Below are 57671 nucleotides of genomic sequence, written 5' to 3'. Positions count from 1 at the left end.
GCCGCGACCGCGCCGCCGGTCCCGGCCAGCCGGACGAACCGCCGGGTGGCCAGCCGGGCCAGCCCGTCCGCGTCCGCATCCGGGTACGTGCCGCGCAGCCGCCCGGCCCACTCGCGGGCGCGCGGCCCGAGCGCCTCGACGGCCGCCAGGGCCAGCAGCTCCGGCGCGAACGCCGGGCGGTCGAGGACGCGCGAGGTGATCACCCGCCACTCCACCCCGGCGGTACGCCCCGACGCCGGCTCCGCCGCGTCGACCGCCCGTACGGCGACCGTGGCCGGACCCGGCTGGCTGGGAATCTCGACTGCCGCCTTCTTCGCGGGGGCGGCCTTCCTGGGCGTCGCGGCCCGCGTGACCGCCTTCCGCGGCGCGGTGGCCTGCCCCGTCGGGGCGGCCTCGGTGTGTCCACCGCCACCGGCATCGTCGCCGACCTTCGGCGGTGCCGCCTCGGCACGCTGCCGCGCCGCCGGGCTCGCCTTCTCCCCCGGAACCGCCTTCTTCGCCGGGCTCGCCTTCTTCCCCGGAACCGCCTTCTTCGCCGGGCTCGCCTTCTTCGCCGGGCTCGCCTTCTTCGCCGGGGCGCGGCGCGTGGGCTTCGGGGCTTCCTCGTCCGTCGCCGACTCCAGCCGGGCCGGATCCGCCCCGGGGCCGACCGGTTCTGCCCGTTGCTCGGTCGGGACGGCTCGCGGACCGGCCCCGGGCGTCCGGGCGGCCTTCGTTGCGGCCTCCGTCCCTGTGCCTGCCAGGGCAGGGGTCGGGGTGGCCTTGGCCGCGACGCCTTCGGCGGCAGGGGTGGCATCGGTCACTGGGCCTTCAGGGGCAGGAGGCGGGGTGGCCCCGGTTGCGGGGCGAGGCCGGGGCGCGGCGGTACCGGTGGGGCGGGTGTGGCCCTCCGTCCCCGAGGCGTCGCCGGCCGAGCGGCCCGGGGCGCGGGAAACCGCCTGATCGGGGTCGGGCGGCTGGAACAGCACGGCCGGCGCGGCCTTGGCCCGCCGCGCCCGGGACTGCGGCCCGCTCTCCGCCTCCGGTTGGCGGGCCGGCGGGGCGGGCGGCTCGGGCGTCGGCGGCGCGGCGAAGGTCGGCTTCGGGGAGCGGCTCCGCCGGGCGCCGGCGGCGGGCTCGCGGCGGGGCGGATCGCTCGGCGGCTGCTCCTGCATATCGATGGAGCGTAGACCCGAGGGTGACCTCGCACACGTGGGAAACGCTGGGTCGGGGCGCCGCCTTGGTAGTCGCTTTGCCCGGGGTGGGTACGGACCTGTATCCTCGGGCGCGGTGGTCTGCGGGCCACCAGGGAGACTTCGCCTAGTCTGGTCTATGGCGCCGCACTGCTAATGCGGTTGGGGTCTTAAAGCCCCTCCCGGGTTCGAATCCCGGAGTCTCCGCGCGGAAGCCGGGTGTGTAGACTGGCCGAGCAGCAAGCGCCCGTAGCTCAATGGATAGAGCATCTGACTACGGATCAGAAGGTTAGGGGTTCGAGTCCCTTCGGGCGCACAGCAGTTGAACAGGGAAAATGCCCTTCTGGTCATCGACAACCGTCGACCAGGGGGGCTTTTTTCGCGCGCCCATGGGCGCGCGCTCGCACGCTGGCGCTGCTTGATCGTGACGGTCAGTCGCGGAAGAAGCTAGCCCGAACGTTGACGCCTGTGGCCACTGGCTCGCGATCGCCACCCTGACCGCCGTCATTGTCGGCGCCGCTGTCGACCCTGGCCCGGTGCCTCAACCCGCCCACCCCCGCGCAGGCGCGTTGCCGTCTTCGCGGCACTCAGGCCGCTGACATCGGCCAGGGGTGCGGATTGCTGGGAGTGACTTCGTAGGTCAAGCAGCGAGTTGGTAGCGGGCCTGGTGGTTGCGCTGGTGCTCTTGGCCCAGATGGTAGGTCCAGTAGCGGTCGAAGTCGCCGTTGGCGAGCAGTGCGCGGAGTTTCAGGACGGCTTCGGCGCCGGCGCTCCGCCCGGCTGTCGACGCGTTCGTCCGACAAATTCGCTACCCGGCGGCCGGAGCGCAGTGATACACAACCGAGGTGCAAAACATTTTGGAGTTCCCCGAGGTCCTGCGGCTGATCGAAGACCGCTCGGCCGCGTTCCGCGCCGCGATCGCGTCCGCCCCCGACCTTGACGTCCAGGTCCCGACCTGCCCGGACTGGACGCTGCGCGAACTGGCGCAGCACCTCGGCGACGGCCGCCGCCGCCAGGCCGCCATCGTCGCGGCGGGCCCGGGCGCTGAGCCCCCGGCGAGGACGGACCCGAAGGGCGCCCCGACCGCGCCCCGCGACCGCGAAGCCCTGGACGCCTGGCTCGCCGAGTCGACCGAGCTCATGCTCGACGCGATGCGCGAGGCCGGCCCGGACCGCGGCTGCTGGACCTGGTGGGGCCGCTCGCAGGCCCCGGAGACCAGCGGAGCCGTGGCCCGGCACCAGATCCAGGAGATCGCCGTCCACACCTACGACGCCCAGCTCACCCTGGGGGCCGCACAGCCGCTGCCGACGGACGTCGCGGTCGAGGGCGTCGACGAGTTCCTGACGACCGTCTCGGCGACGACCGTCCCCTGGCCGTTCAAGCCGGCGACCATCGACCTGCACACGACCGAGGGCCGCTCCTGGCGCCTGACTCTCAACGCCGACGGCGTCCGCTGCGACGACCTCGCCGCCGACGCGGAGCCGGGCGACATGGCAATGCGAGGCGCAGCGAGCGAACTGGTCCTCTACTTCTACGAGCGCGTCCCGCTCGACGGCCTGGAGACCACCGGCGACACCGAGCCGATGGAGCAGCTCGCAGACTGGGACCCGAACGCGTAAAGCGCGCACTTGTGACGCATCTGTCGGTTGTGCGTGCGCTCCTGCGGGCGCCACTGGGCCCGGGGTTAGCGTAGGGCCTCGCGGCCGATGCGGATCACCCGGCCGTGCACCTTGCGCAGGTAGGCGAGCAGTTTGCGGATGGACCAGCGGGTGAAGGGCTGGCTGAGCTTGGTCGGGCGGGTGGTGGCCGTCTGGACGACGAAGTCCTCGTCGTCAGGGCTGAGCAGGCGGGGACGGCCTCCCGCCCACCGAGGGTCCAGGCAGGCCGGGCCGATCTGGTTGAACCGGTGGATCACGTCCCGCACCGTGTCCTCGTCGGCCTGCACCAACTGGGCGATCACTGGAACTCGGTTGCCGTCGGCCGAGGCCAGCAGCATCATCGCCCGTCGATAGCGCACTGTGTTGGTGCTGCCCCGGCGCACGATCCGTTGTAACTGCTGGCCCTCCTGGTCGGTCAGCCTCCTGATCTTGACCAGCTCCGCCACCACGCCCCCAAACCCGTCGGATGTCCGTCTCATCCAACCGGTTCCGGCCCCGCCGCCGCCAACCCGGTAAACGTTCCCGGTCAGAGCACTAGAGGCCGGAGTCCAGGCCATCGCGAGGCTTCGCGACGCCGAGGCTCGTACCGCGTTGGTTCAGGGGCGGATCGGCTTCTACTTGGAGATGCTCGACCGACGTGGCCAACAACCGCCCATCCAGGACCGCACGGCTGAGATTGAGGCCGAGATCGCCGAGATCGAGGCAAGGCTGGAGGAGAACGGTAACCCCGACCTCCTCTCATCCTTCATGGCGCGCATCGGTCAGAACTTGTGGGAGAAGGCTCAACGCCTTGGAATCGAGCACTCGGCGTGGCCGATCCGCTTGGACTTGAGGCGTCTGACGGTCGTCGCTGACACCCGCAACGGAGCGGTCCCACTGCACGGGATGGGTAGCGGCGAGAACTATGTCGGGTACCACGTTGCGACCTTCCTGACGTTGCATGAGTGGTTCGCGACGGAGGACCGGCCGGTACCCAGGATTCTGATCATGGACCAGCCGTCGCAAGTCTGGTTTCCCTCCGACTACGCCGGCGACGGTTCGCACGTGCTGCCCGATGACGATCGGGAGGCGCTCGTCCGTACCTATCAAGTGGTCATGGAGACCATTGCGCGTCCCGACGTAGACCTCCAAGTCATCGTCATGGAGCACGCGGATCTTGAGGAGCAATGGTTCAGCGACGCGGTCAGGTATCGGTGGCGCGCTGACGGCGAGGCGTTGATACCCGCGGACTGGATCGAGGAGGACTAGCGGCGCCATCCGAGTTCGCGCCAAGCGCAGTCTTCATGGTGCATTCAGCCTCGGTGAGCGCTCCGAGGGTTCCCGTAGACACGGGAGCGTCGGCGTACGGACGCAGTCGCCACGAGGCTGCACCGTGCACGTCGCTTCCAGGACCCTGGCTCGGCGCCACCCGGCGCACCATCGGGGGCAACGGCTCCCACCAGCGCCGAGAACGCCCGGTAGAACCGGGTCCGCGAGCGCAGATGCCGTGCAGTGGCCAGTGTGCTCCGCCAGCCACGCTGACGGGCGGCAGCGAGTTTGTCCTGGTAGTTAGCGGCAGGCAGCTGAAGAATGAGACGGGAGCGGGCCGGACGATTCCCGGAGGGGACCATGAGACTGAGTCCTGAAGAGCAATGGGCGTTGAACGCGCGGCTGACCGACTTGATCGACCAGGGCGAGGTAAAGGTGGAGTACGAGCCTCGCCCGGTGAGGAACACGTACGTGTGGAGCTGAGCGAGGGCGAGCTCACATGGCTTTTCGAGGAGGCCCAGCGCCGCAGCCTCAACCCGTCGGCGGTGATCCGAGACCTGATGAGTCAGGCGCGCCGAGCGGCAGGTAGCTCGCCAGCAGATCAAGAAGCGGGCGACCGACCGGGACCACAGGATTGATCCGCGATTAACAGTGCGGCTGCGTGCGGGGCCTCCTGGTGGAGACGGCAGCCCGGAGGTGACCTACGTGTTCGTGCGGCAAGTGTCTGCGCGAGACGGCAGAGCGAGTCGTGGCCCCCACCAATGCTCGACCAGCGGCAGTCCAGACGATGCCTCCGCAGATCGATACATCCACATCAGGCCGCGCGCCCATGGGCGCGCGCTGCGGGCAGGAAACGCGCTCAAGCGTCACGTTCCGTCGACACTGCTACATACCGAATCTGGACAAACCTGCATAACTGCAGGTCGCGAGCACCCTCTCCTCCCGACTACGGATCAGAAGGTTAGGGGTTCGAGTCCCTTCGGGCGCACTTCACGATCAAGGCCGTGACCAGCAGAAGTGCAGGGTCACGGCCTTGATTCGTTCTGCTGTTCGGGACGAGTCTTCCCGGATCTTGGAACGTGGTGCTCCGATGGTGCTCCTACGTTCGAAGCCCCTGACGGGCGCCACGTGTCGCGGTGTTCCGCTGCATGGGTGCACCGCGCTCGGTCTCTGGGTGGACAGGCGCACCCACCCTCAGGCAGCGCGCCATCTGGTCGTGTCGTTGGACGCCCCGGTAAGGGCCGAGCTGCGCGAGGCGGGGAGCTGACGCGACGCTTGATCTAGCCGGTCGAGCCTCACCGGGTCGAGCCGCCCATGCGGGCCGACCCGCCCCACTGGTACCAGCAGACCGAAATCCTCTGGATCGGAAACCTGCTCACGAGAGGGCAGGCGTATCGCGCGAACGGCGGCAGGCATGCGTGAGCATCTACCCATCCGCCCATATGGCTGTGTCGCGTCTGCACGCAGCCCTGGCCGTGCGGGGAGGCTCGGCTGAGACTCTCTGCGGAGTACGTGAACGATCAAGTAGCGCTGAGCGTCTACCTGGCGTCAATGCTCGGCGAGGCCGCCGACGACCTGCGCAAGCTCAATCCCGAGCCTGGGTCAGATCACGTGCTCCTGTTCGGAAGGTCCCTTGGCTGGACGAGGCAGGAAAGGATCCAGGCCAGGCGGGCGAATAGGAGTGCGTCATGCGCTGCACGCCCCTTCTCGGTGCGATCGGCCCTGGACTGTGACCTACTGCTTCGCGTTGTCGCCCTCAGCCTGCTCGCTTAGCCGCTGCCGCTTGAGGTCCACGCGCCATCGCTGGTGCTCCTGCAACACCGAACCCAAGCCAAGCAGGGCAACGCAGACGATGAAGCAGGCGAAGGCCACCAAGGCAAGGACTAATGAGCGCCCGCCATTGCCGGCAAGCAGCAGTATCAGCCCGCCGACGCCGGAAGTGACCATGAGGGCTGCCAGGCCTCGGTTTTCCGGCGGATCTACCTGCATGCCGAGGTCTCCTCACTCGTGGTCGGCTCATACTGTCGGCCGCCAACGAGCGACGCAAGAAGCAATGTCTGCTCCGGTGGCGATGCCAGCCGACGCGCTGACCTTGACGACCACTGGTGACTACAACCAGGGTCATGTCGGTCCGCATCTAGTCCGCAAGAGGACGACGGGCGATGGGGTAGCGGTGTGAGATGTCGAGAGCCGTTGCGCGGGCAAAAGAACCCGGTCAAGGAAATCGTACGGATCAGAAGGTTAGGGGTTCGGGTCCCTTCGGGCGCACAAGATCAAGAGGCGTCTGACTTGCCGAAACGGAGGTCAGACGCCTCTTACTCTTCGTCCTCTATGGACGCGACGGCGCTCGAGTGGTGCTCGTACGACGAGCGTGCCCTATGTCCTGGCTCTTCCGCATCGGTCCATGCGAGTACGGCCTAGGCGCCTCTGGGCGCTGCTTGTCGCCAGTCACGGGCTACGTCGGATTGATCTTGGTCGTCAGGGCGCCGGGTTACCCGCAGCCGGACAGCGACCGTGGCAGCGTGAAGTGCTACCGCGACCAGCGCGGCTCACATACCTCGGAGTGCTGCGCCCGACCACCGTTCGAATGCAACTCGGGCGTGTCTCGCCTCACCCCCGCAACCGGTGTCAGCCCTGGTGCGTCTTTGAAAGACGATGGGTGTGCGGGGACCACGGCTGTGAGGACATCATGCGAGCTAGCCAGTACCAGCTGATCCGGCGTGGCGGCGACCGGCCCGGTGGGCGAAGCCGCGTCTTCGCGGCCGGGGTGCTCGCCGTCGCGCTGGCATTGACCTCCGCCTGCACCAGCGGCGACAAGGACAAGCCGTCGTCGTGGCAGGGCGCCGAGGACAAGCCGTCGTCGTGGCAGGGCGGCGGGGAAAACCCGGCCCCGAAGGCGGCCGCGACCATCAGCGAGCCAGCGGCCGACGCGAAGAACGTGCCGGCCTCTACCGGCATCACCTTCACCGCCAAGGACGCCGTCGAGACTGCCGTCGAGCTGAAGGACTCGGCTGGCAAGGCCGTCGAGGGCAAGCTCGCCGCGAACGGCAAGAGCTGGCTGCCGGTGGGGGTCCTAAAGTACGGCGAGACGTACACGGCCAGCGTGACCGCGACCGGTGACGACGGCCTTCCAGCCACGGTGACCAGCACGTTCACCACCATGGCCAAGCCCGGCAAGCAGGTGCGGGTGAGCAGCTTCCTCGGCGACGGCCAGGTGGTCGGCGTCGGCATGCCACTGATCGTCAAGTTCAGCCGGGCCGTACCGGAGGGCTACCGCGACGACGTCCAGCGGCGGATGACGGTGACCTCGGTGCCCGCCCAGGAGGGCATCTGGCACTGGGTCAGCCCCACCGAGATCCGCTTCCGGCCGAAGCAGTTCTGGAAGGCCAACAGCAAGGTCTCGTACCGTGTCCAGGCCGGTGGCCTGCCGATGGGCGACGGCTGGTACGGCCGCGCCGACCTCGCCGTCGACATCAAGGTCGGCCCGTCGTTGATCATGACGGTCGACAACAAAACCAAGCGGATGACGGTCACCAAGAACGGCGCGGTGGTCAAGACCATCCCGGTCAGCCTCGGCAAGAAGAGCACCCCCTCGTCGAGCGGCACCATGGTGGTGATCCAGAAGCTTCGCAAGACGGTCTTCGACACCATGGAGGAGCTCGGTCCGGAGGAGGGGTACCGCACGAAGATCGACTACGCCCAGCGGCTCACCTGGGGCGGGGAGTTCATTCACGCCGCCCTCTGGTCCGAGGGACAGCAGGGCAGGGTCAACGTCTCGCACGGCTGCGTGAACGTCTCGATGGCCAACGGCGCGTGGCTGTTCAGCAACACCCGCATCGGCGACCCGATCACCGTCAAGGGCACGGAGCGCAAGCTCCAGAACGGCAACGGCTGGACCGACTGGGACATGAGCTGGGACGCGTATGTCAAGGGCAGCGCTCTGCCGTACGAGCCGCCCGCCGCGCCCGCCACGCACTCGACGCCGGATTCGGACGTCACGCCCAGCACCGACCCGACCGCCTGAGCCGCCGAGCGGCGCGCAGGAGCACGCTCTGTCGAGGTACCACGTCCGGTGGTATGGAGCGACCTTGCTGTTCCTCGCCTTCGACGTGGAAATGCTGTTCATGTACTCGTGGGCGGTGGTCGTGGCTGAGCTCGGGGCCACGGCGATCGCTTGAGATGTTCGTGTTTCTCGGCGGAGTCTTTGTGGTGGTGCTGTGGGCCTGGTGGCAGGGTAGATCGAGAGGCATGAAGGGCTTGGCCGGGTGCGCGGTTCACGAGGCCCGGCGAGCGCCCCTGGGGCCGGCCTGGTCCGAGGGGAAACTGACGGCCCCGGGGCCGGTGCCCCGAGGTCCGGTCGAGAACGGCTCCACCCCGGACGATGCCGAGGGCCCCGGCTCCTCTGCTCAGCGAGTGGGGCTGCTCCCCCCGCCCAACCGCTCGGCGGCGGCGGGACCGCGGTCCTCGAACTCGTACGTGGTAGTCAGGCCCTCGGGCAGGTCGGGGACCAGGGCGTTGGTGCCGTCGACCACCTGGACGTAACGCTTCCCCTGGAAGATCGAGTAGCTCCCGTCGGCGACCTGCTCGATCCGGTAGAGCTGCGTCGGCGCGGCCGGGTCGCACTCCCGGCCGCGGACGCTGCCCGGGGCGGCGTCGTGCACGACGGTCATGCAGACCTGGCTTGCGCCGCGCGGCGTGGCCAGCATGATCCGGAATCTGTCCCCCTTGGGCTGTAGGACCCACAGCGCCCGGTCGTCGATGCCCCGCTCGGTGGTGGCCCGCACCCGGTCGTTGTCACGGCCGATCGCCAACGCGGCCCCGCCCATGCCGGGCACCACGATCAGGACCTGCCGCCGGCCGCCGAGGATCTCCTGCGGTCCCGCCGACGCGGTCACGGACGGGACGACCGACGGCGGCACCCGACCGGCTGGGCCAACACTCCGGTCCGGCGTCTCGACGTGGTCCCGCGCCTGTAGCAGGGTGGTGCCGGCGGTCACGACCAGCACGGCCAGCGCCGCGCCGGTGACGGTCGCCCGGCGCCGCCGGCGCTGGTCGCTGCGGCGGCGCAATGTCTGCGCTGCGGGCAGCGTCGTGACGTGCCGGACCCTGTCGGCGATGGCCGTGAGGTCGTCGTGCGGATCAGCCATGGGAGGCCCCCTCCTGGTGCGCCTCGGTCAGCATTCCGGCCATCGCTCTTCGACCGCGGGCGAGGTACGCCTTGACGGTCCCGATGGGCGCCTGCATCTCGGCTGCCACCTCGGCGACGCTGAGATCGTTCAGGTGGTGCAGCACGACGGCGCGGCGCTGGTTGGCGCTCAGCCGCTGCAGCGCCTGCAGCAGGGCGACGTGGTCCTCGCTGAGTCCGGGCACGCTCTGGTCGACGGCGGCCCGGTGGTGTGCGCGCATCCGGTTGATCGTCTTGCGCCAGCTGCTGACCGCGATCCGGGAGGCGACCCGGCGGACCCACGCCTCCGGGCTGTCCGCCTCCCGTACAGTCCGCCAGCGCTGCCAGGCCCGCATGAACGCCTCGGCGACGGCGTCCTCCGCCTCGCCGCGGTTACCGGTCAGCGCAAAGACGTGACCCACGACCCGTCCCGCACAGGCCGCATAGAAGGCGTCGAACTCCTCGGCGTCACGCATCTGACCTGTGCCCCCCGAAGCCTCGTCCCGCGGTCACCGCGAAATGCAACATGGCAGGAGCACTCGGTTGCACCGGCACGGCTCAGGATTGTGGCCGCTGTCACACCCCGGAAGATCAATCCGTCTACCGGGCCAGGCGTCATCGTGCCGTCCGGGAGAGACCCGTGGCGGAGAGGACGATGTGCGACGACGGCAACGACGCGCCCTGACAGCCGGAGTGCTCGCGACCGCGCTGGCCGCGGGGGGCCTCACGGCTTCCCCGGAGCAGCACGCATCAGCAACGCGCCGCGCCCCACAGCCGGGTGCCCGGCTGGTCCATGTGACCGTCGATGACGCCCTGCTGCCACTCGTGGAAGCGGGTCGGGTGTGATCGGAGCGATTCAACTGCCCTCGGTGAACAGTGCGGCGAACCGGTCCAGGTACAGCGGCCAACCCTCGTCGTGGGCGACGCCGTCACTGACGGCCTCCCAGCCGGGACCGTGCCGGTCGAGATGGCGGTGCTCCAGCTCCACCCGGGTCCGCCGCGGGGTCTCGGCGACGAACCGGACCTCGACCTCGCTGGTGTTGTCCGGGTCGGTCTCGACCTGCCACCGCGGGCTGATGTCCCAACTGAACACGACCCGGTCCGGCGGGTCGTAGGCCAGGACGCGCGCCCAGCGGCACTCGCTGCCGTCGACACCCCGGTCGTAGATGTGACCGCCGACCTTCGGCTCAAATACGGTCTCGGCGATCGCCACACCGAGCAGGTTGTGCTCCGGCGGCTTGAAATCACCGAACCGCTGCGTGAACACGGTGAAGGCCCGCTCGATCGGCGCCTCGACCACGATCTGCCGACGCACCACCACGGCTGTCTGAGTCATGAGCTCTCCTCGGTCGGTTGTTCCACGACGTCCTGGTAGCCGACCAGCGCTCGATTCCAGAACATCTCAAGCTGGTCCCGCAACGCAGCCACCCCCGCAGGGTTCAGCCGGTAGACCCGACGGGTCCCGGCAGCCGTGTCGGTGACCAGCCCAGCGGCCTTCAGCACCTTCAAGTGCTGCGACACCGCTGGCCGGCTGATCGGCAACTCATCGGCAAGCTCGCCGACAGCCCGCGGGCGCTCGGCCAAGCACGCGACGATCGCGCGCCTGCTCGGATCCCCCAAAGCGTCCCAGCCATCACCGGCTTGGTAAGTAGCCACGAACGGAAAGCTACAACTTACGGATGCGTCAAGTCAAGGCCTTCAAACCGCCGTTTGCTCGCCACAAGCGTGAGCGCTGGTACTGGGAGAACCCTCGGGTCCGCTTACGAGCCATCCAGAAGGCTGGCGAGCGAGGCAGCGACCACCGCCGGTAGCTCCTCGCCGGACGAGGGGCTCGCTGAGCCACCTTCCGGTGCCCTCGGGGTCGACACGCCAACGGGTTAGCTTCGGCTCGGTGACCCATACCGTGTCGGGCGTGTTCTGGTCCCAAGCCGCAAGTACACCGACGCCACCGATCATGGCGGGCCGAGGAGGCGGCAGGACGACGGCGCCGGTCGCCACCTCCACCACCTGGTACTGCCAGTCCCCGCTGGCGTTGTCAGGAGCGGCCTTGGACACTTCGAGGCGGAATTTTCCGGACGGAGCCAGCGACGGGCGTCCGCAATTTGTTTCGATTGTTTCCGCGCTTTGAGAATTGCAACCGGGCGCTGGCGGCGGCACGCCGCCCCCACGGGAGAGGCACTCTCCCGTACGGTGCGCTGATGCGTCACCCAGTACTCCTGACCCTGCTCCTGCCGCCGCTGCTCGTCGCCGGCTGCACGTCCGACCCGGCGGGCCCGGCGGGTGCCCCCTCGTCCCCCTCGGCCAGCCCGAGCCCGACCGTGCCGGCGGTCGACTACACCGCCTGGCGGGCCGGTAACTCGACCCCGGTGGCCGACCCGCTCTACCCGGCCCGGGGCACCGCAGCGCTGGACGTGCTGCACTACGGCCTGGCCCTCGAGTGGGCACCGCCGACGAAGACCCTCACCGGCACCGCCACCCTGCGGATCCGACCCACCAAGGACGCGCCCAGCCTGGTCCTCGACTTCATGCCGTACCAGGTGGACGGGGTGACGCTGGACGGCACGTCGGTCACCGGCACGGTGGCGAAGGAAAAGCTGACCGTCGCCGCCCCGGTCACCGCCGACAAGCCGGTCACCCTGGTGGTGAAGTACCACGGCAGCCCGAAGACCACCCCGATGCCGTCGCACCGGAAGGACGTCGAGGCCCTGGGGCTGACCGTCACCAAGGAGGGCGGCCTCTGGACGATGCAGGAGCCGTTCGGGGCGTTCACCTGGTACCCGGCGAACGACATGCCGTCCGACGAGGCGCTCTACGACATCGAGGTCACGGTGCCGCCGGGTTGGTCCGCGATCGCCAGCGGCACCCCCGCCGCGCAGTCCGGCACCACCTTCACCTACCGCAGCACCGACCCGGTGGCCAGCTACCTCACCACGCTGGCGGTCGGGAAGTATCAGAAGCTGACCGCGAAGGGGCCGCGGGGCATCCCGCTGACCTACTGGTACCGGAAGGGCACCGACGACAAGCTGCTGCCGTACCTGAAGAAGTCCCCGCAGTACATCGCCTGGCTGGAGAAGCGGTTCGGGCCGTACCCGTTCCCGACCGGCGGAGTCGTGGTGGTGGATTCGGAGTCCGGCATGGAGACCCAGCAGATGATCACCATGGGTCGGAAGATCGAGAACACCAAGGCCCGGCGGGACCGCTGGGGCACCGACCTGCTCCACGAGTACGCCCACCAGTGGTTCGGGGACTCCGTCACGCCGACCACCTGGACCGACCTGTGGCTCAACGAGGGCTTCGCCACCTACGCCCAGGACCTCTACACCCAGGACGTCCTCAACCTCAGCGAGGCCAGCCTGGACCGGTACGTGCGCCAGGCCGACGCCAAGCTGCGGGCGAAGCTCGGCCCGCCCGGCAAGCCGAACCCGAAGAACTTCGCCGAGGGGAACGTCTACCTCTGCCCGGAGGCGATGCTCCGGGAGCTGCACAACCATCTGGGCGACAAGAAGTTCTTCGCGCTCGCCACCGCCTGGGTGCAGGAGCAGAAGAACACCCAGCAGGACCGCGCCTCGTTCATCGCCTTCGTGAACAAGCAGACCGGCCGGGACTTCACCAAGCTGATCAACACCTGGCTCGACTCGAAGACCACCCCGAAGTCCACCGCGACCTGAGCCGACCGCGGCGGCGCCGGCACCGTGCCGGCGCCGCCGTACGGTCCCGAACGTCGGCCGCCCCCGGACGCCGGAGCGTCCAGGGGCGGCCGGGGCGGCGCAGCGGTCAGAAGATGGCCTTGTAGGCGTTGAAGCCGGTGGCCTTCTGCACCCGGGCGGCGAAGGTGCCGTCACCGCGACCGGCGTAGAGCCAGAGGACGCCGTTGGCGTCCCGTCCGATGAGGTCGTTGCGGTTGTCCTGGTTGAGGTCGCCGATGGGCACGAGGGTGTTGTAGATGTTCCACCCGGTGCCGATCTTGACTCGGGCGGTCAGGTGCCCCTTGCCGTCGCCGAAGTACCGGTAGAGGCCGCCCGTGCTGTCGACCGCGAGCAGCTCGCCGTTGCCGTCGCCGTTGAGGTCGCCGACTCCGATGACCTTCGGGTAGATGCCCCAGCCGGAGCCGATCTGTACCCGGGCGGTGAAACCGCCCGTGCCGGTCGAGGTGTAGAGCCACAGCTTGCCCGTGGTGTCCACGCCGACCAGGTCGTCGCGGCCGTCCCGGTTCAGGTCACCGGGGGCGAGCAGCAACCGGTACGTCAGCCAGCCCTTGCCCAGGACGATCGACTTGGCGGTCTGCGAGCTGTAGTGGGGCTGGCCGATGCCGAGGTACGCCCGCAGGTAGCCGACTCCGTCCCGCACCAGCAGGTCCGGCATGCCGTCGCCGTTGAGGTCGCCGAACGGCACGATCGCCGAGGCCTTGGTGCCGTCCACGCAGCTCAGGCACCAGGATTCGGTGTACCCGTTGTCGACGAGCCGCCCGGCGGGCTCGGCGCCGTACGGCTCGCCGTACCAGTGGCCCTCGTTGTTGGACTTGACCGCGAGCAGGTTCGGACCGCCGTAGCAGCTCACGCTGCGGAAGGAGAACGTGCCGCAGGCGACCCGGAGCGTGCCCGTGCCGACCGTGGCGGACGGCTCACCCTCGGTCGTCGTGCCGGTGAGCTTCCACAGGTAGGTGCCGTTCACCGCGGGCTGCCCCGAGGCGAGTCGACCGTCCCAGACGGCGTGCAGGTCGGTGCGGGACGGCCCGCCCGAGCTGCGGGAGACCACCTCACCGCTGGTCTTCCGGGTGATCGTCACCTCCCACGACCACAACGGGCGGGTCGGCTGGATGGTCTGGGACCAGTACCGCATCGAGTCGGTCGCCCGCGGGTACGACCAGTCGTTGCCCCCGGCGGTCGCCACCCCGGCCGCGGTGGACGGCACTCCGCTGTCCAGGACGTGCACCGCGTTGTCGGCGTCGACGTAGGCGACGCCGCTGCCGTGCTTGTCCACGGCCCAGCTGATCCCGCGGCTGTCCGCCGGGGTGCCCGCCGGCAGGTCGGCCAGCTTGACCGGGTCGTGCAGCGTGCCGTCGTGGAAGTCGGACAGGCGCAGGCTGCCGGTGCCGGTGTCGTGCCGGACCAGGAAGCCGTCGCCCAGCGTCGCCGGCCCGCTCGGCACCCGCAGGTTGCGCTTGAGGGTCCGGTCGTAGACGCCGGCCGGGCCGTCCGTGCCGCAGGCCCAGTAGATCCAGCGGGCGCTGGCCTGGACCTCGGTCGCCTTGCAGTCGGCGCCGGTGGACACGTTGACGACGGTCCCGGGGTTGGTCAGCCGTTCCGACTGGAGCGAACCGGGGCCACCGGCCGTCCAGAGGGTGTCGTACCAGAGGGCCGCGCCGGTGACCGGCCCGGTCCGGACGATCTGGGTGCCCCCGGTGAGCACCACGTACTGCTTGCCGGCGGCGGCGTCGGCGACGATCGAGTAGAGGTCGCCCGCGTCGACGATCCGCCCGCCGGTGCTGGGCAGGATCATGGTGACGATGCTGGTGTTCGTCGCCTGGTACGACCGGATGGTGTCGGTGGTCCCGGAGACCAGGTACATGGCCCCGGACCAGGTGCCGTCGACCAGGCGCAGGCACTCGACGCCGGTGGTGCACGGCGCCGTGTTGGCCGGCAGCATGGCGCCGGCCGGGCCGACGCCGTCGTCGGGCACCTGGGTGTGGTTGAACACCACGAACCGGGTCGTGCCGTCCGTCGGGTTCACCTGCGTCTGCACGTGCCGGATCAGCCCACGGTCGTAGGTCAGGCCGGCGTTGTGCTGCGGGTCCTTCACCGCCAGGACGGTCCTGTCGGTCGGCGCCTTCCCCGGCTCGGCCGTGTAGCGGTGCACCGACCAGTCCGCCGGGCCGGTGCCGCCCACCACGAGCGCGGTGCCGTCGGGTCCCTGGACGACGGCGGTGAGCCCGTAGTCGGTCTGCGGCAGCAGCGTGGTGGAATCGCCGCCTCCGATCGGGACCGACACGGCCGGGTACAGGTTCTTGGTGTTCGCCCCCTGGTCGTTGGCGCCGATCAGGTTGCCGCCCACCACGGCGACCCGGAGGGTGGCCGACGGCTGAACCTGCAGGGCCGTCCCGGCGGTGCCGGCGAGCAGTGCGGCGCGGGAGTGGACGTGGTAGGTCCCCGTCAGGTTCGCCCAGGCCACCACGTCGCCGGACACCCGCCAGGGCAGGTTGGAACCGATGGCCCCCGGGATGTCGACCAGGGATCCGGAGGCGACGTCGAGCAGCAGGTTGCGGTAGAGGTCGGTCTTGTACGGCACCACCATGACTCCGTCGTCGGTGGCCAGGGCCCGGCCGGCGTAGACGGCGCCCGTGGGGATGCCGGTGAGGTTCTCCGTGCCGGTCTGGTTGCCGTCGGTGTCGAAGGTCCGTCGCTCCAGCCGCAGCGCGGGACCCGTGGCGCCGTTGGGCGCCACCACCATCGACTGTCCGTACGCGCCCATGAACAGGTAGCCGGTGGGGATCGCCCACTGCTGCCAGGTCCGGGTGGCGAAGTTGAAGACCGTCACCTTGCCGGGCGCCGGCAGGTTGGGCACCTGGTTGATGAGGACGACGCTGTCGTCCCCGGCGCGCATGACGTTGGTCCAGCCCATACCCGCGAGTTCCGTCACGACGACGGTCTCGCCGGTGTCGTAGCGGGTCCAGAGGTACCCGCTGCCCTGGTTGTGCGAGTGCAGGAAGCCGGTCTTACCGGCGAAGTAGACCGACTCGTGCGCCCGTACGGTGGCCGCGTCCTGCGGGATGACGGTCACCTCGCGGGGCGCCGTCGAGGTTTCGGCGAGCGCCGGCGTGGCCGGCGCGATCAGAACGCCGAGCGCCAGGGACAGGGTGGTCCCCAGGGCACCGGCGGGGAGACTGCGGCCCAAAAGAGTTCCTCCTGGGATCGGGCTGCGCAAGATGAGAGGAGCGTACGGCGGCATCCGACGACGCGGATGCCGCCGAACGGCTGATCCGTCACATGCGCTCGGGCGTGCGGATGCCGAGCAGGTGCAGGCCCTGCCGCAGCACCCGGGCGGTCAGGTCGCAGAGCACCAGCCGGCTCTCCCGCACCGGCTCCTCGGCCCGCAGCACCGGGCAGCGCTCGTAGAACGCGCTGAACGCGGTGGCCAGCCGGTGCAGGTAGGCCGCCAGGTGGTGGAACTCCAGGCTCCGCTCCACCTGGGCGACCACCGCGCCGAAGCCGACCAGCTCGAAGGCGAGCGCCCGCTCCGCCGGCTCGGCCAGCGAGACGCCCGCGTCCGGCCGGGCCGCCACGCCGGCCCGCCGGAAGATCGACCGGATCCGGGAGTACGCGTACTGCAGGTAGGGCGCGGTGTTCCCGTCCAGCGACAGCATCCGCTCCCAGTCCAGCACGTAGTCGCGGTGCCGGTCGCTGGAGAGGTCGGCGTACTTGATCGCGCCGATGCCGACGGCCCGGCCCACCTCGGCGGCCTCCGCCTCGCCCAGCTCCGGGTTCCGGCTCCGGGCCAGCGCGGTCGCCCGCGCCACCGCCTCCTCCAGCAGGCCGACCAGCTTCACCGACTCGCCGGCCCGGCTGCGCAGCATCCGCCCGTCCGGCCCGAGGATCGAGCCGAACCCGACGTGCTCCGCCCGCGCCGGCGGGGCCAGCCAGCCGGCCTGTTCCGCCACCGCGTAGACCATCTCGAAGTGCCGCCGTTGCGGCAGGCCGACCACGTACAGCAGCCGGGTCGCGCCCAGCTCGCCGGTGCGGTACCGGATCGCCGCCAGGTCGGTGGCCGGGTAGCCGTACCCGCCGTCGGACTTGCGGACGATCAGCGGCAGCGGCTCGCCGTCCCGGCCGACCGATCCGGGCGGGAAGACGCAGGCGGCGCCGTCGCTCTCCCGGAGCAGCCCGAGCCCGTCCAGCTCCGTCACCACCGGGGCGAGCAGGTGGTTGTAGCTGCTCTCGCCCTGGAAGTCCCGGCCGGTCAGGGTCACGTCGAGCAGGTCGTAGACGGTCAGGAAGTAGCGTTCGGACTGCTCGACGAGGAGCCGCCAGAGCCGCAGCGTCCCCTCGTCGCCGCCCTGCAACGCCACCACCCGCAGCCGGGACCGCTCCCGGAACACCTCGTCGGCGTCGAACTTCGCCCGGGCCGCCTTGTAGAACGAGTCCAGGTCGCCCATCGACAGCTCCTGCGTCGCCTCGGCCTCGCCCAGGTCGACCAGGTGCTCGATCAGCATGCCGAACGGGGTGCCCCAGTCGCCGAGGTGGTTGGCCCGGACCACCCGGTGGCCGAGCCACTCCAGCAGCCGCGCCGCCGCGTCGCCGATCACCGTCGACCGCAGGTGCCCGACGTGCATCTCCTTCGCCACGTTCGGCGCCGAGTAGTCGACCACCACCGTCTCCGGGGCCGGGCTGGCCGGAACGCCGAGCCGCGGGTCGGTGGCGAGTGCGGAGATCAGCCCGCCGAGGGTCCGCTCGGCGACGGTCAGGTTGATGAAGCCGGGCCCGGAGACCTCCGCCGCCGCGCAGAGGTCACCCACCTCCGCGCGCTCCAGGACCTCCGTGGCGATCGCCCGCGGCGGCCGGCCGAGCCGCCGGGCCAACGCCAGCGCCGCGTCGGACTGGAAGTCCGCGCGCTGGGAGCGCCGCACCACCGGGTCCACCGGTACGCCGGCCACCGCCGCGAACGCCGGCGCCAGCCGGTCGGTCAGCAACTTCTCCAGATCCATGGGTACGCCGATCTCGCTCGGATCCGCCTCACGCGGATCTCCGGACGGGGGGATGCGGGCGGACCGAGGACGATCGGCGAGGACCGGCGGCTCGATCCGCCGGTCGCAGAGAGGATGTGTGCTCAGCGCAGGCGGTCGAAGGATCGCCGGCGTCGCGCCGCACCGACCGAAACGTCGCAGGACGTCGGCGCGAGGGTGCGGAAGTTGGCCACGGGAGCAGCCTAACCGGCCGGCCCGGGTCCGACGCAAGGCCGTTCCCGAGCCGGCTGTCCGCGTACCCGGAAGGTCAGGCCGGCGTGGCGGCGGCCTTCCGGTACCGCTCGGCCCGCCGCCGGACCTGGGTGTACGCGCTGGTCAGACCCATCGCCCGGCGGACCTCGACCAGGGTCCCGCGCACCTGCTCCCGGGTCCGCTCGGTGCCCTCGAAGATCAGCTGGTCGACCAGGCCGGGCTCGGCCTCGAACCTGGCCCGGCGCTCCCGGATCGGGTCGAGGAACCGGTTGAGCGCGACCGCCAGCTCCTCCTTGACCTCGACGTCACCGACCCGACCGGCCCGGTAGCGCGCCTTCAGCTCGGCCACCCGGGCCCGGTCCGGGTTGAAGACGTCGTGGTACGCGAAGACCGGGTTCCCCTCCACCGTCCCGGGCACGTCGGCGCGGACCCGGTTCGGGTCGGTGTACATGCCCATGACCGTGCGGCGGACGGTGGCCGGGTCGTCGGAGAGCGCGATGGCGTTCCCCCGGCTCTTGCTCATCTTCCCCTGGCCGTCGGTGCCGACCAGGGTGGGCGTGTCGGAGGCGACCATCTCGGGCACCGGGAAGACCGGGCCGTAGAGGTGGTTGAACCGGCGGGCGATCTCCCGGGTCACCTCGACGTGCGCCGCGTTGTCCTTCCCCACCGGGACGACCTGCCCCTTCACGCAGAGGATGTCGGCGGCCTGGAGGACGGGGTAACCGAGCAGCCCGTACGGCATCTCCTCCTTGCCGGCGTCCCGGGCCATCTCCTTCAGCGACGGGACCCGCTCCAGCCGGGGCACGGTGACCAGGTTCTGGAAGAGGGTGTTCAGGTCGCCGACCTCCGGGATCGCCGACTGGAGGTAGAAGGTGGCCCGGGCTGGGTCGACCCCGGCGGCGAGGATGTCGGTGACCATCTCGCGGGCGTTGCGGGAGACCTGCTCGATGTCCTCGCGAGTGTTCCTGGTGGTGAGCATGTGCAGGTCGGCGATGATGAAGAAGCTCTCGTACCGCTGGTGCAGCTGCACCCGGTTGGCGATGCTGCCGACGTAGTGGCCGAGGTGCAGCCGCCCGGTCGGGCGGTCGCCGGTGAGCATCCGTGCTACGGACATGGTGGTAGGCCTTTCGTGCCGAGGAGAACGGTGGAGGGACGCGCGGGCGCGCGGAGAGACCCGGGGTACGCCCGGATCAGTGGAGTCGGCTCGTCAGAGCGCGAACCGCCATCGCCCGCCGGCGCGGAACCGCAAGCCACCGGCACGGAGTACGTCGAGGATCTGCTCCCGACCGTCGTCGACGCGGAGCGGGAGAACCGGAGCGGCAGCCGCCGGGAGACCGTCGACGGTCTCCGGGGCGCTGGTGCTCGGCCGGACCATGGCTCCACGGTAGCCGGCCGAGCATCCGGTCGTGGGCCCGGTCAGCCCTCGCGGTAGCTCTCCTCGTAGTAGCTGCCCACCCGCTCGCGGTACGCCGGCCGGTCGAACTCGTCCGGGTCGAAGGCGGGCGAACTCCGCACCTGGTCCCGGGTGCGGTCGACGTGCACCGTGCGCTCCAGGTGGTCGACGCGGGCCACGGTCCCGATCGGCAGCAGCACCTCCCGCCCGAAGATCCACGGCCCGGTCTCCACCACCAGGTACCGGGCGTCGGCCTCCTCGCTCGCCGCGTCGATCGAGCCGATCCGGCCGTCCGTCGCCTCGACCCGGTAGCCGGTGAGGTCGACCGGGGTGCCGGGACCGGGTGCGTCCGGGCCGTCGTCGGCGCCCGCCGGCCGCTGCCGCGGCACGTCGGACGGGGTCGTCTGGTCGTACCCGCCGGCCAGCGCCGAGGGGTCCCGCCAGGTCCAGGGATTGAAGGGCTGCACGGCCACCTCCGGTACGTCGTGACGACGCCGGAAAATTGCCCGGCCGACGTCCGGCGGAAACACGCCGGCAATTCCTGGCGCCCGCCCACACCCCGTTGGGAGATACGTCATAGCCGGCGAAATTCGATCATTTCCCGCGCTCCCGTGCAGGTCACGCCGCCCGCGCCGGGCAGCCCGCACATCGCCCGGAGGGGCGGAGTGGCGCGTCGGCACATTCGGTGCCGGCCCGCGCCCCGTCCATTCTGGTGCCGCACCTGACGTCCTCGACATACCGGGAGTGCAGATGAACCGCGCCTTTCGACGGACCGGAATCGGGGTCGCCGTGGTCGCCGCGTGGGTGGGGATCGGCGGCGGTGCCGCGCAGGCCGCCGTGGTCAACCCGTACACCCCGCAGGCCCTCTGCGGGCTCGGCTACACGACGGTTTGATCAGGACCCGATCCGCAACGCCGGCACCGGGGAGCGGCTCGGCACCGTCTTCATGGCGGACGCCGCCGGCACGATCCCCTACCACGACCGGGCGAACCCGGCGATCGGCGGCATCGTCACCTGCTTCTGACCGGTCCACGCCGGGCGGGCCCCGCCGGCCCGCCCGGTCCGGCCCGCCCGGTCCGGCCCGCGCCGTCGGCCCGTGACCTGCCCCGCTGGCATACTGGCCAGCCATGATGCTGTCGCGTGGCTGGTCGCTCTTCCTGGTCGGGGTCGGGGTCTGGACCTGGGTGATCTGGCCGAGGTTCGCCGTCGCCATCTGGAACGACCCGCGCTCCTGGTCCACCGGCACGGTCGGCGAGGGCGCGGCCACGGGTTTCCTCTGGGTGCACGCGCTGCTGATCGCCGCGTCGCTGGCCATCGGCACCACCGTCGGCGTGCTCGGTGTCCGGGGCTGGCGTGCCGGCCGCCGCCGCGCCCAGCGGCCGTCAGCCTGACCGCCGTCCCGTCTCCTTCCGTTCGACGGCCTACTCCATGAACAGTGTCGGCTCGGTCCACGCCGCCGAAAGCGCCGTCCCAGCTGGCCGGGTGGGTGAAGGAGGGCGGGAATGCCTCGTCCCAATCGGCAACTGACCGGCTCCAACACCCCTGAGCAGGGAAGATAGCTTCGCGGTGATGATGTGACGCGGGACAACACCCGCGGATTTGACGATCAAACCCGCAGACGCGTAACTTTCTCTCTGCCAGCGCGGAACGGGGCAAACAGGGCGAAGGACCTGGAGCGCCGAACCGGACTGGCACCGGGTCAGGGAGGGGTAAGCTCCTCCACGACACGGTCGGGGCGGGGCTCGGCAAATCGGCCGTGAGGCGGATTTGGCGGAGCGGAACCGACCCGGTAAGGTTCTCGACCGGCAGGGAAGCGGGCGAGCTCGCGGGAGACCGCAGCGGCCGTCCTGCCAAATCCGATGATCAAGCGCAGCGGCTCGCTGCCGCGCGTGCTTACCGGCGCCAACCCGTACGAAGCGTGATACACCGGGACACACCGGTTGACACGGGGAAGACGGTAAGGTAACGTAGTAAAAGTGCCCGGCGCGAGAGCGGCGGGTGCGGCGAACGAAAATACCCCGGGTCGGGGCTCCACGGTGTGGGGTTTCTGGGCGGTGTGTGGTTGTTCTTTGAGAACTCAACAGGGTGCTTGATAAGCCAGTGCCAAATTGATTTATACCCCGGACTGGCAGTCCTTTCTTCGGGAGGGGTTTGCTGGTTTGGATTCCTTTGGCAACACTTTTTGTTGCCGGGATGACTGTTTCAACAAGTTTTTGTTGGAGAGTTTGATCCTGGCTCAGGACGAACGCTGGCGGCGTGCTTAACACATGCAAGTCGAGCGGAAAGGCCCTTCGGGGTACTCGAGCGGCGAACGGGTGAGTAACACGTGAGCAACCTGCCCTAGGCTTTGGGATAACCCCGGGAAACCGGGGCTAATACCGAATAGGACCACCGGCTGCATGGCTGGTGGTGGAAAGTTTTTCGGCCTGGGATGGGCTCGCGGCCTATCAGCTTGTTGGTGGGGTGATGGCCTACCAAGGCGACGACGGGTAGCCGGCCTGAGAGGGCGACCGGCCACACTGGGACTGAGACACGGCCCAGACTCCTACGGGAGGCAGCAGTGGGGAATATTGCACAATGGGCGGAAGCCTGATGCAGCGACGCCGCGTGAGGGATGACGGCCTTCGGGTTGTAAACCTCTTTCAGCAGGGACGAAGCGAGAGTGACGGTACCTGCAGAAGAAGCACCGGCCAACTACGTGCCAGCAGCCGCGGTAAGACGTAGGGTGCGAGCGTTGTCCGGAATTATTGGGCGTAAAGAGCTCGTAGGCGGCTTGTCGCGTCGACTGTGAAAACCCGCGGCTCAACCGCGGGCCTGCAGTCGATACGGGCAGGCTAGAGTTCGGTAGGGGAGACTGGAATTCCTGGTGTAGCGGTGAAATGCGCAGATATCAGGAGGAACACCGATGGCGAAGGCAGGTCTCTGGGCCGATACTGACGCTGAGGAGCGAAAGCGTGGGGAGCGAACAGGATTAGATACCCTGGTAGTCCACGCTGTAAACGTTGGGCGCTAGGTGTGGGGGACCTCTCCGGTTTCCTGTGCCGCAGCTAACGCATTAAGCGCCCCGCCTGGGGAGTACGGCCGCAAGGCTAAAACTCAAAGGAATTGACGGGGGCCCGCACAAGCGGCGGAGCATGCGGATTAATTCGATGCAACGCGAAGAACCTTACCTGGGTTTGACATGGCCGCAAAACCGGCAGAGATGTCGGGTCCTTCGGGGGCGGTCACAGGTGGTGCATGGCTGTCGTCAGCTCGTGTCGTGAGATGTTGGGTTAAGTCCCGCAACGAGCGCAACCCTCGTTCGATGTTGCCAGCGCGTTATGGCGGGGACTCATCGAAGACTGCCGGGGTCAACTCGGAGGAAGGTGGGGATGACGTCAAGTCATCATGCCCCTTATGTCCAGGGCTTCACGCATGCTACAATGGCCGGTACAATGGGCTGCGATACCGCGAGGTGGAGCGAATCCCAAAAAGCCGGTCTCAGTTCGGATCGGGGTCTGCAACTCGACCCCGTGAAGTCGGAGTCGCTAGTAATCGCAGATCAGCAACGCTGCGGTGAATACGTTCCCGGGCCTTGTACACACCGCCCGTCACGTCACGAAAGTCGGCAACACCCGAAGCCGGTGGCCCAACCCGTAAGGGAGGGAGCCGTCGAAGGTGGGGCTGGCGATTGGGACGAAGTCGTAACAAGGTAGCCGTACCGGAAGGTGCGGCTGGATCACCTCCTTTCTAAGGAGCACCTTCACCCGAAAGGGTGCAAGGAGCCCGCGGCCCGCGAATGTCGGGTCGGGGTGCTCAATGGCGGAGACACTGGTTAGTCTTTCCTCGGCAACGGCCGGGTTCCTTCTAGTACGGCCACTTCGGTGGTGTGGAACGAAGTCCTGGTGCGGCTGGGGGAGGATGTAAAGCACCCTGTTGGGTCCTGAAAGAACAACCTGTGGTTGTTTCTTTCGGAGCCTTTGAGCGGAGCGTGAGCTTCGCGGGCTGCCAGGCATGGCCTGGCCTCGCATACCGCCGGCGGTTGTCGGGTTTGGTGTGGGGCGGATCGGGTTGTGGGTTGGTCGTTTGTTGAGAATTGCACAGTGGACGCGAGCATCTTTGTGGTCAAGTTGTCAAGGGCGAACGGTGAATGCCTTGGCACCAGGAGCCGATGAAGGACGTGGGAGGCCGCGATAGGCCTGGGGGAGCTGTCAACCAAGCTGTGATCCCAGGGTGTCCGAATGGGGAAACCCGGCACCAGTCATGTGGTGTCACCTGCACCTGAACACATAGGGTGTATGGAGGGAACGCGGGGAAGTGAAACATCTCAGTACCCGTAGGAAGAGAAAACAAATAGTGATTCCGTGAGTAGTGGCGAGCGAAAGCGGATTGAGGCTAAACCGGCTGCGTGTGATACCTGTCAGGGGTTGCGTGGTCGGGGTTGTGGGACCTTGCTCGACAAGCTGACAATTGTCGGAGGAGTTACAAAGCCAGTTGCTAGCCGAACAGTCTGGAATGGCTGACCGTAGGCGGTGAAAGTCCGGTAGGTGAAAGTGGCTGGCCTCCTGTGAGTGTTCCCGAGTAGCGGCGGACCCCTGAAATCTGCCGTGAATCTGCCAGGACCACCTGGTAAGCCTAAATACTTCCTGGTGACCGATAGCGGACGAGTACCGTGAGGGAATGGTGAAAAGTACCCCGGGAGGGGAGTGAAATAGTACCTGAAACCGTTCGCCTACAATCCGTCGGAGCCTTGCGGGGTGACGGCGTGCCTTTTGAAGAATGAGCCTGCGAGTTAGTGGCACGTGGCGAGGTTAACCCGTGTGGGGGAGCCGTAGCGAAAGCGAGTCTGAATAGGGCGATTCAGTCGCGTGTCCTAGACCCGAAGCGGAGTGATCTAGCCATGGGCAGGCTGAAGCGCGGGTAAGACCGCGTGGAGGGCCGAACCCACCAACGTTGAAAAGTTGGGGGATGACCTGTGGTTAGGGGTGAAAGGCCAATCAAACTCCGTGATAGCTGGTTCTCCCCGAAATGCATTTAGGTGCAGCGTCGCGTGTTTCTTGCCGGAGGTAGAGCACTGGATGGTCTAGGGGGCCCACAAGCTTACCGAAATCAGCCAAACTCCGAATGCCGGTAAGTGAGAGCGCGGCAGTGAGACTGCGGGGGATAAGCTTCGTAGTCGAGAGGGAAACAGCCCAGATCACCAGCTAAGGCCCCTAAGCGTGTGCTAAGTGGAAAAGGATGTGGGGTCGCACAGACAACCAGGAGGTTGGCTTAGAAGCAGCCACCCTTTAAAGAGTGCGTAATAGCTCACTGGTCAAGTGGTTCCGCGCCGACAATGTAGCGGGGCTCAAGCACACCGCCGAAGCTGTGGCATTCACATTTCAACCTCGCTTGGACTTGATTCCTTGTGCAGGTGTGTGGATGGGTAGGGGAGCGTCGTGCCGGGGGTGAAGCAGCGGGGTGACCCAGCTGTGGACGCGGCACGAGTGAGAATGCAGGCATGAGTAGCGAAAGAAGGGTGAGAAACCCTTCCGCCGGATGACCAAGGGTTCCAGGGCCAGGCTAATCCGCCCTGGGTGAGTCGGGACCTAAGGCGAGGCCGAGAGGCGTAGTCGATGGACAACGGGTTGATATTCCCGTACCCGCGAAAGAGCGACCCTGACGAACCTCGTTGTGCTAACCACCCAAACCGGCGGCGACCTTCGGGTCAATGTTGGGGAGCGTGGGAACCTGACGGGTAGTAGTCAAGCGATGGGGTGACGCAGGAAGGTAGCTGATCCCGGCCGGTGGTTGTGCCGGGGTAAGCGTGTAGGCCGCACCATAGGCAAATCCGTGGTGCATAAAGGCTGAGACGTGATGCCGAGCCGATTCAGGTGAAGTCAGTGATCCTATGCTGCCGAGAAAAGCCTCTAGCGAGTTCTTAGCGGCCCGTACCCCAAACCGACACAGGTGGTCAGGTAGAGAATACCGAGGCGATCGGGCGAACTGTGGTTAAGGAACTCGGCAAATTGCCCCCGTAACTTAGGGAGAAGGGGGGCCGGAGACGTGAAACCCCACGCGGGTGGAGCGTTGTATGGCCGCAGAGAGCAGGGGGAAGCGACTGTTTACTAAAAACACAGGTCCATGCGAAGAAGTAATTCGATGTATATGGACTGACGCCTGCCCGGTGCTGGAACGTTAAGGGGACCTGTTAGCTCTTCGGGGCGAAGCGGAGAACTTAAGCGCCAGTAAACGGCGGTGGTAACTATAACCATCCTAAGGTAGCGAAATTCCTTGTCGGGTAAGTTCCGACCTGCACGAATGGCGTAACGACTTCCCCACTGTCTCAACCACAGGCCCGGCGAAATTGCATTACGAGTAAAGATGCTCGTTACGCGCGGCAGGACGGAAAGACCCCGGGACCTTTACTATAGCTTGACATTGGTATCCGAATTAGCTTGTGTAGGATAGGTGGGAGCCGGTGAAGCTCATACGCCAGTATGGGTGGAGGCAATCTTGAAATACCACTCTGGTTGATTTGGGTATCTAACTTCGGACCGTTATCCGGTTCAGGGACAGTGTCTGGTGGGTAGTTTAACTGGGGCGGTTGCCTCCTAAAGGGTAACGGAGGCGCCCAAAGGTTCCCTCAGCCTGGTTGGCAATCAGGTGTTGAGTGCAAGTGCACAAGGGAGCTTGACTGTGAGACTGACAGGTCGAGCAGGGACGAAAGTCGGGACTAGTGATCCGGCACTGGCATGTGGAAGCGGTGTCGCTCAACGGATAAAAGGTACCCCGGGGATAACAGGCTGATCTTCCCCAAGAGTCCATATCGACGGGATGGTTTGGCACCTCGATGTCGGCTCGTCGCATCCTGGGGCTGTAGCAGGTCCCAAGGGTTGGGCTGTTCGCCCATTAAAGCGGTACGCGAGCTGGGTTTAGAACGTCGTGAGACAGTTCGGTCCCTATCCGCCGTGCGCGTAGGATACTTGAGAAGGGCTGTCCCTAGTACGAGAGGACCGGGACGGACGAACCTCTGGTGTGCCAGTTGTCCCGCCAGGGGCACGGCTGGTTAGCTACGTTCGGAAGGGATAACCGCTGAAAGCATCTAAGCGGGAAGCTCGCTTCAAGATGAGGTATCCCACCACCTTCGGGTGGGTAAGGCCCCCAGCTAGACGACTGGGTTGATAGGCCGGAAATGTAAGCCCGGTAACGGGTTCAGTTGACCGGTACTAATAGGCCGAGGACTTGACTACAAAGAAGCTACGCGTCCACTGTGCAACTCCCGACAAACGAACAACAGACCACTGTGGTGGTGTTGTTTGACATGTCGATAGAGTTACGGCGGTCATGGCGGAGGGGAAACGCCCGGTCACATTCCGAACCCGGAAGCTAAGCCCTCCAGCGCCGATGGTACTGCACTCGGGAGGGTGTGGGAGAGTAGGACGCCGCCGGACAATCTTTCCAGATGAGGTCACCCTTCGGGGTGGCCTCATCTGCGTTTCCGGCCCCATTCCACGAGTCACCCGACAGGTGGCCGGCCGCCTTCGGTGAATCCGCCCGAACGACCCGTGCAGTCTCGTACCGTCGGTGCGGGACCGCCCGCGACGGGTCCCCCGCCGTGGTGGCGGAAACGGGACGTGGCGTACGCCTCGTCCGCTATCGGGGCGGACCGGTCGGGGTACCTGCTGATGGTTCGGCCGGAACTGACCGCCAGGCGTTGGCGGAGGCAGGAGTGGTCATGAAGATCGGAATTGTGGGGTCGGGGCACGTCGGTGGCACCCTCACCCGTCGACTGCGCGCGGTGGGGCACGACGTGACCGTGGCCAACTCGCGGGGCCCGCAGAGCCTCACCGAACTCGCCGCGGAGACCGGCGCCACGGCCGGCACGCTCGAGGAGGCGGTGCAGGGGGCGGAGCTGGTCGTCGTCGCCGTTCCGGTGAGGGCCGTGCCGGCCCTGCCGGCGGAGCTGTTCGACGGGAAGCTGGTCGTCGACGCCGACAACTACTACCCCCAGCGGGACGGGGACATCGCCGAGCTGCTCGACCGGAGCCTCAGCTCCAGCCGCTGGACCGCGGAGCACCTCAAGGGCGCCCGGGTGGTGAAGGCGTTCAACAGCATCCAGGCGCCGCACCTGATGGACAACGGCCGGCCGGCCGGCTCGCCCGACCGGATCGCCCTGCCCGTGGCCGGCGACGACGCCCAGGCCAAGCAGGTGGTGATGGAGCTGGTGGACGAGCTGGGCTTCGACCCGGTGGACGCCGGCACGCTGGACGAGAGCTGGCGGCAGCAGCCCGACACCCCGGTCTACGGCACCGACCGCGACGCGGACGGCGTACGCCAGGGGCTGGCCCAGGCGCGCCCCTGAGGTCGTACGAGAGGAGGAAGCCCCGCCGGCGATCGAGCCGGCGGGGCTTCGTCGTGCCTGACCTCGACGGGCGTCAGGCGGGGGGCTTCGGTCCGCAGATGAAGCGGGGCTCGGCCTGGTACGTCCAGCTGAACTTCTGCCGCTTGATCACCTTGCCGTCCTTCGTGATGACCCGGTGGGCGTCCTGGGCGAACCCCTCGCTGCCCGCGGCTTCGATGCAGTCGGGGCCGGGCTCCAGGTAGACCGTCTTCGGCTGGGTGATGTTCCGGCGAGGGCTGTACTGCGTCTTGACGCTGTCGTAGATCTTCGTGCTCCAGATCGACACGGTGATCGTGCTGGAGGTGTATGAGGTGTCGATCAGAACCCCGTGCGGGCTGTTGTTGCGGAACTTGAAGTCCAGAGCGGGGTAGTAGATCGTCGACTCGATCACCGCGGGGTACCGGCTGAAGTAGAACGAGTGCGGCTTGTGCTCGACGTCCTCGAGCCCGGCGTAGTACGTCGCGTTGAACAGGGTCGTGGTGAACTGCGAGACACCGCCGCCGACCCCGGGAACGAGCTTGCCGTCGACAATCGTCGGCGCGTCCTGGTAGCCCTGGTCGTAGCCGCGCTCGCCGGTGTGGCCGTTCAGCGAGAACGTCTCGCCCGGCTTCACGATCGTGCCGTCGACGTCCTTGGCTGCCTGCACGATGTTCTGGCTGCGGGGCGAGGAGAGGCCGCCCGGGAACCGGGTGGTGAAGGTGGAGACCCGCTCCTTGATGCCCAGCTCGGCGAGCTTCGTCTCGGTCAGCTCCGGCTCGGCCGGCTTGAGCTCGGCGGTGATCGTCCGGCCGTCCGCCTTCGGCAGCACGGCGAGCAGATCGCGGCTGAGCGCCGTGGCGTCCAGCTGCTGGCCGGCCCGACCAGGCACCACCTTGGGCTTGCCCGCGGCGATGGTCAGCCCGGCGTCCCTCGGCTCCACCTCGACCTTCGCCAGCCGGTCCCCGAGCGCGGTGCGCAGCCGCTTCACGTCCACCCGCGGGACCAGCTTCCCCGCCTCGTCCGCGGAGAAGCGCAGGCTACGGGCGATCGCGCTGGGCGGGATGGCGAGGGAGCCCTTGTCGGTGGTCAGGGTGACCGGGGCGGCGACCGCCGGCTTCGCCAGCTCGTCGACCAGCCGGTCCACCTCCTCGCGGGTGGTCGCCGGATGCTTCTCCACCAGCGGGACGGTCGCCGGCCGGTCGGTGAGCCAGGCCCCCGTGACCGCCTCCGCCGAGCGCGGCGGGTCGAGGGTCAGGCTGGGCTTCGGGTAGACCGGCTTCGGCGTGGTGCCGGTGAAGATGATCGCCGGCATCGTCATCTCCCGGCCCTGGCTCCCCGCCACCGCGCGGAGTGCGGCGTCGAGCCGGTCGACGTCGACGGTCACCACCGGGTCGACCGAGCGGGAGCCGACGAGGCGGCTGACCGGGTGCGCGTCGGCGGCAACCGCCGCCGCCACGGTGGCGTCCACGTCCACCGCGAGGCCGACGTCGGCCGGCTTGATCTCGGCGGTCCGCTCGCCCACCGTGACCCGGACCGGGGCGGCCAGCTCCGCCGAGCGGCGCTCCAACGCCGCCCGCAGCTCGCGGGCCGCGTCCGCCCGGCTGCGGCCGCCGAGTTCGGCACCGAGCACGGTGGTGCCGCGGGGGACGTCCCCGGCGTACGCGTAGGCGCCGGCGCCGGCCACGGCGGCCAGCACGACCGCGGTCATCCCGCCGGCGAGCAGGAGCCGCCCGCGCCGGGTGCGGGACCCGCCGGCCGGAGCCGCCGGTCCCGGCTCGTCGCCCGGCCAGCTCACCGCGGTGACCTGCACCGTGGGCCGGTCGTCGGCGGGTGGGGGTTTTTCGCCGTACAGCGTCACAGCTACCTCGATCGGAAGTACCACGTGGGGAGCGCTTCCCCCACCCGGAAGACAACTACGGTAACCAACGCTCGAACCGGCCGGGAGTGTCCCGTCGGTCATCTCCGCGTCGCGGGTCGGCCAGCTGGCGCAGGGTGTCGTGACGATCACCCACCGCCGGTCCCCACGCGCCGGGCGGGCCGTGGGACGGTGTCCGGGTGCAGACCGAGGATCGGATCATGGCGTACGGCGGTGGCTGGCTGGACCGGGCGGGGGCGCTCCGGGCGGACCCGGGGTGGATCGCCGGCCGGTTGGCCGACCCGGGCAGCGTATTGCTGCCGCTCTGGCGGGACCGCTGCCTGGTCGGGCCGGACCGGGTGCCCGTCCGGCGCGGCGTCGCCGACGCCGCCGACCTGCTCGCCGCCGCCGACGAGACGGTCTTCCTCGGCTTGGACGACGGCGCGGCGGTCTTCGCCGTGGACCTCTCCGCCCGCGCCGAGCAGGAGGCGCGGGAGCTGGCGGGGGCGGACGAGGCGGTGGACGTCCGGGCCCTCGTGGGCGGGCTGGGGCCGGCCGAGGCGGCGGTCCAGGCGTACGCCCGGGGGCTGCTGCACTGGCACCGGGGGCAGCGGTACTGCGGCGGCTGCGGGGCGGCCACGGTGGCCCGGGACGGTGGGCATACCCGTTCCTGCACCGGCCCGGGCTGCGGGCGGCTGCTGTTTCCCCGGATCGAGCCGGCGATCATCGTGCTGGTCGAGGCGCCCGGCACGCCGGGGCGCTGCCTGCTGGCCCGGCACGCCGGCGCGGCGGAGGGGGCGTACTCCACGCTCGCCGGGTTCGTCGAGGTGGGCGAGAGCCTGGAGGACGCGGTCCGGCGGGAGATGGCCGAGGAGGCGGGCATCTCCGTGACCGAGCTGTGGTACCAGGGATCGCAGGCATGGCCCTTCCCGGCCGGGCTGATGGTCGGCTTCCGGGCCACCGCAGCCGGCGAGGAGGTCCGGGTGGACGGGGTGGAGCTGCTGGAGGCGCGCTGGTTCACCCGGGACGAGCTGCGCGAGCGGGTGGCCGCCGGACGACCGCTGGGACGGGCCGACTCGATCGACCACCACCTGCTCGGCAGCTGGCTCGCCGCCGGCGACTGAGCACCGGGACCCGGGCGGTCAGCGCCGCGGGCGGAGGACCAGCCAGGCCATCACGGTGGCGGTCAGCGCGGCGGTGGCGAGCGCACAGCCGAGGACCCCCTCGACCGTACGCGGGGCGACCAGCAGGGCCGCCCCGGCCAGTCCCACGGTGGCCGCCCAGAGCGGTGCCGCGGGGAACCGGGCGCCGCTGGCCACCCGGTCGTTGACCAGCATGAAGACGACCGCGTACAGGGCGCCGGTGGCGGCGAAGAGTGGGGCCTCGTCGGCCAGGTGCAGGTAGTCGGCGCCGCCGGCCAGCCGGAACGCCAGCTCCCCGCCGAACGCGGCGGCGGCCACCAGCACGCACCCGCAGGCGAGGATGACCGCCAGGCCCAGCGCCCGGGCCCGCCGGTCGCCCCGGGCCAGCCGGGGCAGCACGAGCAGCGTCACGACCTGCGGTGCCCAGAGCGCGCCCTTGGTCAGCACCGCGCCGACCGCGTACGCCCCGGAGCCGGCCGCCGGCAGCAGTTGGCGGGCGAGGATCAGGTCGGCGTACGAGATGGTGAGCATCGCCAGCGTGGCCCCGCACGCGGTCATCACGTCCCCGGGTCGCAGCTCGCGCTCCCGGTGGCTGGCGACGGGCGTCGGCCGGCCGCCGGCGGCGAGGCGGGCGAGCAGCGGCAGCGCGAGGAGACCGGTGACCGCGCCGAGCGCCAGCGCGGTGACCGCGCCACCGCCCAGCGCCAGCCCGGCGACCAGGCCGCCGTACCGGCCGACGGCGAGCACCGTCATCGCCGCGGAGAGCCGGAGGAAACGCTGGTCACCCTGAAGTTCGCCGAGCCACCGGCCGGCCAGCACGGTGGCGAAGGTGGTGGCCGCGAGCAGCAGGGTCAGCGCCACCGGCAGCCGCAGCAGGACGGTCAGCAGCGGCGCCGCCGCGACCGTGACCGCTGCGGTGACGGCAGCGGTGAGCAGCGCCAACCGGCCGGTGGCGATGGGACCGCTGCGCGCCCGGTGTACCGCGACGGCGATCTGCAGGCCGAAGCCCGGCACGGCCGCGATCGCGCCCAGCGCGAGCACGGTCGCCAGCGCCCCCAGGTCGGCCGGGTCGAGCCGGCGGGCGCCGAGCACCGGCACCAGGTAGGCCAGCGCGTTGGTCAGCATGGTGGCGACCGTGACGGCGGCGCCGGCGGCCCCGAGCCGCCCCGCGCCGGCGTCCCTGCCGATGGTCTGTGTCATGCCGCCTCGAGTGGCCCGCCCTGCTATGAAGACCGCGGCCGACGGACGGCCGGAACCGCGGCCCGACCGGTGAGACGGTACCGGTCGGCCGACGGGCCCGTAAGCCCCGCACCCGCGACCCCTGCCCCCGCGGCCGGGAAGGGTCTAGTGTGCTGCCCCATGGCGTCGACGAACGTGGCCGCGGCAGCGACCTCCGGCCTGGCCGCGAAGCTCCCGGAGCGGTGGGTGGCGGGCGGGATCCGGCTGGTCTATCCCCGGGTGGAGCCGGAGCTGGCCCGGCTGGCCGACTTCGTGCCGCGTGGTGGCACAGCGGTCGACGTCGGTGCCTGGTACGGCCCGTGGACCGCCCGACTGCTGCGCCGCGCCGACCGGGTCGTCTCGGTCGAGCCCACGCCTCCACTGGCCCGGCAGCTGCGGGAAAGGTTCCCCACGGTCGAGGTGGTCGAGGCGGCCGTCTCCGATCACAGGGGTACTGCCTCGCTCTACCTGCCCGAGGGCGGCGCGATCGTCGGCACCTCTTCGCTGGAGCAGCCGGGGCAGGGCCACCCCGTCGAGGTACGCCGAATCACCTTGGACTCGCTCGGCCTGACCGACGTGCGCTTCGTCAAGCTCGACATCGAGGGGCACGAGCTGCCCGCGCTGCGCGGTGCGGCCGAAACGGTCCGCCGTGACCGCCCGGTGCTGCTGATCGAGGTGGAGGAGCGGATCCAGCCGGTCGAGCCGCTGCTGGGGCTGCTCAGCGGCTGGGGTTACCAGGGGTACGTGCTGCCGGGGCGTAGCTGGGTGCCGTTGGCGGGCTTCGACCTCGGGCGGCACCAGCGTGAGGCGATCGTCCGGGTGGGGCAGAGCTTCGCCCGTCGGGTGCTCTGGCCCCGCCCCCGGTACGTCAATTCGGTGCTGTTCCGGCCGAAGTGATCGACGGCCCTCGCTGGCGCGTCACTGCTGCGGGGTCGGAGTGCCGATCGCGACCTCGTTGGTACAGAGCGTCACACCCGGGTCGGTGACGCTCAGCTCGACGGTGTCCCCGCCGCCGGTGAACTCGAAGAAGATCTGGTGCAGCCCGGTCCTCACCGGGAACTGCTTCTCCTTCCCACCGAGACGGAAGGTGCCCGTGGTGTCGCCGGAGCTGAGGTAGCCGATCCGGACCACCCAGAACCAGTCATCGCGCGGCCCGGTGAGTGGCATCCGTGCCGTCTCGCCGCCGGTGACCTTCCAGCCGCACGCCTGCTCCGGGCCAGGCTGGGCGGTTGGGCCGTCGACCTTCACTGGGGTGATCCGGCCGGTGCTGTCGAAGAGCGACGGGTTCTCCGCCTCGGTGACGAAGACCGGCTCCTCCGGCAGGGCGTGGAAGAACGTCGACTGCCGGTTGTACGGCGCGGAGAGCGTTGGCACCACGTCACCCGGCACCGGCTGGTCGAAGAAGACCGTGTCGGGTGGGGCCGCCGCCAGTTCGGCCCGCACGGTGTCCAGGTAGGTGCGTCCACTCTTGACCGCCCACTCGTCACCGAAGCGGGCCGTCGTCCAGGCGGCACCGAGACCTGCGGCGACCAGGGCGAGGGCCAGGCCGGCCGAGACTGCCTCCCGGTGGCGTACCAGCACCGCCGGGAGCGGCGGGTCGTCGGGGTCGCGCCCGCCGGTGAACGCCGGTTGCTCCGGTCCCCCGGTGAGCTGGTCCGGGGGGCTGAGCGGCCCGGCCGTGCCCCCGGCCCCCGAGACCGGGCGGTCCGGTGCCGGGCTGGGCGGGAGAGACGGGGTCGCCGTTGACTGCTGCGATCCGATGCCTGCGCCCGCGCGCTGCGGTGGCGCGTCGAACGGTCGCGCCGCAGGCGGACGGTCCGGGGGCGGGGGATCGTTGTCGTACTCGGCGTGGAGGACGCCGTGACCGCGTTGGGTGGCGGCCGGGACGGCGACCCGGGGTTCGGCTCCGGTGGGCTCCGGCGCCAGCTCGCTGCGCTCGGCGTCGGCCGTTGCCTGCCCGGACGCGGTGTCGGCCGTTGCCTGCCCCGACGCGGCGTCGGCCCGCCCACCGTCCGTGGCCGGGTGGGGGTCGCCGTCCCGCTTCGTCCGGGCCGGGTCGGCCGGGTCGAAGCGGTCCGGCGCGGGCCGGAGGCCGAGCAGGGCGACGCCGATGCAGAGGGCGGCCACCACCACGACGTCGCTGACGTACCGGGGGACGGCCCCGGCGACGTCGCTGTAGATCGAGCCGAGCCGGGTGGCGGCCAGCAGGGCGGTCACCAGAGCCAGGTACGTGGCGAACAGCAGCCAGGCCCGGCCGGCGACCCGGCGCAGCCGTACGGTCAGCACCACCAGCACCAGGAAGACCGTCCAGGCGATCCACCGGCCCAGCTCCGGCGGGGCGGTCACCGGGGCTCCGTCACCGGCCGGCAGCCAGCGCCACGGCCCACCGAGCAGACCTGGCACCACGGTGGAGCCGAGCAACTGCCAGAGAAACGAGAGCACCTCCCCGAGCGAGTCCGGCCGGCGCAGCGACGACTCCGCCCGGGAGCCGTAGAGCGCGAGGAAAGCGAGCGAGAGAGCGGTCAGGACCAGCCAGGACGGCCAGTACCGACGAACGGTGGCCAGCACAGCCCGGACCGGTGGGCCGCCGACGAAGAGGAACGCGGTCAGCAGGAAGACCAGCGGCACCACCAGCAGTGCCTTCTCGAAGAAGATCAGCCCGAACAGCACCGCCAGGGCGAGGGTCGCCAGGTGCCGCTTCCTGCCGGTGCGCACGTACCGGACCTGGGCGCCGACCGCGAGCACCATGGCGATCTGCATCGGCAGCATGTTCACCCCCACTGCCCACCAGGAGGTCGCCTCCAGGGTGAGCGGGCTGAACAGGAACACCGCAAGCGGCACCAGCAGCGCCCAGCCGGGGCGTACCAAGGTGCGTAGCAGCCGGGCGAAGCTCACTGCCAGCACCGCCTGGGCGGCGGTGAGGAGCAGGACATACGGCCAGTAGGCGAGGCCGGCCGCCCGGGTCACCAGCCAGGTGATCAGCAGCGCCGCCGGCATGAAGTGGTTGTTGTAGAGGGTGAGCAGGAAGCTTGGGGTCAGGTCGGACTCCGCGGCGCGGGCGATCAGTACGTAGTCGTCGACCGCGAGGTAGCCGCGAGACGCGAGCTGCGCCCGCCAGACCAGGCTGACCAGGATCATCGCGACCGCCGCCGCCCGGACGGGATGAATGCGCGTCCAGCCGCCGAGGAGGCCGGGGCCGTCGGGGGTGATGGGCGTGCCGGTCGATGCCATGGCGGGAAGACTGCCACACCGGGCACCGGGCGTCCCATCAGGTCAACGGGTGGTTCAGGGGACGCCGGGGCCCGGCGGCCGCCGCGTACAGTGGCCGCCGGACCAGGGCGGGGGTCGCGCCCGGGCGGGCAGGGTGAGGTCGACGGATGCGCGAACGGCTGGTGCCGCACGGCGTGGCCGCCGCCGTGACGGCGGTGGTGCTCGCGCCGCTGGCGCTGCCCGGGTACGTGCTCCGCTACGACATGGTCTTCGTGCCCCGCCAAGCGTTGAGCTGGGACGTGATCGCCCCGGCCTCGGCGCTGCCCCGGGCCGTGCCGCAGGACGCCGTGGTCGCGCTCGCCACCCAGCTGGTGCCGGGCTGGCTGCTGCAACGGCTGGTGCTGGTGGCGATCCTCTGGCTGGCCGCGCTCGGCGCCGCCCGGCTGGTACCGACCGACCGGACCGCCGTGCGGGTGGTGGCCGCTCTCGGGTACGCCTGGACGCCGTACCTCGCCGAGCGGCTGCTGATCGGGCAGTGGGGGCTGCTGTTGGCGTACGCGATGCTGCCCTGGCTGGTGGCGGCGGCGCTCGGGGTGCGGGCGGGCCGGCCCGGGGCGGTGCCCCGACTGCTGCTCGCGGCCGCCGTCGCCGCGATCACCCCGACCGGCGGGGTGCTCGCCCTGGCGGCGGTGGCGGTGCTGCTGCCCGGCCGGTACCCCGGCGCCGGCCGTCGGGCGGGCACCGCGCTGGCGGCGACGGTGCTGCTCAACGCGCCCTGGCTGGTGGCCGGGGCGGGCAGCGCCACCGGTGGCCGTTCCGACCCGGCCGGCGTGGCTGCCTTCGCCGCCCGCGCCGAGAACTGGGCCGGGCCGCTGGTCGCGCTCGCCGGCACCGGCGGGATCTGGAACGGGCTGACCGTTCCGGTGTCCCGGCAGGCCGGGGTGGTGCCGCTGGCCACCGCGCTGCTGCTGCTCCTCGCCGGGTACGGCGTGCCGCTGCTGCGCCGGCGATGGCCGGCCGGCGTGGCCGGCCGCCTCGGCCTGCTGGCGGTCGGGTCGTGGCTGGTCGCGGCGCTCGGCGTGCTTCCCGGCGGGGCGGCCCTGCTCGGCTGGCTGGTCGACACCGTGCCCGGCGCCGGGCTGATCCGCGACGGGCAGAAGCTGCTGGTGCCGTACGCGCTGGCCCTGGCGGTGGCCGGGGCGCTCGGCGCGGAACGGCTGGCCGACCGGCTCGCCACCCGGTTCGACGCGACCACCGGGCGGGTGCTGCTGGTCGGCGCCGCGCTGCTGCCGGTGGCCGTCCTGCCCGACCTGGCCTTCGGGGCGATCGGCCGGTTGCGGCCCGTCGACTACCCCGCCGACTGGGCGGCGGTGGCCCGACAGGTGGCCGACCGCCCGGGCGAGGTGGTCTCCCTGCCGTTCCAGGAGTACCAGCGGTACGCGTGGAACCGCGGGCAGGTGGTGATCGACCCGGCGCCCCGGTACCTGTCGACGCCGGTGCTGATCGACGACACCCTGCGCGTCGGCGACCTCGTCGTCGGCGGGGAGGATCCCCGGGCGGCCCGGGTCCGGAAGCTGCTCACCGCCGGCCGGCCGCTGGCCGGGACGGGGGTGCGCTGGGTGCTGGTGCAGCGGGCGTCGGGGCCGCCGGTGCCGGCGTCGTCACTGGTCGGACTGCGTCTGGCGCACGCCGGACCGGAGCTGGCCCTCTACGAGAACCCGGACTGGACGGCTCCGGCGACGGCGAACGGGCCCGGCCGGGTCGGACTGGCCCACCTGCTGGCCGGAACGGTGGTGTTGGCCATCGGTTTTTCGGGCACTGCACGGGGGCTGCGACGCGTGGTAGCGTCCCGGCACGCGAGTCCCGCGGAAGGAGAAGGTGGATGAGGAACCTGCCCGCGTTCGTCGCCGTCGGGGTACTCGGGGTCGTGCTCGGCCTGCTCGGCAGCGTCGGTCTGGCGAATGCGCTCAGCCCGTCCGCCAACGAGGTCGCCAAGACCGTGAGTGAGCAGAGCTCCGACAACACCCTGTACGGCACGCGCTGAACCAGCGCCGACCGGGGCGTCCGCCGAGGCGGGCGCCCCGGTCGCGTGTCCGCCTACCGGGCGGCGGTGAGCCCGGCGACCAGCTGCGCGAAGCGGGCACCGGTCGCCGCCCAGGTGAACCGGCCCGCGTGCGCCAGCGCCGCCTCGCCCATCGCCTTGCGCCGCACGTCGTCGGCGAGCAGCTCCCGGACCCGCTCGGTGAACTCCCGCTCGTCGTCCACCAGCAGCCCGGTCTCGGTGTCGACCATCGCCTCGGCGACGCCACCGGCGTAGCGGAACGCGATCGTCGGGGTGCTCCGGGCGGCGGCCTCGACGATGGTCAGCCCCCAGCCCTCCTTGAGCGACGGGGTGAGGGCCAGCCAGCAGGAGGAGAGCAGCTCGTGCTTCTCCTCCTCGCTGATGAAGCCGGTGAACCGTACCCGGTCGGCGATGCCGAGCGAGTCGCTGAGCTCCCGCAGCGGCTGCTCCCACCAGCCCTGCCCGGCCACCACCAGCTCCAGGTCCGGCAGCTCCCCGGTCAGCTCGGCCACCGTACGCAGGGCGATCTCCACCCGCTTGTGCGGAACCAGCCGACCCAGCACCAGCAGCGACGGGTGGGTCGTCCGGGGCAGCGGGGCGCCGGTCACGGACGGGGTGCCGTTGGGCACCACGTCGATCCGCTCGCGGTTCACGCCCAGCTCGGCCAGCTCGGCCCGGCTCGCCTCCGAGACCGTGACGTAGCGGCAGCGCCGGTAGAGCCGGACCGCCAGCCGGGACTCGATCCACCAGCCGAGCCGGCAGATGACCGGGCCGAAGACCACCGGCCATTGCTCCCGGTGCACATGGTGCACCAGGGCGAGCACCGGGCGGCCGGCGTAGAGCGGGGCGAAGAAGGGCACCCCGTTGCACACGTCGACGATCAGGTCCGGCCGGCCGAGGCGACGCCGGCCCAGCGGGCCCAGGCCGAGCCGACCGGCGAGGTAGGTGAGCGCGGCGCGGGCGTAGACGGTGTGCCGGGAGCCGCGGCGCAGCACCCGCATGCCGTCCGGGTTGGTCTCGTCCGCCGCGCCCCGCTCGTGGGCGGCGCAGAGCAGGGTCACCCGGTGACCGGCGGCGATCAGTTCGGCGGCGATCCGCTCGATGTAGACCTCGGAGCCACCGCCTTCCGGGTTGCTCGTGTCGCGCCAGTTGAGGAACAGCACGTGGCGAGCGGTGGTGCTGCCGGACTTGTCCACGCTGCTCCTACCGATCAGTAAGCGGCACGATCGCGCCACCCTAGGGCGGTCGGGCCCGCGTGCGCAATGGGTCTTGTCGGCAGCGACGATCGGATAACAGCTCGTCGACCGGGGGTTTGCCGGGGACCCGAAAGCTTGGCAGGGTGTGTCAGCGCGGATCCGTGCGCCGCCGGTGGTGACACCGGTCGGGCCGTTCCGCGATACCCGTGACCTGCGGCCGGCGCCTGCCGGCCGGGCGAAAAGGCGAGGAGGTGGCCGGCCGTGGTGCGTGACGTCCCGGCGCGGATCCTCGCCCGTCGTTCCCCGGTGGTGCTGCTCAGCGCGGCCCTCGTGCTGCTGCTGGTCGGTTGGGGCGGCTTCGTCTGGCTGCGCGACGAGCGCACCACGCCGGAGTGCCTCCAGCGGGTACGCCTGCGGGTGGCCGCCGCCCCGGTGGTCGCCCCGGCGGTGGACCGGATCGCCCGTGCCACCGTCGGCCGGCAGCCGTGCGTGGCGCTGGTGGTGCAGGCGCGGGAGTCCGACGCGGTCGCCGCCGAGCTGGCCAACGGCGCCGACGTGGCGGACGCCTGGCTGCCGGAGTCCACGTTCTGGCTGCGCCGGGCCCGCTCCACCGGGGCGTTCGAGGTGCCCGGGCAGGGCACGTCGGTGGCGAGCACTCCGGTGGTGCTGGCGGTGACCGAGCCGGTGGCCCGCAGGTCGGGCTGGCCGGCCCGGCCGCTGACCTGGCGGACGCTGGTCGGCCCGAAGGCGGACGCGACGAAGGTGGGGCTGCCCGACCCGGCCGTCGATCCGGCCGGGGTCGGGGCGCTGCTCGGCGTCCGGGCGCTGGCCGCCGGGGAACCCGACCCGGGCGGCGCGGTGGCGGCGACGCTGCGCAAGCTGGCCGGCCGGACCTTCAGCCCCGCCGGAACCATGGCCTCGCTACCCCCGGCCGCCGGGCTGCCCGGCCGCTCCGACGCGGTCGCCACCACCGAGCAGGCGGTGCTCGAACACAACGCGCTGACCGGCGCGGACAAGGTGGTCGCCGCGTACCCGGAGGTCGGCGTCCCCGATCTCGACCTGCCGTACGTGGTGCTGCCCGGCACCCGCGACGCGGTCCGCGACGCGGCGGCCGGCTTCCTCACCGACCTGCTCGCCACCGCCTCGCGGGACGTGCTGACCGGGTACGGCTTCCGCACCGCCGCCGGTTACCCGCCGGCGGTGCCGCGCGACCGTCGGCTCAGCCCGGACCCCCGCAACCCGGTGCCGCTGCCCGCCGAGGAGACCGTCACCGAGATGCTGACCGGGTGGAGCGGCGTGCAGCGCAGCGCCCGGATCCTCACCGTGCTGGACATCTCCGGTTCGATGGCCGTCCGGGTGCCCGGCGGTGGCACCCGGCTCGACGCCGCCCTCGCCGCCGCCCGGGAGGGGGCCGGACTGCTGCTGGACAACAGCGAGCTGGGCGTCTGGGTCTTCTCCACCAAGGTCGACGGGGATCGGGACTACCGGGAGATCCTGCCGGTCGGGCCGCTGCGTGCCCAGCGGGCCGCGCTGGCCCGGCGGCTGGGCGAGGTGAAGGTCAAGCCGGACGGCGGCACCGGCCTGTACGACACGACGCTGGCCGCGTACCGGGACGCCCGGCGACACTGGACCCCCGGACGGATCAACCTGGTGCTGGTGATGACCGACGGCCGGGACGAGGACGCCGAGAGCATCGGACGGACGAAGTTCCTCGCCGAGCTCAAGGCCCTCCAGGACCCGCGCCGACCGCTGCCGATCATCTTCGTCGGGCTCGGTCGGGACGTCGATCCCGAGGAGCTGAACGCGATCGCGAAGGTGACCGGCGGGCAGGTGTTCCGCACCGACCAGCCGAAGGGTATGCGGCAGATCTTCTTCTCCGCGCTGGCCGAGCTGAGCTGCCTGCCGCCGGAGTGCCAGCGGTGACCACGACGCTGGCGCGTGGAGTGGCGCGCCGGGCGCTCCGGCCGGTCCGCGAGGCCCCGGCCACCGCACTCTGCCTGCTGCTGCTCACCGCCGTCGCGTTCGCCCAGCGGCCCGGCCAGGTCACCTTCGACACCAAGCTCGACCTGGCGGCGAACCCGGTGCACTTCCTGGCCCGGGCGCTGCACCTGTGGAACCCGGAGGCCACCTCCGGCGAGCTGCAGAACCAGGCGTACGGCTACCTCTTCCCGATGGGGCCGTTCTTCGCGGTCGGGCAGCTGCTCGGCGTACCGCCGTGGATCACCCAGCGGCTCTGGTGCGCGCTGCTCTTCTGCGCCGCCTTCTACGGCCTGCTGCTGCTGGCCCGGACGATGCGGATCGGCACCGAACCGACCCGGTACGCGGCCGCGCTCGGCTACGCGCTCGCGCCCCGGATGCTCACCGAGATCGGCGCGCTCTCCTCGGAGGTCCTCTCCGCCGCGCTACTGCCCTGGGTGCTGCTGCCGCTGGTCCGGGTGCACCGGATCGGCTCGCCGCGCCGGGCCGCCGCGCTCTCCGCGCTGGCCGTGCTCGGCATGGGCGGAATCAACGCGGCCGTGGTGCTGCTCGCCCTGGTGCTGCCCGGGGTGTGGCTGCTCACCCGGCGGTGGGACGCCGCCCACCTGCGGCTGGTCGGCTGGTGGTGCCTCTGCGTCGTCGGGGTCTGCCTCTGGTGGATCGTGCCGCTGCTGCTGCTCGGCCAGTACAGCCTGCCGTTCCTGGACTACATCGAGTCGTCCACCACGACCACCGCGGTCGCCTCGCTCTTCCAGGCGGTACGCGGCACCAACCAGTGGGTGGCGTACATCGTCCAGGGGGACCCGTGGTGGCCAGCGGGCTGGCTGCTGATCGACCATCCGGTGCTGATGGCGCTCACCGCGGTGGTGGCGCTGGTCGGCCTGGCCGGGCTGGCCGGCAACCTGCTGCCCGAGCGCCGCTTCCTGGTGCTCGGCTTCCTGGCCGGGCTGACCCTGCTCACGATGGGCTACGTCGGCAGCCTGGACAGCCCGCTCTCCGAGCAGGTCCGGGACCTGCTGGACGGCCCGCTGGCGCCGCTCCGCAACGTGCACAAGCTGGAGCCGGTGCTGCGGCTGCCGCTGATGCTCGGCTTCGCGCACGGCGTGGACGCCTGGGCCACCCGGCTGCACACCGCCGCCCGCCGGCGCCGCCCCGGGCTGCGGTTGCGCCCGCTGGTGTTCGTACCGGTGTTCCTGCTGGTGCTCGGGGCGGCCGCGCCGGCCTGGACGGGGCTGTTGCGGCCCGGGCCCGGCTGGTCGGACCTACCGCCGAGCTGGCGGGCCGCCGCCACCTGGCTGGCCGACCGGGACGCCCTGGCCCGCACCCTGGTGGTGCCCGGCTCGGGCTTCGGCCAGTACGACTGGGGACGGACCGTCGACGAACCGTTGCAGTCGTTGGCCCGAGCACCCTGGGCGGTGCGGCACCAGATCCCGCTCGGTTCGGCCGGCAACACCCGGATGATGGACACCGTCGAGACCGTGCTGTCCGGCGGGCGGGGCTCGGCCGGGCTGGCCGACTTCCTGGCCCGCGCCGGCTTCCGCCATCTGCTGCTGCGCAACGACATCGACCGGACCCAGGTGGACGCCCCGCCGGTGGCGGTGCTGCGCCGGGCGCTGAACGGGTCGCCGGGGATCGCGCGGGTGGCCACCTTCGGCACGACCGGCGCGGTCGGCCGGACGCCCGGCAGCCCGGTGGACGACGACGCCGGCCCGTTACCGGCGATCGAGGTGTACGAGGTCCAGCGGTCGGTGCCGACCGCTTCCGCGGTGCTCACCGCCGACGTGCCCACGGTCAGCGGCGGCCCGGAGTCGCTGCTGCCCCTGCTCGAACAGGGCGTGGTCCGATGGGACCAGCCGGCGGTGCTCGCCGGCGACCGGCCCGACATCGGGTCCGAGGCGGCCGACGGGCGGTGGATCGTCACCGACGGGCTGCGCCGGCGGGAACGGGACATCGGGCGGGTACGGGACAACCTCAGCCAGACCCTGACCGCGACCGAGGCGGGACGGCAGGGGCGGGTCGCCCTCGACCTGCTGCCGTTCTCCGGCCGGAAGCACCAGACGGTCGCCACGTACCAGGGGATCCGCAAGGTGACTGCCTCCACGGCGGCCAGCTTCGTGGACAACCTGGCCGCCGCCGATCCGTCGCACCTGCCGTTCGCCGCGGTGGACGGCGACGGCGGCACCTCCTGGCACTCCGCGCCGCTGACCGGGCCGGTGGGGCAGTGGCTCCAGCTGGACCTGGACACCCCGCGTCAGGTGGAGCAGGTCTCCCTGTCCTTCGTCGACGACCTCGGGGTCGGTTGGCCGGTCACCCGATTCCGGATCAGCACCGACCGGGGCTCGGTCGACCACGACGTCGCCGCCGGGCTGGGCGCCCAGACGTACTACACCCTGCCGGGGGTCACCAGCACGATTCGGGTCACCGTGCTCGCGGTGGCCGGCGGCCGGCTCGACGGCGGGGTGGGCATCCGGGAGTTCTCGGTTCCGGGCACCACGCCCAGCCGGGCGCTGCGCGTCCCCACCGACCTGCCCGCCGCCACCGGCCCGGTCTCCTGGTCGTTCAGTCGGGGATCCGCCGGCCGGCCGGCGTGCTTCCCGGCCTCCGGCTCCGACGCCGTCCCGCCCGTCGACGCCGATCCGACCACCGGCCCGGGCTCCCGGTCCACCACGGCCGGCGCGGGGATCCGGGCGGCGGGCACCGTCATCCGGTGCGACCGCTTCCTGGCCCGGGTCGGCGAGGAGCCCCTCGGCGTGGACCGGCTGTTCCGCAGTACGGCGCCGGGCCCTTACCGGTTGACGGTCACCGCCGTGGCCCGCCCAGGGGGTGTGCTGGCCCTCGCCGGGGCGCGAGTCACCGCCGGCGCCTCGTCGTACCTGGCGGGGGACGCGTCCGTGGCGCCGTGGGCGGCCGTCGACGGCGATCCCGGCACCGCCTGGCTCGCCGACACCGGAGATCTGCGTCCGACGCTCACCTTGAGCTGGCAGGGGAAGCGGCGGATCGACCAGCTGCGGCTGCGCCCGGCCGACCTGCCGGTGGGCTCCCTGCCCGAGCGGGTCGAGGTGCGCGCGGGCGGCCGTGTCCAGCTGGTGCCGGTCGGTGCCGACGGTCTGGTCCGCCTGGCCGCGGTGCTCACCGACCGGCTCGAGATCAGCGTGCGGGAGACGGCCGACCGGGTGGCGGACCGGCGCGGCAACGGCTGGACCGCGACCGTTGGCATCGCCGAAATCGAGGTACCGGGCCTGCATGGCCCGCTGAGGCCGCTGCCCGCGGACACCCGGATCGCCGCGCCGTGCGGTGCCGGCCCTGCCGTCGAACTCGACGGCTTCCGGTACGAAACCGCGGTCACCGGCACCCTGCGCGACGCCGTCGCCGGCACGCCGATGGCGGTGACCCTGTGCGGCGAGACCGGCGCGGTGGTGGACCTGCCGGCCGGCGGGCACCACCTGGCCACCTCCCCGTCGCGCGGCTTCGTGGCGCAGGACGCCACGCTGCGTCCGGCCGGGGCTGCGGCCGCCCCGCCCCGGCACCGGGACGTCTCGGTGCTGGACTGGGCGCCGACCGACCGCCGGGTGCGGGTGGGGGCCGGGGAGCGCGCGCTGCTCGTCGTACCGGAGAACGCGAACGCCGGCTGGACGGCCACGATGGACGGACGGACGCTGCCGGCGACCCGGGTCGACGGGTGGCAGCAGGCGTGGGTGCTGCCGGCGGGTGCCGGCGGCGAGGTGCGCCTGAGGTTCGCCCCCGACGGCGCCTACCGTGGCGGCCTGGCCGCCGGCGCGCTGAGCGCGCTCGTCGTGCTGGTGCTGGCCGCCTGGCCGGTGCGCCGAAGGACCGCGGACGGGGCGCAGGTAGCGGCCGAGGGCGCGCCCTGGCTGATCGGCACGTTGCTGGTGGTGCTGCTCGCCGCGCTGGGCGGGGTGCTGCCGGTGGCGATCGTGCTCGCCGCGATGCTGCTGCGCCAGCTCGCCCGTCGCGCGCTACCGGTGGTGGTCTTCGGCGGCCTGACCCTGGCCACGGTGACCGCGGTGGCCGGCCGGCTGCGGGGGCACGGCCAGGAGTGGGCGTACGGCACCTGGGTGCAGGCGGCGATGCTGGTGGCGATCGGCGCGGTGGTGGCGGCGGTGGTGCCGGTCCCCGGCGCGCCACCGACTCCGGACGCGGCCGGTCCGACCCCGGACGCCGGCCCGCCTCTGGAGGACGCCGAGGGGGCGGTCGGGGGTGCTGCGCCGGGGCGGGTGACAGCCCCGGGGATCGGCGACCCGCCGATCGCCGGTGAGGACGAGGACGGGACGGTAGTGCGATGACCGCTGAGCAGGGACGGGCGGCTCGCCGCCGGTTCGCCACCCTGGGTCGTTCGGTGGCCCTGTTCCGGGCCTTCCTGGTCGAGCAGACCGACCCCGACCACTTCTACGGTCTGCTGGCCGACGACTCGGTACGACAGGTCTCCGGCTACACCGGGCTGACCGGGCGGACAGTGCTCGACGTGGGCGGCGGCCCGGGCTATTTCGCGCAGGCCTTCCGCGCGGCCGGCGCGCACTATGTCGGTCTCGACCCGGACGTCGGTGACTTCTCCGCGGCCGGGTCCGCCGCCGGCATGCTGCGCGGCAGCGGCACCGCGCTGCCGGTGCGCACCGGCAGTGTCGACGTCTGCTTCTCGTCCAACGTGCTGGAGCACGTCTCGGAGCCGCACCGGATGCTGGACGAGATGGCTCGGGTGACCCGGCCGGGCGGCATCCTCTTCGTCTCGTTCACTCCGTGGCTGTCCCCGTGGGGTGGGCACGAGACCGCACCCTGGCACTACCTGGGCGGGGACCGGGCCCGGCGGCGCTACCAGCGGCGGATGGGGCGTCCGCCGAAGAACCGCTTCCGGGAGACACTCTTCCCGGTCTCCATCTCCGACGCGTTGCACTGGACCCGGGGCAACGCCGACGTCGAGGTCCTCGACGCCCTGCCCCGCTACCACCCCTGGTGGGGCCGCTGGATCGTGCGGGTCCCCGGAGCGCGCGAGATCGGCTCGTGGAACTTCCTGCTCGTGCTGCGGCGTACCGGTGGGCGGCCGGACCGCGAGCCGGCCGTCGGTACCAGGGAATCACCGGCTGCGGCCGGAAAGTAGGGCTGACCGGGGGTCGCGTTGCGATGTGACCAAGTAGTAACCTCGCGGCCATCTTGCTGATCGATATCGACGAAATTGAGCTCCTCCAGGGAGGAAAAATGAAGCACCGCGCCATAGGTGCCGTGCTGTTCGGGGTTGGCGTACTGCTCCTGGCGCTGGCCGCCGGGCTGGTGTTCGTCGTGACCCCTGCGCTGGCCAAGCTCCCCTACGACCTGGATTCTTCGACCTCCGTGGCGGAGGCCAGCAACGCGAAGTTCCTCCAGATCAACGACGGGACCATCAAGGTCAACGACGGTGATCTCAGGTCCACCGTCCTGGTCACCCAGCTCCCGAAGGAGACGGCGAACCTGAGCGGAGACCTCGACGGCAAGGCCGTGGTGTGGCAGGTCGGCCAGACCGTGGAGCGGGTCGACAACAAGCAGCTGGTCAGCGCGTACGGCGCCCAGCTGGCCCTGGACCGGGTCTCCGGCGCGGCTCTGGAGTGGAACGGCCAGTGGCTCGACGACACCGGCGAGCAGGACAAGGGGATCAGGTTCGCCGGCCAGATCTACAAGTTCCCGTTCCACACGGAGAAGAAGGACTACAAGATCTTCGACCGTGACCTGCGGAGTGTCCGGGACGCGAAGTTCGCCGGCACGGAGACGATCAAGGGCATCGAGACCTACCGGTTCGAGCAGGTGATCACGGACGAGACGCTGAACCTCGACTCGACCCGGCTCACTGCGCTGCTGGGCACGTTCGCGACGGGCGCGACGGACGGCAAGCTCGTCTACAGCAACCAGCGGACGGTCTGGGTGGACCCGGTGACCGGGGCGTTCATCAAGGTGCGCGAGGTGCAGAAGAAGGTGCTGACCCCGAACGTGGGCGCGCCGACCACGCTGCTGGACGCGGACTTCGCGTACAACGAGGCGACCATCACCGCGTCGGCGGACCGGGCCAAGGACAGCCGGGACAAGCTCCAGCTGCTGAGCGTCTACGTCCCGGTCGGGCTGGCCGTGCTGGGCCTGGTGCTGCTGGTCGGTGGCGTGCTGGTGGGCCGTGGCGGCTCGGTCGCCACGGACGGCGAGGCGCGGCACCGGGTGGACACCCCGACCCGCGTCGAGGAGCCGGTCCGGGACGCCGACCCGGCGACCGACGAGCAGCCCGTGGCCGACCGCGAGGGCGGCCCGCTGAGCGACGTGATCCCGCCGGCGTCGACGAACTGGCGCGCGGAGGACGAGCCGGCGGTGCCGGTGCAGCGCCCGGCCACCGAGGACGAGGCCGGCAAGCGCTGATGTGATCAGGGTGCGCGGAGGGCGGGTCGACGGTGTCGGCCCGCCCTCCGCGTCTCTGTGGTCACGCTGAGCGTTCGTTATATAATCGCAACCATCGATATCCTCGATGCTCAGCGTTACGGCTGCCCGCCCAGAAAGCCCACCTTTGGACGCTTGCTCCCGGGGGTCCGCCAGCGCCGCTCTCGACGGAGCGTGAACGCGCCGCATCGTCACGTGGCTCGGAAGTTACCCCACCGTAGGTAGAGGCTTGTGATCCCCGCCTCAGCGGGTGCACCATCATTCGCACGTTCGTTACCCGCCGGTAACACGCGTGACGGCCCGGCCCGGGGCCCCACCGGTCGACCGGCCCACCCCGAAGAGCACCAGCCCCCATCGAGGAGGAATCCGTGCAGGATCGGATCGACATCCCGGGACGCACCCGGTGGCGGCGCTTCGCCGCGATGATGGTGCCCGCGACGGCCGCGGTCGGCGCCATCCTGTTCGGCATGCAGAGCGGCGCGATCGCGTCCGACATCACCGTCTCCGGCCAGACCTTCAAGATCGGCGCCGAGCGGCTGGAGGGTGACGGCTTCAAGCAGTACGGCGGCGTCGTCCGGGAGAAGAACGGCACCGTCCACCCGGTGGCCCTCGCCGAGATCGGCAGCGCCGACCTCTACAAGCTCTGCCAATCCGTCCGCGCCGACCTGCCCGGGATGCCGGTGGTGCTGACCATCAACGCCGGTGACGGCAAGAACCCGGCCAAGGCCAAGGACCTGCTGATCGCGATGGACAGCCTGGACGGCAACGCGACCTTCAGCAACATCAAGATCGGCCGGGACGCGAGCGACCTGAACCCGACGGCGCGGACCGGCTCGTTCGGCCAGAACGCCGACGAGGTCACCATCACCAAGCTGGAGCAGGTGTCCCGCTACACCACCGCCTCCACCTTCAACCTGGTGGGCCTGCGACTGAAGGTCAACGTCGGGAAGGACGCCACGGGCAAGGAGTGCTTCTGAGCTGAATCGCGGGCCCGCGGTGGACGCCGCGGGCCTGTCCCCGTCCCCTCGTCCCCCCGCTCCGCCAGGAGGAGTACGTGACAACCGCTGATCCGCAACACGTCCGCGCCGGTGGTGTCGGCCGGGTGTGGCGGGGCTTCCGCCGCTGGCGGCGGACCCGGCCGTTCTGGGGCGGCCTGTTCACCGCGCTGGCCGGGGTGGAGATGTTCGCCTCCACCCGGATGACGCTCAACGGCCTGAGCTTCCACAGCGGATCCACCGGGCTGTACTCGCTGCTGATCCCGGTCATCCTGCTCACCTGCGGGCTGCTGCTCTGGTTCAGCCCAGCTCAGCGGCTGTTCTACGCGATCGTCGCGGCGGTCACCACGATCTACTCGCTGATGGGGCTCAACCTCGGCGGCTTCTTCCTCGGCCTGCTGCTCGGCATGGTCGGCAGCGCCCTCGGTTTCGCCTGGGCGCCGACCGCCCGGCCCGCCCCCGCGGAAGGCGACGGCCCCGACGGGCGGGTCGCCGGGACCCCGCCGGCCACCACTGGATCCGACGACCCGGGCCTGGTCGACGAGCTGATGCCGGCCGACAGCCGGGGCGTACCACGGCAGCGCGACGCGGCGACGGCCCGGTCCGGCGACGGGGCGCCGGCGGCCGGGCCGGACGACCCGCCCGAGCCGTCCGGCGGCTCCCGCGACCCCCGGTACTTCGCGGTGGCGCTGCTGGTGCTCGGTCTCTCCGCCGCCGGGCTGGTGGCCATCCAGCCGCAGCCGGTACGGGCGGCCCCGCCGTCGCCCGCCGCGACCGCCTGCCCGAAGCCGCCGGGGAAGGTCAGCACCCCGTCCCCCTCCGCCGGCCGCGCCCTCCCGACGTCGACACCGACGGCCAGCCCGAGCCCGTCGCCGGGGGCCACCTCGGACGGCAACATCCTCACCGACATCCTGGGTGGCATCGGGGACCTGTTCACCGGTGGGCCCCAGGCCGAGCCCAGCCCAACCCCGTCGGCGAGCGCCACCCCCACCCCGAGCGCCGGGGCGGCCGGCCCGGCCGCCGCGCCGACGCCGACCGCCACCGGGTCGGGAAGCGACTGCCCCGCCGGGAAGCCCGCCAAGCCCGCCAAGCCCGGCACCGCCCAGCCGGGCCGGCTGATGCCGAAGATCGCTCCCGAGCCGGGGCAGCCGAAGGTGGCCCGACAGCCGTCGAAGCTGACCGGTTCGAAGGTCACCATGACGGGGCTGCGGTTCGAGGGGATCGTCGACCTGCCCACCTCGGACGGGACGCTGAAGGCGCTGAAGTTCAGCATGGCCAAGGCGGTGACCGACGACTTCAAGCTGGTGGCGGACGGTCCGGCCGGCCGCAACCAGCAGTACGTGACGGACCGGCTGACCGTGCAGGGCGACGTGGCGTTCTACGCCACCCGCTTTGTCGGCCGGCTCCTCGGCATCAAGATCACGCTGACCCCGGACCTGCCGTTCCCGGACGGCATTCCGGTCACCTCGCCGATCCCGATCACCTTCACCGACCCGGTGGTCGACCTGGCCTTCGTCGACTGCGACACGCTGACCGCCCGGCCCGCACTGGCGCTCAGCCTCTCCTGACCGTCGTCCCACCACGGGTGACCGGGGGCGGGCCCGCGCCCGCCCCCGGTTCCGCGATCAGAGGCGGGCCAGCGCCCTGCGCAGCGGGTCGAGACCGAGCGAGCCCAGGTCGAGCGCCTGGCGGTGGAACTCCTTGAGGTCGAAGTCGGCGCCCTTGCGGGCCTTCGCCTCCTCGCGGGCCTGGAGCCAGATCCGCTCGCCCACCTTGTAGGAGGGGGCCTGCCCGGGCCAGCCCAGGTAGCGGTTCAGCTCGAAGCGCAGGTTCTCGTCCGGCACCCGGCAGTGCGCCCGCATGAACTCCCAGCCCAGCTCCGGAGTCCAGCGCTCGCCCGGGTGGAAGCCGAACGGGTTGTCCTTCGGGATCTCCAGCTCCAGGTGCATGCCGATGTCGACGATCACCCGGGCGGCCCGGAACGCCTGCCCGTCCAGCATGCCGAGCTTGTCGCCCGGGTCCTCCAGGTAGCCCAGGTCGTCCATCAGCCGCTCCGAGTAGAGCGCCCAGCCCTCACCATGCCCGGAGACCCAGCAGAGCAGCCGCTGCCACCGGTTGAGCAGCTCGGCCCGGACGGCGGTCTGGGCGACCTGGAGGTGGTGACCCGGCACGCCCTCGTGGTAGACGGTGGTCACCTCCCGCCAGGTGGAGAAGTCGGTGATGCCCTGCGGGACCGCCCACCACATCCGCCCCGGGCGGGAGAAGTCCTCGCTCGGGCCGGTGTAGTAGATCGCGCCGTCGCTGGTCGGGGCGAGGCAGCACTCGATCCGGCGGACCTGCTCCGGGATGTCGAAGTGGGTGCCGTGCAGCTCGCTGATCGCCTTGTCGGCGAGCGCCTGCATCCAGTCCCGGAACGCCTCCTTGCCCTGGATGGTCCGGGCCGGGTCGGCGTCCAGCGCCCGCACGGCATCATCGACAGTGGCACCGGGACCCGCGATGCGACCAGCCACGGTTCGCATCTCGCCCTCCAGGCGGGCCAGCTCCGCGAAGCCCCAGGCGTACGTCTCGTCCAGGTCGACCTTCGCGCCGAGGAAGTACTGCGAGGCCAGCTCGTACCGCTCGCGGCCGGCGGCCTGCTTCTCCCGCCCCTGCGGCGCCAGCTCGGTGCGGAGGAACTCGCCGAACTGGGCGGTCGCCGCGGTGGCCGCCGCCGCGCCCTTGCGCAGCTCGGCGCCGACCGTGCCGTCCGCGCCCAGCCGCTCGACCAGGCCGTGGAAGAAGTTGTCGCCCTCCGGGTCGGTCCACACGTCGCACTGCTTGGCGACCTCGACCAGCTGCACCCGCGAGCTGACCTGCCCGGCGGCGGCCGCCTCGCGCAGGGTCGTCTTGTAGCCCTCCAGCGCGCCGGCGAACCGGTTGAGCCGGGCGGCGATGTTCGCCTTCGCGTCGTCGCCCTCGGTCGGCATCAGGTCGAAGACCATGCGGATCTCGTGCAGCCCGCTGGCGATCACGTTGACCTCGCTGGTGGTCTCACCGGCCTCGTGCCGGGCGAGCTCCAGACCGAGGCGCTCCTGCATGGCCTCCTTGGCGGTCCGCTCCGCCTCCGAGTCCGGTTCGGTCACGTCGAGGTCGGCCAGGGTGCGCCGGGTCAGCTCGGCGCGGGCCGCGTACCCGTCCGGCGACAGGTCGTCGAGCTGATCGTCGTAGCCGGCGATGCCGACGTAGGTGGCGCCGGTCGGGCTGAGCGGGGCCCAGTCGGTCACGTACCGGTTGGCGAGGTCATCGATTCGTCCCACGGTGCGACCCTACGTGACCCTGGTGCCCTCGTGTCGACCGTGTTCGCCGTGTTCACGGCAGCAGTTCGGGCCGGTTGCTGTGGCGGTGGACACGGCGTCCGAAAAGCGCGGGACTTCGTCGTACGGCTGCGGCAGAGTGTCAGGGGTGACCGCCGCTACCACTCCTGACCGGGCCGCCGCTCGCAGCTGGCTGCCCGGATTCCTGGCGCTCGCTGCGATCTGGGGTTCGAGCTTCCTGTTCATCAAGGTCGGCATCGAGGAGCTGCACCCGCTGCACCTCACCCTCTACCGGGTCGCCACCGGGGCGGTGACCCTGCTGGTGGTGCTCGCCGTGCTGCGCGACCGGCTGCCCCGCGAGCCCCGGGTCTGGGCGCACCTGTTCGTGGTCGCCGCCTTCGGCGTGGCGGTCCCGTTCACCCTCTTCGGCTTCGGCGAGCAGCGGGTCGAGTCGATGCTCGCCGGCATCTGGAACGCCACCACGCCACTGATCGTGCTGCCGCTCGCGGTGCTGGTCTTCCGCACCGAGCGGTTGACCGCCCGGCGCGCGGTCGGGCTCGGGCTGGGCTTCCTCGGCGTGCTGGTGGTGCTCGGCGTCTGGGAGGGCGTGGGCGGGGCGCACTTCACCGGCCAGCTGATGTGTCTCGGTGCGGCGGCCTGCTACGGCGTCGCCATCCCGTACCAGAAGAAGTTCATCGCCGGCAGCTCGTACTCCGGTCTCTCGCTCTCCGCCGGGCAGCTGCTGGTCGCCACGCTCCAGCTCGCCGTCGTCGCGCCGCTGGTGGCCGGGGCGCCGCCGGTGCCGACCGGGCTCTCCGTCGAGGTGGTGGCGAGCGTGCTGGCGCTCGGCGCGCTCGGCACCGGGCTGGCCTTCGTGATCAACCTGCGCAACATCCGGGTGGCCGGGGCGAGCACCGCCTCCACGGTGACCTACCTGATCCCGGTCTTCGCGGTGCTGGTCGGCGCGGTGGTGCTCGACGAGCGGCTGAACTGGCATCAGCCGGTCGGCGCGCTGATCGTGCTCCTCGGCGTGGCGGTCGCCCAGGGCCTGCTGGGCCGTCGGACGCCCACGCCCGTCACCGCCGGTACGCCGGCCGTGCCCGCCGCCGAGCCCGCCACCCACCGCTGACCCTCCCGCCGCGCGCGCCCGGCCCGGCCCTCGGCCGGCGGGGCTGCCGCGCGGCCGGCGAGGTGGGTGGGTCGGCGGGGTGCGGACCGCGCCACCCCGGCGAGGTGGTGGCGGGTCAGCGCCGGGTGTGGGTCCACTTCACCAGGCGATCGGCCTTCCAGGTGTTGACCACGCGGTCCGCCGGGACCCCGCACAGGGCCGCGCGTTCGCAGCCGAACCGCTGCCAGTCGAGCTGACCGGGGGCGTGCGCGTCGGTGTTGATCGCGAACCGGCAGCCGGCCTCCAGGGCGCGGCGGATCAGTCGCTTCGGCGGGTCCTGCCGCTCCGGCCGGGAGTTGATCTCGACCGCGACGCCCCGCTCGGCGCAGGCGGCGAAGACCGCGTCCGGGTCGAAGTCGCTCTCGGAGCGGGTACGCGGTCGGTGCGCCCGGTCGCCCGGGCCCTTCACCCCGGCCGGCCGGGACGCCACCATCCGGCCGGTGCAGTGGCCGAGGATGTCCAGGTGCGGGTTGGCGATCGCGGCCAGCATCCGGCGGGTCATCTTCGCCCGCTCGTCGTTCAGCCCGCTGTGCACCGAGCCGACCACCACGTCGAGGCGGGCCAGCAGCTCCTCCTCCTGGTCCAGCGAGCCGTCGGCGAGGATGTCCACCTCGATGCCGGTGAGGATGCGGAACCCCTTCGGCAGCGCGTCGTTGACCGCGGCCACGTGGTCGAGCTGCCGGCGCAGCCGCTCCGCGGTGAGCCCCCGGGCCACCTTCAGCCGGGGCGAGTGGTCGGTCAGCACCAGGTACTCATGACCCAGCTCGACCGCCGCGAGCGCCATCTCCTCGATCGGTGACCCGCCGTCGGACCAGTCCGAGTGGGTGTGGCAGTCGCCGCGCAGCGCCGTCCGCAGCGCGGTGGCCGCGGCGTCCAGGTCGGTGCCCTCGGTGGCGACCAGCCGGCGCAGGTAGACCGGTTCCTCGCCGGCCAGCGACTCGGCCACGCAGCGGGCGGTGACGTCGCCGACCCCGGACAGCTCGGTGAGCGTGCCGGCGCGGGCCCGCTCGGCCACCTCCTTCGCCGGCAGCGCGCCCAGGGCCTTGGCCGCCGACCGGAACGCCCGGACCCGGTAGGTGGCCTCGTTGGCCCGTTCCAGCAGGAACGCGATCCGGCGCAGGTCGGCGATGGGATCCCGGGCACTCATGCCCTGCAACCTACGCGCCCGCGCGCGCGGGCGCGTAGGTCCGACGGCGGATGTCGCGAGTGGACCGGATCAGCCGGCGCCGCCGGTGGTCGTCGGCGCCTTCGGGCAGCCGTGCTTCCGCTGCCACGCCACGACCTCGGCGGCCGGCGCGCGGTTGCCCCGCTTGCGCCACGAGTCCAGGTAGCGGGCCGGCCAGATCACGCCGCGCCGGATCCACCAGTCGTCGTGGCCGCGGCACGCGGGCGAGATGCCGAAGTGCAGGTGGCAGACGTTGTTGGCATTGCCGGTGCGGCCCACCCGACCGAGCTGCTGACCGGCGCGGACGCGTACTCCGGCGGCGACGTCGGCGGAGATCGCGCTCAGGTGCGAGCCGTAGTAGCGCACCCCGTCGTCGCCGAGCAGCGAGATCGAGAGGCCCCCGTTGTACGGCCCCAGCGGACCCCGCTTGTCGAACCGGTCCACCCGGCTCACCTCGAGGATCCGCCCGTCGGTGACGGCGACGACCGGCTCCCCGCAGTCGGCGAAGATGTCCGTCCCCGGGTACGCGGAGTGCGTCGGGTGGTAGGCGACGTTGTCGGCGCGTACCGGGAAGACGTGCCGCAGGTCGGTGCGGGTCGGCGACGGCGACGGCTGCCCGGGCGCCGGCGTCGGGGTGGGCGCGGCGGGCTGCTGGGCCGTCGCGACGGCGCTCGGCCTGTCCCACACGTTCGTCGGCGTCGCGGTGGGACGGGTGCCGGTCGCGCAGCCGGCGGCGAGCGCCGGCGCGAGCAGCAGCAGGACCGGGTACGCCGAACGCGGGCGGCGTCCGATCGATCGCGAGCGCATCCGGTCATCCTGGCAGACCACTACCGTAGGCACGAACGCTGCGACCGCCGCCCTCGTCGTACGGTCGCGCTGCGTCACGCCGTACGCCGAGGACGGCACCCTACGGTCCGTGAAGGGAGCAGGGGCGATGAACGGGTGGAACGCCGTACCCGGCGAGCCGCGTCCGGATGCCGGCCGCCCGCTGCCGCATACCCCCTCGGGGCTCTTTCCCTCCGGGCCGCCGGCCCGGCCCACCTGGCGGGAGCCGTACCCGGTGACCGGCGGCGGGGTGGCGGCCGGCGGCGCCATGGCCGCGGCCTGGCTGCTCCTGTTCGGCCTGCTCGGCCGGGACGTGGCGGGCTACGCCTGGTGGACGGTGATCGCCGGCGGGCTGGCCTGGCTGGCCGCCGTGGTGCTGGTGCGGTTCGGCGACCGCGGGGTCGCGACGGGCGTCGCGATCGTCACCGCCGGCGGGTGGAGCATCGCCGCCGCGGTCGTCGCGGTCCGCTGGGCGCAGGGCGGGGACTGGCCGCTCTGGTGACCGTCCGTGCACGCCCGGCTGCGCAGCGAAGACCATCTTGACGTACGCGCTGTGACGGTTCACCCTCGGCGGTATGGCCTGGACCACCCCGCGGCTCGATCCCGAGCGGAGCCGCCGTCGCCTGCAACTCCTTGCCGAGTTGGCCGGTGCCCGCACGGTACGCCAACGCGAACGGCCGCAGCGGGCCCGCACCGAGCGGCTGCGCCAGCTCATCGCCACCCGCAAGCGGATTGCCGGCTGATCCGACTTTATCCTGGATTGACCGGCCCTTCGGGGCGTTGACCGGTCGTCTGCCGACCCGACCGGTTAACGTGCACGCGAGACGAGTCGGCGTGCTGCCGAGGCCAACTTTGGGGGGGACCGTGTCGTACTTCGCCGCTGCCGCGGTACGCGTCGAGGGCGGCTGGACCGCCGAAGAGGTGAGCCTGCGGGGCGCCACCGACATCGACGAGGTCGCCGACCGGCTGCGCGACGTCGAGCCGGACGCCGACCTGTCCCTGCTCTTCGTCGAGGCGGACGACGCGTACCTGGTGATCCTGCGCCTGGACGAGGGGGAGGACCTGAGGGTCTTCGGCTCCGACTCGGCGTACGCGGAGGAGTCCCGGCTGGGGGCCCTGCTGGTCGGCGACCTGAAGACCTCGGTCACCGGGGTCGAGGACGGCGACGAGCCGCGCCCGGCCGCCTCCGGCGGGGACGACGACACCGAGCAGCCCGCGGTGGACCCGGAGGCCGACCCGGTCGGCGACGCGGACATCCTCGCCGACCAGGGCATCTCCGCGCAGAAGCTGCTCGCCCTCTGCGCCCACGAGGGGATGCTGCCGGCCGACGTGACCGCGGAGATCTGCCAGGTGCTCGGTTGCGCGGACGAGGTCGAGGAGCTGCGTGAGGTCTGAGCCGTCCGGATTCGTGCCGCACGGCGACGCGGAGCCGGCTGACGCCACCGACCCGGCGCTGGAGACGCTCCGGCCGGGGCAGCCGACGCCGGGCGCGGTGGGCCGGGCCGGCCCGGGCGCGGACGAGGGGCTGGCCGACCCGGGTGAGGTGGGCCGCCGGCAGCGGCACGAGCTCTGGATGCGCCGCGCGCTGGAGGTCGCGGTCACCGGCCCGGACCAGGCCGGCCCGACCGGTCCCGAGGCCGAGCTGGCCGGCACCGCGGCGTCGGACGCCGAGTCGGCCGGCACCGCGGCGTCCGAGGCCGACCTCGTCGCGGACATTCCGGTCGGGGCGGTGGTCTACGGCCCGGACGGCGCCGAGCTGGCCGTCGGCCGCAACGAGCGCGAGCTGACCGGGGACCCGACCGCGCACGCCGAGGTGCTGGCACTGCGACGGGCCGCCGAGCGGCTGGGACGCTGGCGGCTGGAGGGCTGCACCCTGGTGGTGACGCTGGAACCCTGCACGATGTGCGCGGGCGCGATCGCCCTGGCCCGGATCTCCACCGTCGTCTTCGGCGCCTGGGAGCCCAAGACCGGGGCGGTCGGCTCGCTGTGGGACGTGCTGCGCGACCGCCGCGCCATCCACCGCCCCGAGGTGTACGGCGGGGTGCTGGAGACGGAGAACGCCGCCGTGCTTCGGGCCTTCTTCCGCTGATCCGGCCGGCGGTCAGGCCGCCGCCGGGGCGGGACGCAGCAGGGTCTCGGCGACCGCCCGGCCGGCCTCGCTCCACGGGGCGGGGCGCAGCGTCGCCGGGTCGAGCCGGACGATCGCCCGGGTGCCTTCGGCGTGCAGGATGGCGCCGTCCACCGAGCGGAACTCGAAGGCGTACCCGGCGCTGCTGGTGCCGAGGTGTTCCAGCCAGAAGTGCACGGCCACCGGACCGGTGGCGGCGATCGGGGCGCGGAACCGGATGGTGAACTCGCGTACCGCGTGGCACAGGTCCGGGGAGCTGTCCCGCCCGCGGTAGGCGTGCCCGCGGTCGGCCCAGTACGGGGTGAGCGCGCGTTCCAGCAGCACCGCGTACCGGGCGTTGTGCATGATGCCGAGGGCGTCGAGGTCGTCGAAGTGGACCGGGACGTGCTCGACGTGACCGAACCGCACGACGGGCTGGTCGAGGGTGTCGTGGGTCATCACAGGCCTTCCGGTAGCAGGTTGGGGTCGGGGCACAACGCCCGCAGGCGGTCGAGCACGCCCTGGCGGGCGTGCCGGTAGGCGGGCTCGGGGTCCAGCAGCCGGGACCGCATGGCCGCGGTCAGCCCGAGCGCCTCGATCTCGTACGCGAGCTGCTGGACGTCGGTGTCGGCGGGTAGTTCGCGGGCGGCGACCGCCTCGGCCACGAGTTGTTCGAGGAACGCGGTCCACCGGTCGAACAGCTCGGCCAGTCGGTCGCGGACCGGGCCGGGGCGGGCGTTGTACTCGAACTCGGTGGTGGCGAAGAAGCAGCCGCCGGGGAGCACCCGTGCGGCGTAGAAGTCGATCCGGGCCGTGTGCAGTGCCCAGAGCCGGCGTACGCCGCGGGGTGCGCGCAGCGCCGGGGCGGCGATCCGCTCCTGCCACTGCTCCAGCGCCCGGTCGATGGTGGCGAGCTGGAGGGCCTCCTTGGAGCGCCAGTGCGCGAAGAGGCCGGACTTGCTGACCCCGAGCTTGTCGGCGAGCTGCCCGAGGGAGAGCCCGTCGAGGCCGGCCTCGGTGGCCAGGGCCACGGCGGCGTCCAGCACGGCGGTGCGGGTGCGGTCGCCGCGGGCCACGCGGCCGTCGAGGGTCATGCGGGCAGCGTACCAAGAAAAAGCACGATCGGTCGTATTTATTTTCGGGGTGCC

General features: G+C 71.3%; 43 protein-coding genes, 2 tRNA genes, 3 rRNA genes and 1 pseudogene (1 of these 49 running past the window's edge). 28 read left to right on the top strand and 21 right to left on the bottom strand.

Annotated features, from left to right (window positions below; all coding sequences use genetic code 11):
* On the bottom strand, positions 1 to 1154 hold the 5' portion of the coding sequence (locus EV384_RS35730) for a hypothetical protein (RefSeq protein ID WP_242623916.1). The gene continues 421 nt to the left of window position 1, outside the view; the window shows 1154 of its 1575 coding nt (coding positions 1–1154); its start codon is at positions 1152 to 1154; its stop codon lies off the left edge, out of view.
* A 134-nt stretch (positions 1155 to 1288) separates the two neighbouring features.
* Here EV384_RS35730 and EV384_RS03005 point away from each other — a divergent pair.
* The 3 genes from EV384_RS03005 (at position 1289) to EV384_RS02995 (ending at position 2791) form a co-directional block, all read left to right on the top strand.
* Positions 1289 to 1379, top strand: a tRNA-Ser gene (locus tag EV384_RS03005).
* Between the two features lie 36 nt (positions 1380 to 1415).
* Positions 1416 to 1488: transfer RNA gene (locus tag EV384_RS03000), tRNA-Arg, on the top strand.
* A gap of 529 nt (positions 1489 to 2017) precedes the next feature.
* Positions 2018 to 2791, top strand: coding sequence for a maleylpyruvate isomerase family mycothiol-dependent enzyme (locus EV384_RS02995; RefSeq protein ID WP_130329902.1), 774 nt, complete (start codon positions 2018 to 2020; stop codon positions 2789 to 2791).
* Between the two features lie 65 nt (positions 2792 to 2856).
* On the opposite strand, the gene EV384_RS02990 is transcribed toward EV384_RS02995, so the two are convergent.
* A complete protein-coding gene (locus EV384_RS02990) occupies positions 2857 to 3309 on the bottom strand; it encodes a helix-turn-helix domain-containing protein (RefSeq protein ID WP_207232223.1) in 453 nt (150 codons plus the stop codon).
* Between the two features lie 145 nt (positions 3310 to 3454).
* Between EV384_RS02990 and EV384_RS02985 the strand changes: the two genes are divergently transcribed.
* Positions 3455 to 4078, top strand: a complete 624-nt coding sequence (locus EV384_RS02985) for a DUF3732 domain-containing protein (RefSeq protein ID WP_242624427.1) — start codon at positions 3455 to 3457, stop codon at positions 4076 to 4078.
* A gap of 1734 nt (positions 4079 to 5812) precedes the next feature.
* Here the strand turns inward: EV384_RS02985 and EV384_RS02975 are convergent.
* Positions 5813 to 6067: a hypothetical protein gene (locus EV384_RS02975; RefSeq protein WP_130329898.1), complete on the bottom strand. Its 255-nt coding sequence runs from the start codon at positions 6065 to 6067 to the stop codon at positions 5813 to 5815.
* A 700-nt stretch (positions 6068 to 6767) separates the two neighbouring features.
* Between EV384_RS02975 and EV384_RS02970 the strand changes: the two genes are divergently transcribed.
* Both EV384_RS02970 and EV384_RS35725 read left to right on the top strand, forming a co-directional pair.
* Positions 6768 to 8102 carry a L,D-transpeptidase gene (locus EV384_RS02970; protein ID WP_130329896.1) on the top strand — a complete coding sequence of 445 codons (1335 nt, stop codon included), beginning with the start codon at positions 6768 to 6770 and terminating at the stop codon, positions 8100 to 8102.
* A gap of 16 nt (positions 8103 to 8118) precedes the next feature.
* Positions 8119 to 8323 (top strand): annotated as a pseudogene (locus tag EV384_RS35725) (NADH-quinone oxidoreductase subunit A); the annotation flags it as partial.
* Positions 8324 to 8484: 161 nt separating this feature from the next.
* Here the strand turns inward: EV384_RS35725 and EV384_RS35720 are convergent.
* From EV384_RS35720 to EV384_RS02950, 4 genes are all read right to left on the bottom strand, one after another.
* Complete coding sequence (locus tag EV384_RS35720) at positions 8485 to 9225, bottom strand: SAM-dependent methyltransferase (RefSeq protein ID WP_242623915.1); 741 nt, start codon at positions 9223 to 9225, stop codon at positions 8485 to 8487.
* Positions 9218 to 9718 (bottom strand): SigE family RNA polymerase sigma factor, encoded by a 501-nt coding sequence (locus EV384_RS02960; RefSeq protein ID WP_130329894.1) that lies wholly within the window; start codon positions 9716 to 9718, stop codon positions 9218 to 9220. Before EV384_RS02960 ends, EV384_RS35720 begins: the two co-directional genes overlap by 8 nt.
* Before the next feature lie 380 nt (positions 9719 to 10098).
* Positions 10099 to 10578, bottom strand: coding sequence for an SRPBCC family protein (locus tag EV384_RS02955; RefSeq protein WP_130329892.1), 480 nt, complete (start codon positions 10576 to 10578; stop codon positions 10099 to 10101).
* Positions 10575 to 10898 carry an ArsR/SmtB family transcription factor gene (locus tag EV384_RS02950; protein WP_207232222.1) on the bottom strand — a complete coding sequence of 108 codons (324 nt, stop codon included), beginning with the start codon at positions 10896 to 10898 and terminating at the stop codon, positions 10575 to 10577. Before EV384_RS02950 ends, EV384_RS02955 begins: the two co-directional genes overlap by 4 nt.
* 542 nt (positions 10899 to 11440) lie before the next feature.
* Between EV384_RS02950 and EV384_RS02945 the strand changes: the two genes are divergently transcribed.
* Positions 11441 to 12910, top strand: coding sequence for a M1 family metallopeptidase (locus tag EV384_RS02945; RefSeq protein WP_130329890.1), 1470 nt, complete (start codon positions 11441 to 11443; stop codon positions 12908 to 12910).
* Positions 12911 to 13016: 106 nt separating this feature from the next.
* Here EV384_RS02945 and EV384_RS02940 read toward each other — a convergent pair whose 3' ends face one another.
* The 5 genes from EV384_RS02940 to EV384_RS02925 all read right to left on the bottom strand — a co-directional run bounded on the left by EV384_RS02940 (position 13017) and on the right by EV384_RS02925 (position 20031).
* Positions 13017 to 16133, bottom strand: a complete 3117-nt coding sequence (locus EV384_RS02940; RefSeq protein WP_130329888.1) for an FG-GAP repeat domain-containing protein — start codon at positions 16131 to 16133, stop codon at positions 13017 to 13019.
* A gap of 88 nt (positions 16134 to 16221) precedes the next feature.
* The gene (argS, locus tag EV384_RS02935; protein WP_130329886.1) at positions 16222 to 17940 is read right to left on the bottom strand and encodes an arginine--tRNA ligase; all 1719 of its coding nucleotides are present in this window, start codon (positions 17938 to 17940) and stop codon (positions 16222 to 16224) included.
* A 286-nt stretch (positions 17941 to 18226) separates the two neighbouring features.
* Positions 18227 to 19285: a tryptophan--tRNA ligase gene (gene trpS / locus EV384_RS02930; protein WP_130329884.1), complete on the bottom strand. Its 1059-nt coding sequence runs from the start codon at positions 19283 to 19285 to the stop codon at positions 18227 to 18229.
* A gap of 93 nt (positions 19286 to 19378) precedes the next feature.
* Positions 19379 to 19546, bottom strand: a complete 168-nt coding sequence (locus tag EV384_RS34640; protein ID WP_165439861.1) for a hypothetical protein — start codon at positions 19544 to 19546, stop codon at positions 19379 to 19381.
* Positions 19547 to 19587: 41 nt separating this feature from the next.
* Complete coding sequence (locus tag EV384_RS02925) at positions 19588 to 20031, bottom strand: PRC-barrel domain-containing protein (protein WP_130329882.1); 444 nt, start codon at positions 20029 to 20031, stop codon at positions 19588 to 19590.
* A 283-nt stretch (positions 20032 to 20314) separates the two neighbouring features.
* Between EV384_RS02925 and EV384_RS34635 the strand changes: the two genes are divergently transcribed.
* The 6 genes from EV384_RS34635 to EV384_RS02900 all read left to right on the top strand — a co-directional run bounded on the left by EV384_RS34635 (position 20315) and on the right by EV384_RS02900 (position 27887).
* Positions 20315 to 20458 (top strand): hypothetical protein, encoded by a 144-nt coding sequence (locus EV384_RS34635; RefSeq protein WP_165439860.1) that lies wholly within the window; start codon positions 20315 to 20317, stop codon positions 20456 to 20458.
* A 233-nt stretch (positions 20459 to 20691) separates the two neighbouring features.
* Complete coding sequence (locus tag EV384_RS02920) at positions 20692 to 20955, top strand: SCO4848 family membrane protein (RefSeq protein WP_130329880.1); 264 nt, start codon at positions 20692 to 20694, stop codon at positions 20953 to 20955.
* An 822-nt stretch (positions 20956 to 21777) separates the two neighbouring features.
* A 16S ribosomal RNA gene (locus EV384_RS02915) occupies positions 21778 to 23293 on the top strand.
* 373 nt (positions 23294 to 23666) lie between these two features.
* Positions 23667 to 26775 (top strand): 23S ribosomal RNA (locus EV384_RS02910).
* Positions 26776 to 26859: 84 nt separating this feature from the next.
* Positions 26860 to 26976: ribosomal RNA gene (gene rrf, locus EV384_RS02905) — 5S ribosomal RNA — on the top strand.
* Together the 16S, 23S and 5S rRNA genes form the textbook arrangement of a ribosomal RNA operon.
* A 284-nt stretch (positions 26977 to 27260) precedes the next feature.
* Positions 27261 to 27887 carry an NADPH-dependent F420 reductase gene (locus EV384_RS02900; protein ID WP_130329878.1) on the top strand — a complete coding sequence of 209 codons (627 nt, stop codon included), beginning with the start codon at positions 27261 to 27263 and terminating at the stop codon, positions 27885 to 27887.
* Positions 27888 to 27960: 73 nt separating this feature from the next.
* On the opposite strand, the gene EV384_RS02895 is transcribed toward EV384_RS02900, so the two are convergent.
* Positions 27961 to 29763, bottom strand: a complete 1803-nt coding sequence (locus EV384_RS02895; RefSeq protein WP_130329876.1) for a VanW family protein — start codon at positions 29761 to 29763, stop codon at positions 27961 to 27963.
* A gap of 197 nt (positions 29764 to 29960) precedes the next feature.
* On the opposite strand from EV384_RS02895, the gene nudC reads away from it, so the two are divergent.
* Positions 29961 to 30884, top strand: a complete 924-nt coding sequence (nudC, locus tag EV384_RS02890) for an NAD(+) diphosphatase (protein WP_423202882.1) — start codon at positions 29961 to 29963, stop codon at positions 30882 to 30884.
* Positions 30885 to 30902: 18 nt separating this feature from the next.
* Here the strand turns inward: nudC and EV384_RS02885 are convergent, their stop codons facing one another.
* Positions 30903 to 32102 (bottom strand): polysaccharide biosynthesis protein, encoded by a 1200-nt coding sequence (locus tag EV384_RS02885; RefSeq protein WP_207232221.1) that lies wholly within the window; start codon positions 32100 to 32102, stop codon positions 30903 to 30905.
* 159 nt (positions 32103 to 32261) lie between these two features.
* Between EV384_RS02885 and EV384_RS02880 the strand changes: the two genes are divergently transcribed.
* Complete coding sequence (locus EV384_RS02880) at positions 32262 to 33017, top strand: FkbM family methyltransferase (RefSeq protein ID WP_130329874.1); 756 nt, start codon at positions 32262 to 32264, stop codon at positions 33015 to 33017.
* Positions 33018 to 33038: 21 nt separating this feature from the next.
* Here EV384_RS02880 and EV384_RS02875 read toward each other — a convergent pair whose 3' ends face one another.
* On the bottom strand, positions 33039 to 35351 hold the full coding sequence (locus tag EV384_RS02875) for a hypothetical protein (RefSeq protein ID WP_130329872.1): 2313 nt from the start codon (positions 35349 to 35351) through the stop codon (positions 33039 to 33041).
* A gap of 146 nt (positions 35352 to 35497) precedes the next feature.
* Here EV384_RS02875 and EV384_RS02870 point away from each other — a divergent pair, with 146 nt between their 5' ends.
* Positions 35498 to 37216: an MmpA family trehalose lipid delivery protein gene (locus EV384_RS02870; protein WP_130329870.1), complete on the top strand. Its 1719-nt coding sequence runs from the start codon at positions 35498 to 35500 to the stop codon at positions 37214 to 37216.
* Positions 37213 to 37374, top strand: a complete 162-nt coding sequence (locus tag EV384_RS34630; protein ID WP_165439859.1) for a hypothetical protein — start codon at positions 37213 to 37215, stop codon at positions 37372 to 37374. Before EV384_RS02870 ends, EV384_RS34630 begins: the two co-directional genes overlap by 4 nt.
* Positions 37375 to 37427: 53 nt before the next feature.
* Here EV384_RS34630 and EV384_RS02865 read toward each other — a convergent pair whose 3' ends face one another.
* Positions 37428 to 38588, bottom strand: coding sequence for a glycosyltransferase family 4 protein (locus tag EV384_RS02865; protein WP_130329868.1), 1161 nt, complete (start codon positions 38586 to 38588; stop codon positions 37428 to 37430).
* Positions 38589 to 38849: 261 nt separating this feature from the next.
* On the opposite strand from EV384_RS02865, the gene EV384_RS02860 reads away from it, so the two are divergent.
* From EV384_RS02860 to EV384_RS02835, 6 genes are all read left to right on the top strand, one after another.
* Positions 38850 to 40511, top strand: a complete 1662-nt coding sequence (locus EV384_RS02860) for a substrate-binding and VWA domain-containing protein (RefSeq protein ID WP_130329866.1) — start codon at positions 38850 to 38852, stop codon at positions 40509 to 40511.
* Positions 40508 to 44869: an alpha-(1->3)-arabinofuranosyltransferase gene (locus tag EV384_RS02855; protein ID WP_242623914.1), complete on the top strand. Its 4362-nt coding sequence runs from the start codon at positions 40508 to 40510 to the stop codon at positions 44867 to 44869. The genes EV384_RS02860 and EV384_RS02855 overlap by 4 nt, the downstream gene beginning before the upstream one ends.
* Positions 44866 to 45678, top strand: coding sequence for a class I SAM-dependent methyltransferase (locus EV384_RS02850; RefSeq protein ID WP_130329862.1), 813 nt, complete (start codon positions 44866 to 44868; stop codon positions 45676 to 45678). The genes EV384_RS02855 and EV384_RS02850 overlap by 4 nt, the downstream gene beginning before the upstream one ends.
* 98 nt (positions 45679 to 45776) lie before the next feature.
* On the top strand, positions 45777 to 46952 hold the full coding sequence (gene pgfA / locus EV384_RS02845; RefSeq protein ID WP_130329860.1) for a cell envelope lipid trafficking protein PgfA: 1176 nt from the start codon (positions 45777 to 45779) through the stop codon (positions 46950 to 46952).
* Positions 46953 to 47338: 386 nt separating this feature from the next.
* Positions 47339 to 47947, top strand: a complete 609-nt coding sequence (locus EV384_RS02840; protein WP_130329858.1) for a DUF6230 family protein — start codon at positions 47339 to 47341, stop codon at positions 47945 to 47947.
* 77 nt (positions 47948 to 48024) lie between these two features.
* Entirely contained in the window at positions 48025 to 49533 is a 1509-nt protein-coding gene (locus EV384_RS02835; protein WP_130329857.1) for a DUF6114 domain-containing protein, read from the top strand.
* Between the two features lie 57 nt (positions 49534 to 49590).
* Here EV384_RS02835 and EV384_RS02830 read toward each other — a convergent pair whose 3' ends face one another.
* Positions 49591 to 51261 carry a DUF885 domain-containing protein gene (locus EV384_RS02830; protein ID WP_130329855.1) on the bottom strand — a complete coding sequence of 557 codons (1671 nt, stop codon included), beginning with the start codon at positions 51259 to 51261 and terminating at the stop codon, positions 49591 to 49593.
* 145 nt (positions 51262 to 51406) lie between these two features.
* On the opposite strand from EV384_RS02830, the gene EV384_RS02825 reads away from it, so the two are divergent.
* A complete protein-coding gene (locus EV384_RS02825; protein WP_207232724.1) occupies positions 51407 to 52387 on the top strand; it encodes a DMT family transporter in 981 nt (326 codons plus the stop codon).
* A 115-nt stretch (positions 52388 to 52502) separates the two neighbouring features.
* Here the strand turns inward: EV384_RS02825 and EV384_RS02820 are convergent, their stop codons facing one another.
* Together EV384_RS02820 and EV384_RS02815 are read right to left on the bottom strand one after the other, a co-directional pair.
* Positions 52503 to 53573, bottom strand: coding sequence for a PHP domain-containing protein (locus tag EV384_RS02820; RefSeq protein ID WP_130329851.1), 1071 nt, complete (start codon positions 53571 to 53573; stop codon positions 52503 to 52505).
* 69 nt (positions 53574 to 53642) lie between these two features.
* On the bottom strand, positions 53643 to 54398 hold the full coding sequence (locus tag EV384_RS02815) for a M23 family metallopeptidase (RefSeq protein WP_130329849.1): 756 nt from the start codon (positions 54396 to 54398) through the stop codon (positions 53643 to 53645).
* A 127-nt stretch (positions 54399 to 54525) separates the two neighbouring features.
* On the opposite strand from EV384_RS02815, the gene EV384_RS02810 reads away from it, so the two are divergent.
* From EV384_RS02810 to EV384_RS02800, 4 genes are all read left to right on the top strand, one after another.
* Positions 54526 to 54918: a hypothetical protein gene (locus EV384_RS02810; protein ID WP_242623913.1), complete on the top strand. Its 393-nt coding sequence runs from the start codon at positions 54526 to 54528 to the stop codon at positions 54916 to 54918.
* Between the two features lie 73 nt (positions 54919 to 54991).
* Positions 54992 to 55159: a hypothetical protein gene (locus EV384_RS34625; protein WP_165439858.1), complete on the top strand. Its 168-nt coding sequence runs from the start codon at positions 54992 to 54994 to the stop codon at positions 55157 to 55159.
* A 121-nt stretch (positions 55160 to 55280) separates the two neighbouring features.
* Positions 55281 to 55811 (top strand): tRNA adenosine deaminase-associated protein, encoded by a 531-nt coding sequence (locus EV384_RS02805; protein ID WP_130329847.1) that lies wholly within the window; start codon positions 55281 to 55283, stop codon positions 55809 to 55811.
* 178 nt (positions 55812 to 55989) lie between these two features.
* Positions 55990 to 56505, top strand: coding sequence for a nucleoside deaminase (locus tag EV384_RS02800; protein WP_207232548.1), 516 nt, complete (start codon positions 55990 to 55992; stop codon positions 56503 to 56505).
* Positions 56506 to 56517: 12 nt separating this feature from the next.
* Here the strand turns inward: EV384_RS02800 and EV384_RS02795 are convergent, their stop codons facing one another.
* Positions 56518 to 56982, bottom strand: a complete 465-nt coding sequence (locus EV384_RS02795) for an acyl-CoA thioesterase (RefSeq protein WP_130329843.1) — start codon at positions 56980 to 56982, stop codon at positions 56518 to 56520.
* Entirely contained in the window at positions 56982 to 57617 is a 636-nt protein-coding gene (locus EV384_RS02790; protein WP_130329841.1) for a TetR/AcrR family transcriptional regulator, read from the bottom strand. Before EV384_RS02790 ends, EV384_RS02795 begins: the two co-directional genes overlap by 1 nt.
* Between the last annotated feature and the right edge of the window lie 54 nt (positions 57618 to 57671).

Source organism: Micromonospora kangleipakensis (assembly GCF_004217615.1).
Classification (GTDB): Bacteria; Actinomycetota; Actinomycetes; order Mycobacteriales; family Micromonosporaceae; genus Micromonospora; species Micromonospora kangleipakensis.
Note: the sequence above shows the minus strand (reverse complement) of the source record. Positions and strands in the feature narration are given on the sequence as shown.

Bases quoted from the DNA above. Each gene is read 5' to 3' on its own strand.
- EV384_RS02990 (WP_207232223.1), bottom strand. From the start codon at position 3,309: ATGAGACGGACATCCGACGGGTTTGGGGGCGTGGTGGCGGAGCTGGTC.
- EV384_RS02985 (WP_242624427.1), top strand. From the start codon at position 3,455: ATGCTCGACCGACGTGGCCAACAACCGCCCATCCAGGACCGCACGGCT.
- EV384_RS02975 (WP_130329898.1), bottom strand. From the start codon at position 6,067: ATGCAGGTAGATCCGCCGGAAAACCGAGGCCTGGCAGCCCTCATGGTC.
- EV384_RS02970 (WP_130329896.1), top strand. From the start codon at position 6,768: ATGCGAGCTAGCCAGTACCAGCTGATCCGGCGTGGCGGCGACCGGCCC.
- EV384_RS35720 (WP_242623915.1), bottom strand. From the start codon at position 9,225: ATGGCTGATCCGCACGACGACCTCACGGCCATCGCCGACAGGGTCCGG.
- EV384_RS02960 (WP_130329894.1), bottom strand. From the start codon at position 9,718: ATGCGTGACGCCGAGGAGTTCGACGCCTTCTATGCGGCCTGTGCGGGA.
- EV384_RS02955 (WP_130329892.1), bottom strand. From the start codon at position 10,578: ATGACTCAGACAGCCGTGGTGGTGCGTCGGCAGATCGTGGTCGAGGCG.
- EV384_RS02945 (WP_130329890.1), top strand. From the start codon at position 11,441: ATGCGTCACCCAGTACTCCTGACCCTGCTCCTGCCGCCGCTGCTCGTC.
- argS (WP_130329886.1), bottom strand. From the start codon at position 17,940: ATGGATCTGGAGAAGTTGCTGACCGACCGGCTGGCGCCGGCGTTCGCG.
- trpS (WP_130329884.1), bottom strand. From the start codon at position 19,285: ATGTCCGTAGCACGGATGCTCACCGGCGACCGCCCGACCGGGCGGCTG.
- EV384_RS34640 (WP_165439861.1), bottom strand. From the start codon at position 19,546: ATGGTCCGGCCGAGCACCAGCGCCCCGGAGACCGTCGACGGTCTCCCG.
- EV384_RS34635 (WP_165439860.1), top strand. From the start codon at position 20,315: ATGAACCGCGCCTTTCGACGGACCGGAATCGGGGTCGCCGTGGTCGCC.
- EV384_RS02920 (WP_130329880.1), top strand. From the start codon at position 20,692: ATGATGCTGTCGCGTGGCTGGTCGCTCTTCCTGGTCGGGGTCGGGGTC.
- EV384_RS02900 (WP_130329878.1), top strand. From the start codon at position 27,261: ATGAAGATCGGAATTGTGGGGTCGGGGCACGTCGGTGGCACCCTCACC.
- EV384_RS02885 (WP_207232221.1), bottom strand. From the start codon at position 32,102: ATGACACAGACCATCGGCAGGGACGCCGGCGCGGGGCGGCTCGGGGCC.
- EV384_RS02880 (WP_130329874.1), top strand. From the start codon at position 32,262: ATGGCGTCGACGAACGTGGCCGCGGCAGCGACCTCCGGCCTGGCCGCG.
- EV384_RS02875 (WP_130329872.1), bottom strand. From the start codon at position 35,351: ATGGCATCGACCGGCACGCCCATCACCCCCGACGGCCCCGGCCTCCTC.
- EV384_RS02870 (WP_130329870.1), top strand. From the start codon at position 35,498: ATGCGCGAACGGCTGGTGCCGCACGGCGTGGCCGCCGCCGTGACGGCG.
- EV384_RS34630 (WP_165439859.1), top strand. From the start codon at position 37,213: ATGAGGAACCTGCCCGCGTTCGTCGCCGTCGGGGTACTCGGGGTCGTG.
- EV384_RS02850 (WP_130329862.1), top strand. From the start codon at position 44,866: ATGACCGCTGAGCAGGGACGGGCGGCTCGCCGCCGGTTCGCCACCCTG.
- pgfA (WP_130329860.1), top strand. From the start codon at position 45,777: ATGAAGCACCGCGCCATAGGTGCCGTGCTGTTCGGGGTTGGCGTACTG.
- EV384_RS02820 (WP_130329851.1), bottom strand. From the start codon at position 53,573: ATGAGTGCCCGGGATCCCATCGCCGACCTGCGCCGGATCGCGTTCCTG.
- EV384_RS02815 (WP_130329849.1), bottom strand. From the start codon at position 54,398: ATGCGCTCGCGATCGATCGGACGCCGCCCGCGTTCGGCGTACCCGGTC.
- EV384_RS02810 (WP_242623913.1), top strand. From the start codon at position 54,526: ATGAACGGGTGGAACGCCGTACCCGGCGAGCCGCGTCCGGATGCCGGC.
- EV384_RS34625 (WP_165439858.1), top strand. From the start codon at position 54,992: ATGGCCTGGACCACCCCGCGGCTCGATCCCGAGCGGAGCCGCCGTCGC.
- EV384_RS02800 (WP_207232548.1), top strand. From the start codon at position 55,990: ATGCGCCGCGCGCTGGAGGTCGCGGTCACCGGCCCGGACCAGGCCGGC.
- EV384_RS02795 (WP_130329843.1), bottom strand. From the start codon at position 56,982: ATGACCCACGACACCCTCGACCAGCCCGTCGTGCGGTTCGGTCACGTC.
- EV384_RS02790 (WP_130329841.1), bottom strand. From the start codon at position 57,617: ATGACCCTCGACGGCCGCGTGGCCCGCGGCGACCGCACCCGCACCGCC.